Annotated in this window: 52 protein-coding genes and 2 pseudogenes (1 of these 54 running past the window's edge); 18 read left to right on the top strand and 36 right to left on the bottom strand. The window is 59.1% G+C overall.

Annotated elements, in window-relative coordinates; translation table 11 throughout:
* Positions 1-752, bottom strand: the 5' portion of a protein-coding gene (gene cysM, locus MLC70_RS06830; RefSeq protein ID WP_248182475.1) for a cysteine synthase CysM. The gene continues 142 nt to the left of window position 1, outside the view; only the first 752 of its 894 coding nucleotides appear in the window; the start codon lies at positions 750-752; its stop codon lies off the left edge, out of view.
* 258 nt (positions 753-1,010) lie between these two features.
* Here cysM and MLC70_RS06825 point away from each other — a divergent pair, with 258 nt between their 5' ends.
* Positions 1,011-3,911 carry an ATP-binding protein gene (locus MLC70_RS06825; RefSeq protein WP_248182473.1) on the top strand — a complete coding sequence of 967 codons (2,901 nt, stop codon included), beginning with the start codon at positions 1,011-1,013 and terminating at the stop codon, positions 3,909-3,911.
* 8 nt (positions 3,912-3,919) lie between these two features.
* Here MLC70_RS06825 and pdxJ read toward each other — a convergent pair whose 3' ends face one another.
* The 13 genes from pdxJ to rpoE all read right to left on the bottom strand — a co-directional run bounded on the left by pdxJ (position 3,920) and on the right by rpoE (position 17,301).
* Positions 3,920-4,660 (bottom strand): pyridoxine 5'-phosphate synthase, encoded by a 741-nt coding sequence (gene pdxJ, locus MLC70_RS06820; RefSeq protein ID WP_248182472.1) that lies wholly within the window; start codon positions 4,658-4,660, stop codon positions 3,920-3,922.
* Positions 4,657-5,391 (bottom strand): DNA repair protein RecO, encoded by a 735-nt coding sequence (gene recO / locus MLC70_RS06815; protein ID WP_248182471.1) that lies wholly within the window; start codon positions 5,389-5,391, stop codon positions 4,657-4,659. The genes pdxJ and recO overlap by 4 nt, the downstream gene beginning before the upstream one ends.
* A gap of 8 nt (positions 5,392-5,399) precedes the next feature.
* Positions 5,400-6,317: a GTPase Era gene (gene era / locus MLC70_RS06810; RefSeq protein ID WP_248182470.1), complete on the bottom strand. Its 918-nt coding sequence runs from the start codon at positions 6,315-6,317 to the stop codon at positions 5,400-5,402.
* Positions 6,317-7,006, bottom strand: a complete 690-nt coding sequence (gene rnc / locus MLC70_RS06805) for a ribonuclease III (RefSeq protein ID WP_248182469.1) — start codon at positions 7,004-7,006, stop codon at positions 6,317-6,319. The genes era and rnc overlap by 1 nt, the downstream gene beginning before the upstream one ends.
* Positions 7,003-7,392, bottom strand: coding sequence for a DUF4845 domain-containing protein (locus MLC70_RS06800; protein ID WP_248182467.1), 390 nt, complete (start codon positions 7,390-7,392; stop codon positions 7,003-7,005). Before MLC70_RS06800 ends, rnc begins: the two co-directional genes overlap by 4 nt.
* Positions 7,393-7,422: 30 nt before the next feature.
* Positions 7,423-8,211, bottom strand: coding sequence for a signal peptidase I (lepB, locus tag MLC70_RS06795; RefSeq protein ID WP_248182465.1), 789 nt, complete (start codon positions 8,209-8,211; stop codon positions 7,423-7,425).
* Between the two features lie 11 nt (positions 8,212-8,222).
* A complete protein-coding gene (lepA, locus tag MLC70_RS06790; protein WP_248182463.1) occupies positions 8,223-10,025 on the bottom strand; it encodes a translation elongation factor 4 in 1,803 nt (600 codons plus the stop codon).
* 104 nt (positions 10,026-10,129) lie between these two features.
* Positions 10,130-12,856 carry a bifunctional diguanylate cyclase/phosphodiesterase gene (locus tag MLC70_RS06785; protein ID WP_248182461.1) on the bottom strand — a complete coding sequence of 909 codons (2,727 nt, stop codon included), beginning with the start codon at positions 12,854-12,856 and terminating at the stop codon, positions 10,130-10,132.
* Between the two features lie 110 nt (positions 12,857-12,966).
* On the bottom strand, positions 12,967-14,418 hold the full coding sequence (locus MLC70_RS06780) for a DegQ family serine endoprotease (RefSeq protein WP_282448363.1): 1,452 nt from the start codon (positions 14,416-14,418) through the stop codon (positions 12,967-12,969).
* A 90-nt stretch (positions 14,419-14,508) separates the two neighbouring features.
* Positions 14,509-14,976 (bottom strand): SoxR reducing system RseC family protein, encoded by a 468-nt coding sequence (locus tag MLC70_RS06775; RefSeq protein WP_248182460.1) that lies wholly within the window; start codon positions 14,974-14,976, stop codon positions 14,509-14,511.
* Positions 14,973-16,007 carry a MucB/RseB C-terminal domain-containing protein gene (locus MLC70_RS06770; RefSeq protein ID WP_248182459.1) on the bottom strand — a complete coding sequence of 345 codons (1,035 nt, stop codon included), beginning with the start codon at positions 16,005-16,007 and terminating at the stop codon, positions 14,973-14,975. The genes MLC70_RS06775 and MLC70_RS06770 overlap by 4 nt, the downstream gene beginning before the upstream one ends.
* A 25-nt stretch (positions 16,008-16,032) precedes the next feature.
* Positions 16,033-16,599 carry a sigma-E factor negative regulatory protein gene (locus tag MLC70_RS06765; RefSeq protein ID WP_248182458.1) on the bottom strand — a complete coding sequence of 189 codons (567 nt, stop codon included), beginning with the start codon at positions 16,597-16,599 and terminating at the stop codon, positions 16,033-16,035.
* 15 nt (positions 16,600-16,614) lie between these two features.
* The gene (gene rpoE, locus MLC70_RS06760) at positions 16,615-17,301 is read right to left on the bottom strand and encodes an RNA polymerase sigma factor RpoE (RefSeq protein WP_282448356.1); all 687 of its coding nucleotides are present in this window, start codon (positions 17,299-17,301) and stop codon (positions 16,615-16,617) included.
* A 131-nt stretch (positions 17,302-17,432) separates the two neighbouring features.
* On the opposite strand from rpoE, the gene nadB reads away from it, so the two are divergent.
* The 5 genes from nadB (at position 17,433) to MLC70_RS06735 (ending at position 21,626) form a co-directional block, all read left to right on the top strand.
* The gene (gene nadB, locus MLC70_RS06755; RefSeq protein WP_248182457.1) at positions 17,433-19,037 is read left to right on the top strand and encodes an L-aspartate oxidase; all 1,605 of its coding nucleotides are present in this window, start codon (positions 17,433-17,435) and stop codon (positions 19,035-19,037) included.
* Between the two features lie 45 nt (positions 19,038-19,082).
* Positions 19,083-19,337, top strand: a complete 255-nt coding sequence (locus MLC70_RS06750; RefSeq protein WP_248182456.1) for an FAD assembly factor SdhE — start codon at positions 19,083-19,085, stop codon at positions 19,335-19,337.
* A complete protein-coding gene (locus tag MLC70_RS06745) occupies positions 19,321-19,671 on the top strand; it encodes a hypothetical protein (protein WP_248182455.1) in 351 nt (116 codons plus the stop codon). The genes MLC70_RS06750 and MLC70_RS06745 overlap by 17 nt, the downstream gene beginning before the upstream one ends.
* A gap of 14 nt (positions 19,672-19,685) precedes the next feature.
* Complete coding sequence (ygfZ, locus tag MLC70_RS06740; RefSeq protein ID WP_248182453.1) at positions 19,686-20,675, top strand: CAF17-like 4Fe-4S cluster assembly/insertion protein YgfZ; 990 nt, start codon at positions 19,686-19,688, stop codon at positions 20,673-20,675.
* Between the two features lie 117 nt (positions 20,676-20,792).
* Entirely contained in the window at positions 20,793-21,626 is an 834-nt protein-coding gene (locus tag MLC70_RS06735) for an HDOD domain-containing protein (protein WP_248182452.1), read from the top strand.
* Here MLC70_RS06735 and ung read toward each other — a convergent pair.
* The 13 genes from ung to ffh all read right to left on the bottom strand — a co-directional run bounded on the left by ung (position 21,620) and on the right by ffh (position 35,097).
* Positions 21,620-22,366 carry a uracil-DNA glycosylase gene (gene ung / locus MLC70_RS06730; RefSeq protein WP_248182451.1) on the bottom strand — a complete coding sequence of 249 codons (747 nt, stop codon included), beginning with the start codon at positions 22,364-22,366 and terminating at the stop codon, positions 21,620-21,622. The genes MLC70_RS06735 and ung overlap by 7 nt on opposite strands.
* Positions 22,367-22,369: 3 nt before the next feature.
* Positions 22,370-23,902, bottom strand: coding sequence for a lysine--tRNA ligase (gene lysS, locus MLC70_RS06725; protein ID WP_248182450.1), 1,533 nt, complete (start codon positions 23,900-23,902; stop codon positions 22,370-22,372).
* A gap of 54 nt (positions 23,903-23,956) precedes the next feature.
* Positions 23,957-25,052 (bottom strand): peptide chain release factor 2 gene (gene prfB / locus MLC70_RS06720; protein WP_248182449.1). Its coding sequence is split into 2 segments (ribosomal slippage): positions 23,957-24,979 and positions 24,981-25,052, totalling 1,095 coding nucleotides; the frame shifts between segments, so codons are not numbered across the junction.
* A gap of 72 nt (positions 25,053-25,124) precedes the next feature.
* Complete coding sequence (gene recJ, locus MLC70_RS06715) at positions 25,125-26,861, bottom strand: single-stranded-DNA-specific exonuclease RecJ (RefSeq protein ID WP_248182448.1); 1,737 nt, start codon at positions 26,859-26,861, stop codon at positions 25,125-25,127.
* 6 nt (positions 26,862-26,867) lie between these two features.
* On the bottom strand, positions 26,868-28,268 hold the full coding sequence (thrC, locus tag MLC70_RS06710) for a threonine synthase (RefSeq protein WP_248182447.1): 1,401 nt from the start codon (positions 28,266-28,268) through the stop codon (positions 26,868-26,870).
* 11 nt (positions 28,269-28,279) lie between these two features.
* Positions 28,280-29,581: a homoserine dehydrogenase gene (locus MLC70_RS06705; RefSeq protein WP_248182446.1), complete on the bottom strand. Its 1,302-nt coding sequence runs from the start codon at positions 29,579-29,581 to the stop codon at positions 28,280-28,282.
* 102 nt (positions 29,582-29,683) lie between these two features.
* Positions 29,684-30,430 (bottom strand): DsbC family protein, encoded by a 747-nt coding sequence (locus MLC70_RS06700; RefSeq protein ID WP_248182445.1) that lies wholly within the window; start codon positions 30,428-30,430, stop codon positions 29,684-29,686.
* A 135-nt stretch (positions 30,431-30,565) separates the two neighbouring features.
* Entirely contained in the window at positions 30,566-31,498 is a 933-nt protein-coding gene (gene xerD, locus MLC70_RS06695) for a site-specific tyrosine recombinase XerD (protein ID WP_248182444.1), read from the bottom strand.
* A gap of 109 nt (positions 31,499-31,607) precedes the next feature.
* Positions 31,608-31,964: a 50S ribosomal protein L19 gene (rplS, locus tag MLC70_RS06690; RefSeq protein WP_127330945.1), complete on the bottom strand. Its 357-nt coding sequence runs from the start codon at positions 31,962-31,964 to the stop codon at positions 31,608-31,610.
* A gap of 24 nt (positions 31,965-31,988) precedes the next feature.
* A complete protein-coding gene (trmD, locus tag MLC70_RS06685) occupies positions 31,989-32,747 on the bottom strand; it encodes a tRNA (guanosine(37)-N1)-methyltransferase TrmD (protein WP_248182443.1) in 759 nt (252 codons plus the stop codon).
* 3 nt (positions 32,748-32,750) lie between these two features.
* The gene (rimM, locus tag MLC70_RS06680) at positions 32,751-33,278 is read right to left on the bottom strand and encodes a ribosome maturation factor RimM (protein WP_248182442.1); all 528 of its coding nucleotides are present in this window, start codon (positions 33,276-33,278) and stop codon (positions 32,751-32,753) included.
* 27 nt (positions 33,279-33,305) lie between these two features.
* Entirely contained in the window at positions 33,306-33,545 is a 240-nt protein-coding gene (rpsP, locus tag MLC70_RS06675; protein WP_215983574.1) for a 30S ribosomal protein S16, read from the bottom strand.
* Positions 33,546-33,708: 163 nt separating this feature from the next.
* Positions 33,709-35,097 carry a signal recognition particle protein gene (ffh, locus tag MLC70_RS06670; RefSeq protein ID WP_248182441.1) on the bottom strand — a complete coding sequence of 463 codons (1,389 nt, stop codon included), beginning with the start codon at positions 35,095-35,097 and terminating at the stop codon, positions 33,709-33,711.
* A 177-nt stretch (positions 35,098-35,274) separates the two neighbouring features.
* Between ffh and MLC70_RS06665 the strand changes: the two genes are divergently transcribed.
* The 5 genes from MLC70_RS06665 (at position 35,275) to MLC70_RS06645 (ending at position 41,296) form a co-directional block, all read left to right on the top strand.
* Complete coding sequence (locus MLC70_RS06665) at positions 35,275-36,075, top strand: cytochrome C assembly family protein (protein WP_248182440.1); 801 nt, start codon at positions 35,275-35,277, stop codon at positions 36,073-36,075.
* Positions 36,072-37,349, top strand: a complete 1,278-nt coding sequence (locus tag MLC70_RS06660; RefSeq protein WP_248182439.1) for an HlyC/CorC family transporter — start codon at positions 36,072-36,074, stop codon at positions 37,347-37,349. Before MLC70_RS06665 ends, MLC70_RS06660 begins: the two co-directional genes overlap by 4 nt.
* A gap of 141 nt (positions 37,350-37,490) precedes the next feature.
* Complete coding sequence (locus MLC70_RS06655) at positions 37,491-38,093, top strand: Yip1 family protein (protein WP_248182438.1); 603 nt, start codon at positions 37,491-37,493, stop codon at positions 38,091-38,093.
* A 196-nt stretch (positions 38,094-38,289) separates the two neighbouring features.
* Positions 38,290-40,509 carry a DUF1631 domain-containing protein gene (locus MLC70_RS06650; RefSeq protein WP_248182437.1) on the top strand — a complete coding sequence of 740 codons (2,220 nt, stop codon included), beginning with the start codon at positions 38,290-38,292 and terminating at the stop codon, positions 40,507-40,509.
* Complete coding sequence (locus MLC70_RS06645) at positions 40,457-41,296, top strand: energy transducer TonB family protein (RefSeq protein ID WP_248182436.1); 840 nt, start codon at positions 40,457-40,459, stop codon at positions 41,294-41,296. The genes MLC70_RS06650 and MLC70_RS06645 overlap by 53 nt, the downstream gene beginning before the upstream one ends.
* Before the next feature lies 1 nt (position 41,297).
* Here the strand turns inward: MLC70_RS06645 and grxD are convergent, their stop codons facing one another.
* The gene (gene grxD, locus MLC70_RS06640) at positions 41,298-41,624 is read right to left on the bottom strand and encodes a Grx4 family monothiol glutaredoxin (RefSeq protein WP_248182435.1); all 327 of its coding nucleotides are present in this window, start codon (positions 41,622-41,624) and stop codon (positions 41,298-41,300) included.
* Positions 41,625-41,907: 283 nt separating this feature from the next.
* On the opposite strand from grxD, the gene argF reads away from it, so the two are divergent.
* Positions 41,908-42,822, top strand: a complete 915-nt coding sequence (argF, locus tag MLC70_RS06635; RefSeq protein WP_248182434.1) for an ornithine carbamoyltransferase — start codon at positions 41,908-41,910, stop codon at positions 42,820-42,822.
* A gap of 4 nt (positions 42,823-42,826) precedes the next feature.
* Entirely contained in the window at positions 42,827-43,900 is a 1,074-nt protein-coding gene (locus MLC70_RS06630; protein WP_248182433.1) for an ABC transporter ATP-binding protein, read from the top strand.
* 8 nt (positions 43,901-43,908) lie between these two features.
* Here the strand turns inward: MLC70_RS06630 and glpK are convergent, their stop codons facing one another.
* From glpK to MLC70_RS06615, 3 genes are all read right to left on the bottom strand, one after another.
* On the bottom strand, positions 43,909-45,390 hold the full coding sequence (glpK, locus tag MLC70_RS06625; protein WP_248182430.1) for a glycerol kinase GlpK: 1,482 nt from the start codon (positions 45,388-45,390) through the stop codon (positions 43,909-43,911).
* A gap of 254 nt (positions 45,391-45,644) precedes the next feature.
* Complete coding sequence (locus MLC70_RS06620; RefSeq protein WP_248182427.1) at positions 45,645-47,228, bottom strand: ATP-binding protein; 1,584 nt, start codon at positions 47,226-47,228, stop codon at positions 45,645-45,647.
* 70 nt (positions 47,229-47,298) lie between these two features.
* On the bottom strand, positions 47,299-48,036 hold the full coding sequence (locus MLC70_RS06615) for a response regulator (RefSeq protein WP_248182426.1): 738 nt from the start codon (positions 48,034-48,036) through the stop codon (positions 47,299-47,301).
* Between the two features lie 248 nt (positions 48,037-48,284).
* Between MLC70_RS06615 and MLC70_RS06610 the strand changes: the two genes are divergently transcribed.
* Positions 48,285-49,043, top strand: a complete 759-nt coding sequence (locus MLC70_RS06610; protein ID WP_248182424.1) for a GNAT family N-acetyltransferase — start codon at positions 48,285-48,287, stop codon at positions 49,041-49,043.
* A gap of 32 nt (positions 49,044-49,075) precedes the next feature.
* On the top strand, positions 49,076-49,921 hold the full coding sequence (locus tag MLC70_RS06605; protein ID WP_248182423.1) for a lysophospholipid acyltransferase family protein: 846 nt from the start codon (positions 49,076-49,078) through the stop codon (positions 49,919-49,921).
* On the opposite strand, the gene MLC70_RS06600 is transcribed toward MLC70_RS06605, so the two are convergent.
* The 5 genes and pseudogenes from MLC70_RS06600 to MLC70_RS06580 all read right to left on the bottom strand — a co-directional run bounded on the left by MLC70_RS06600 (position 49,839) and on the right by MLC70_RS06580 (position 54,577).
* Positions 49,839-50,297: an FKBP-type peptidyl-prolyl cis-trans isomerase gene (locus MLC70_RS06600; RefSeq protein ID WP_248182421.1), complete on the bottom strand. Its 459-nt coding sequence runs from the start codon at positions 50,295-50,297 to the stop codon at positions 49,839-49,841. The genes MLC70_RS06605 and MLC70_RS06600 overlap by 83 nt on opposite strands.
* A complete protein-coding gene (locus MLC70_RS06595; protein ID WP_248182419.1) occupies positions 50,297-52,507 on the bottom strand; it encodes an acetyl-CoA hydrolase/transferase C-terminal domain-containing protein in 2,211 nt (736 codons plus the stop codon). The genes MLC70_RS06600 and MLC70_RS06595 overlap by 1 nt, the downstream gene beginning before the upstream one ends.
* A 91-nt stretch (positions 52,508-52,598) precedes the next feature.
* Positions 52,599-52,913: a hypothetical protein gene (locus MLC70_RS06590; protein WP_248182417.1), complete on the bottom strand. Its 315-nt coding sequence runs from the start codon at positions 52,911-52,913 to the stop codon at positions 52,599-52,601.
* A 255-nt stretch (positions 52,914-53,168) separates the two neighbouring features.
* A pseudogene (locus tag MLC70_RS06585) lies at positions 53,169-54,053 on the bottom strand (aldo/keto reductase); the annotation flags it as partial.
* Between the two features lie 302 nt (positions 54,054-54,355).
* Positions 54,356-54,577, bottom strand: a complete 222-nt coding sequence (locus MLC70_RS06580; RefSeq protein WP_248182416.1) for a helix-turn-helix domain-containing protein — start codon at positions 54,575-54,577, stop codon at positions 54,356-54,358.
* 115 nt (positions 54,578-54,692) lie between these two features.
* On the opposite strand from MLC70_RS06580, the gene MLC70_RS06575 reads away from it, so the two are divergent.
* From MLC70_RS06575 to MLC70_RS06565, 3 genes and pseudogenes are all read left to right on the top strand, one after another.
* Complete coding sequence (locus MLC70_RS06575; RefSeq protein ID WP_248182414.1) at positions 54,693-55,244, top strand: hypothetical protein; 552 nt, start codon at positions 54,693-54,695, stop codon at positions 55,242-55,244.
* On the top strand, positions 55,241-56,641 hold the full coding sequence (locus tag MLC70_RS06570) for a DEAD/DEAH box helicase (protein ID WP_248182413.1): 1,401 nt from the start codon (positions 55,241-55,243) through the stop codon (positions 56,639-56,641). The genes MLC70_RS06575 and MLC70_RS06570 overlap by 4 nt, the downstream gene beginning before the upstream one ends.
* A 561-nt stretch (positions 56,642-57,202) precedes the next feature.
* Positions 57,203-57,585, top strand: a pseudogene (locus tag MLC70_RS06565) (transposase); the annotation flags it as partial.
* Positions 57,586-57,671: the final 86 nt, after the last annotated feature.

Raw genomic sequence — 57,671 nt, 5'->3', positions numbered from 1 at the left:
CCCTCTTCCCGGGCCAGGGCCCGCATGGTGTCCTCGGCTTCCTGCTGGCCAATGTCCAGCACCTGATCGACCCGTGCAGCATCGTAGATCCTGGGCAGGTAGGGCTCCGGCCATCGACGGATGCCCGGTATCGCTGCCCCTTCTTTTGGCTGCAGACCGATAATGCGGATATCGGGATTGCGCTCCTTGAGGTAGCGAGACACCCCCATGATGGTGCCGGTGGTGCCCATGGAGCTGATGAAATGGGTCACCCGGCCGCCGGTCTGCTCCCAGATTTCCGGACCGGTGGTGCGGTAGTGCGCCAGCGGGTTGTCCTGATTGGCAAACTGATCAAGCACCTTGCCCTTGCCCTCGGCTTCCATCTTCTGCGCCAGGTCACGGGCGGTCTCCATGCCTTCCTCTTTGGACACCGTCACTATCTCCGCGCCATAGGCACGCATGGAGGCACGGCGCTCTTCACTCATGTTCGCCGGCATGATCAGCACCATCCGGTAACCCTTGATGGCGGCCGCCATGGCCAGGGCGATGCCGGTGTTGCCACTGGTGGCCTCAATGAGTGTGTCGCCGGGCTTGATATCACCCCGGCGCTCGGCCTCCTGAATCATACTGATCGCCGGGCGGTCCTTGACCGAACCGGCGGGATTATTGCCTTCCAGTTTGGCCAGAATGACATTGCTGGTTTCGCCCGGCAGGCGTTGCAGGCGAACCAGGGGCGTGTGCCCGACATAATCTTCTATGGTGGGGAAATTCATACCGAAACCTTCCTCAAATCTGCCGTCACCCGACAGGCCGGGCAACCAGACCGGCCATCGCCTGTGATACACTTTCCGGTCGCATGATACGCGTTATGGTCGCCGTCTCCCAATACAGCTTGTCGCTATATCCATGACCGGCGGCTATATCCGGATCAGAGCCGCGCTGCTAACGCTGCACCGGTCTCCCGGATCATCTATTCTGACAGGGAAGTACAGCCGTTGATCCGGCTGTAAACGAGACAACAGGAACACTCTATGCGGCGTTGGGGCATTCGCAAAAAAGTTCTCGTGGTGACACTCGTCCCCACGCTTCTGACCACTCTGGTTCTGGGCCTGTTCTTTACTTACAGCTGGGTCACCAATATTGAAAGCCTGCTCCAGGACCGGGGCCAGTCGCTATCCCGCCAGCTGGCCGCCGGCTCCGAGTATGGTCTGTTCACTGCCAACCGCAGCCTGCTGAACAGCCTTTCGAACGCCCTGCTGGAAGAGCAGGATGTGCGCTCGATCACCTTTTTTGACAGCGAGCGCAAACGCCTGCTTCACACTGGCCCCGGCAGCGCCGACATCATTCCTGAAAGCGAGTTGACTCCCGAACGACCGAAACGGATTTTCCGCGCGGACAGCACGCTGTTCGTCACCCCGGTATTTCTTCAGGACCTGATGATCGAGAACATGCTGGAGCCGACCGGCAGCCAGCCACCGAACAGCCAGGGCATGCCGCTGGGCTGGGCCGCGGTGGAGATGTCACACATCCGCACCGAGAAGGAAACCTACAAAGCCCTGCTGATATCACTGATGCTGGTGCTCGGCGGCGTATTGCTCAGCCTGATCATCGCCCTGCGCCTGAGCCGCGCCTTCACCGACCCGGTATTCGAGCTCAACGCGGCAGTCGCCCGCCTCAAGGAAGGCAAGCTCGATACCCGGGTGCACACCGGCGCCGGGCCGGAGTTCGAGCAGCTGGAGTCAGGCCTCAATGCCATGGCCGAAGAGCTCAGCAAGGCCCAGGCCGAGATGCAGCAGAACATTGACCAGGCCACCGAAGATCTGCGGGAAACCCTGGAAACTATCGAGATCCAGAACATCGAGCTGGATTTCGCCCGTAAGGAGGCGCTGGAAGCCAGTCGCATCAAGTCGGAATTCCTGGCCAACATGTCCCACGAAATCCGTACGCCCCTGAACGGCATCATCGGTTTCACCGAGTTGTTGCTGAAAAGCCCGCTGCCCCGTCAGCAACGGGACCACCTGAGCACCATCCGCAAGTCTTCGGAAATCCTGCTGACCATCATCAACGACATCCTCGACTTCTCCAAGATAGAAGCCGGCAAGCTGATCCTCGACCGGGTTCCCTTCCCGCTGCGGGACATCGTCGAGGATGTCATGGTGATGCTCGCGCCGGCGGCCCACAGCAAGAATCTCGACCTTGTGCCCCTGGTCTACAACGATGTACCGGACAACATCATGGGGGACCCGCTGCGGGTCAAACAGGTTATTACCAATCTGGTGAATAACGCCATCAAGTTCACCCAGACCGGTGAAGTGGTTCTGCGGGCCAGCCTCGAGGACGAAGACAAAGAAAGCAACCGGGTTACGCTGCGCATCAGCATTACTGATTCCGGCGTGGGGCTGTCTCGCGCCCAGCAGCAATCGCTATTCAATGCGTTCAGCCAGGCGGATGCCTCCACCGCCCGTCAATACGGCGGCACCGGTCTGGGCCTGGCGATCTCCAAGCGACTGGTGGAGGAAATGGGCGGCAAGATCGGGCTCCAGAGCGAGCTCGGCAAAGGCTCCACCTTCTGGTTCACGCTGACCTCGGAGTTGTCCGGCGCAGCCGATGGCAGCGCACCCCGGGACGCCCTGCGGGGCGAGCGCGTGATCTATCTCGAGCAACAGAAAACCTCCGGCCTTGCCGTGGAACACCTGCTGCGGGAATGGGGCATGGAAGTGGATACCGTGGCATCGACCGGCGCCATGCAGGAGCAGGTTGAGGAGGCCCAGCGCAACCAGTCAGGATACGCGCTTGCCATCGTCGGCATCACCCGGCATCTACTCAATTCCAGCCAGTACTGTGGTCTGGTGCGCAACCTGGAACTGGAGCGGGACTGCCGCACCCTGCTACTGACCCCTACCCTCGACACCCACGACACGCCGCTGTCCGGTCTTGCCAGCGGGCACCTGACCAAGCCCATCTGCCGCGACGCGTTGTATGACGAAATGCTGTTGCTGGTTCACGGCATCAACTCCGGTCAGAAGACACTGATCGAGTACCCGAGCCAACCCGCGTGGCAACCGGCCGGTGATATGCCACGGATACTTGCGGTGGATGACAACGACGCCAACCTGAAACTGGTGATGACCCTGCTGCAGGATTGCAAGGTTAATGCCGAAGGCGCCTCAAGCGGTTTCGAGGCCATCAGTAAAGCCCGGAACAAGCCCTTCGATCTGGTGTTCATGGATTTGCAGATGCCCGGCATGGACGGCGTGGAGACGACCGCCCGGCTGCGCGCGATGGATACCAAAACCCACCGCACGCCGGTGATCGCGCTCACCGCCCATGCCCTGGCCGACGAGCAGGATCGCCTCGCGCGCCAGGGATTCGACGGCTATCTTGCCAAGCCGATCAGCAGCACCCATCTGATCGAGACCATTCGTGAGTACACCGGATATGCGTGCGAGACATTGCCTACCCACCATCGCGAAGTGGTACCGGAGGTTCGGGATACCCGCCGGGCGCTACGCCCGTCCACCCGCAAACTTCAGCACGACTGCGTGAGTGTTGAAGAGAGCATTCAACTGGCCGCCGGCAAAGCCGACCTGGCGGAAGAGCTGTTCAGTATGTTGCTGGAACAGCTACCGGCGGACGTGGAGAAAATTCATCAGCAGTGGGCTAAAGGCGACCTGGAACAGGTACTGGAGTGCGTTCACAAACTGCATGGCGCCACCCGATATTGTGGTGTGCCGGAACTGAGAGCGGCAGCCAATCAGCTTGAAACCGGTCTGAAATGCTCCTCTCCGGGGCTGGCCTATGAGAAGGACCAGTTGCTCGGCGCGATCGAGCGCCTGCAGATATGGAGTGAGCAAACCGACTGGCAGGCGATGTTCCGCGGGCAGACAGGCACCGATGAAAACAGCCCCGCCAACACGGACAGTCTGACCTGAGGCCTCTGTCAGGTAAGTCCGCGGGCGCTTTCGAGAATCGCTTTCATTTCACGCACGGCGTCTTTCAGGCCGGTAAACACCGCGCGGGCGATGATCGCATGGCCGATATTCAGCTCGTTGATGCCGGAAATGGCCGCGACACGCTCGGTGTTGTGGTAATGCAGGCCATGGCCGGCGTTTACAATCAGGCCTTTTTTACGGGCGTAGGCGACCGCATCCGCCAGCACCCGGAACGCGGCGTCCGCCGCTTGCGGCGTTTCTGCTTCGGCATATTCGCCGGTGTGTAGCTCGATCACCGGCGCACCGCAACGAATGGCGGCGTCTATCTGGGCAGCGTCCGGGTCGATAAACAGCGACACTTCCGCACCGATTCGGGCCAGCCGCTCGCAGGCTTTGGCAACCCGAGCTTCCTGACCCTCCACATCCAGCCCACCCTCGGTGGTCAGCTCCTCGCGCTTTTCCGGTACCAGACAGACGCATTCGGGGCGAACCTGCTCGGCAAAGGCAAGCATGGCATCGGTCACCGCCATTTCCAGGTTCATCTTGGTCTGCAACACTTCCTTGAGCATCAGTACATCCCGATCCTGGATGTGCCGCCGGTCTTCCCTGGGGTGTATGGTGATACCGTCGGCACCGGCCTCTTCGGCCAGCAGCGCGGCCTGTACCGGATCCGGATAACGGGTCCCCCTGGCCTGCCGCAGGGTGGCCACGTGGTCGATGTTCACACCGAGTAAGACTCTGGGATTCATTGGTTTCTCTCCGTCGGTTCTTTCCGACCGTGGCTGAATAGGGTTCTGCTGTGCAGGGGTTTGCCCTGCAGCAGGTAGTCCACCAGCACCCGCATGACCCGCTTGGCGGTGCGCCGGCACTCCAGTGATACGAAGTCGCCCTCTGCCAGGGCCAGTAATGCATCACCCGGCAGGTTGCGAAGACGCACTTGCTGGCTCGGCACCTGCACGATGCCCTGCTCCGGATCATAACAATAGCGCTGGCCGGGCTCGACCCCTGCACCGGTGTCACGGGCCAGATCCCACGCAAAACTGTAGCCCAGGGCTTCGACAAAGGAGCGTTCGAAACGGCGCAGAACCGGCTCTACATCGTCGTTGCCGGCCAGTTCCGCGAGCACGTCGATGTAGGCAGCAAACAGGGTGGGATGGGGGTCGGCAGCGGGCAGAATCCGTTGCAGCAGTTCGTTGATGTACAAGCCGCTGTACAGCGGCGTGGTGCCCCGCAGCACCGGGCCGCTGCGCACTTCGGTCTGGGTCAGGGTTTTCAGATCGCCGCGCCCGGTCCAGTCCAGCAGCAGGGGCTGGAACGGTTGCAACTGGGCTTTGAGCGGACTGCGGGCGCTGTTGGCACCGCGAGCAATCAGGGACATCCGGCCGGCATTCAGGCTGAACACGTCGACCTGAAGGCTGGTTTCCCTCCAGGGCCGGCGATGAAGGACATACGCCGGTTCCTGTTGCACAGCCGTCGCCATTGGCGGGCTCAGAAGTCGTTCATGCCCAGGCTTTTCAGAGCCCGGTCACTGTCGGCCCAGCCGCGCTTAACCTTCACCCAGAGGCGCAACATGACCTTGCTGTCGAACAACCGCTCCATGTCAGCCCGGGCATCCTGACCAATGCTGCGCAAACGGTCGCCCTTGTCCCCGATCATGATCTTTTTCTGGCCTTCCCGTTCCACCAGAATCAGCGCCGAAATGTGCAGGGTTTTTCCGTCGCGGCGGAACTCTTCAATTTCCACTGCCACCGAGTACGGCAGCTCCGCACCGAGCTGACGGGTAATCTTCTCCCGCACCATTTCCGACGCCATGAACCGCTCGCTGCGATCGGTGATCTGGTCATCCGGGTAAAAATGCACACTCTGCGGCAGATAACTGTAGACGGATTTTTCCAGGGGCTCGAGATTGGTCTCCTTCAGCGCCGACAGCGGAATAATTTCGGCAAACTCCCGCTTCTTCGACAACATGTCCAGATGCGGCAGCAGGGACTCCCGCTTTTCGATCTTGTCCACCTTGTTCACCGCAAGAATCACCGGACACTTCAGAGACGACAGCTTCTCAAGCACCAGCTCATCGGCGGTAGTCCACGTCAGCTGATCCACCACGAACACCACCACATCCACATCGATCAACGCCGAGGTGGCTGCCTTGTTCATATAGCGATTCAGCGCGCGCGGCTCTTCCTCGTGCATGCCTGGAGTATCGACATAGATGGCCTGCACCGGCCCCAGGGTCTTGATCCCCAGCACCTGATGCCGGGTGGTTTGTGGCTTTCGCGAGGTAATGCTCAGTTTCTGGCCGAGAATGTGGTTCAGCAGGGTCGACTTGCCGACGTTAGGCCGGCCGACAATGGCCACAAAACCGCAGCGACTGTCCGGATTTTCCGGACGGGTAATATCATTCATCAATCGTTCTCCACGCCCAATTCCTTCAGGGCATTACGGGCGGCCTGCTGCTCGGCAATACGGCGACTGCTGCCAATTCCGGAGGTCTTGCGATCCAGAGACGGCAAAGCGCAGGAAACATGAAACGTCTGGGCATGAGCCTCGCCATCCACCGAGATCACATCGTATCGGGGCAATGGAAACTGACGGGACTGCAGGTATTCCTGAAGGCGTGTTTTCGGATCTTTCTGGGTGTCCTGAAGATCGAGATTTTCAAGGCGCTGCTCAAACCAGCGCAGCACCTGCTGCCGGCAGGTTTCGAAATCGCTGTCCAGATAGATGGCGCCAATGATGGATTCCACCGCGTCCGCAAGGATCGACTCGCGACGGAAGCCACCGCTTTTGAGTTCGCCGGACCCCAGGCGCAGATATTTGCCAAGCTCGAATTCGCGGCCGATTTCCGCCAGGGTCACGCCCTTGACCATGCGAGCGCGCAGGCGGCTCAACTGACCCTCACGGGCTTTCTCGAAATGCAGGTAAAGGTATTCCGCGATGACCATATTGACGATGGAATCCCCCAGGAACTCCAACCGCTCGTTGTTCTGGTTGCCAAAACTGCGGTGAGTCAGCGCCAGCAGCAAACGCTCGGGCGCTTCGAACTGATAACCGATTCGACGCTGTAACTGTTCCAGATCCGGTTGCGAACTCACTGGCCCTGCATCTCGTATTCGTGCTTGAAGTGAATAACGGTGTCCACATTGCGGAACAGGTTGTTGCGCACTTCGTAATCCACCTTGATCAACACCAGCTCGCCATCCTTTTCGACCGTAATATCCTTGGCATCAAAGCCGCGCACGTTGTTTACGCTCAGGCGTTTGTTGATCAGGCCACGAACCTCTGCCGGGCCCATCCGGGAGAGCCCCTCGGTACCGTCAAGGCCTTCAAGAGCCTCCTGAATGGTAATGTCATCCAGGTAGACCGGGCCCAACTTGATCACCAGTGTCAGCAGGCTGCCAAAAAACAGCACCATGACCAGCATTGTCAGTGCCGAAGCACCACCTTGACGCCCCATACAAGACAGGTTGTTGTTCTTCATTCCGACTGCGCTCCTTGAATGGAAACCCGCTTAATCAATTGCACCCACACGATCAAAGGATGGCAGACTGGTGAGTGATTTCCAGTGCATCCAGATGGCAAAGGCCTTCCCTACGATCATTTCGTCCGGCACCGTACCCCAATAACGGCTGTCGTTACTGTTGTCCCGGTTATCCCCCATAACGAAATAGTGTCCCTCAGGCACGGTCCACTCACCCTCACCGGAGCCTGCCGGGCGCCCCAAGGTGAGGAAGATGTCATGCACGTTCTCGCCCAGCGTTTCGCGGCGAAGTTCCATGGGCGGCAAACGCGCTACAAAACGGGAGTCCACCTTTTCACCGTTGATGAGCAATTCCTTACCGCGATAGCGCACATGATCGCCGGGCAAGCCCACCACCCGCTTGATGTAATTGGTACGGCCGTCTTCGGGGTAGCGGAACACCACCACATCACCGCGACCGGGATCGTCCACGTCAAGGATCTTGGTGCCGGCCACCGGCAGCCGCAGGCCGTAGGCGTACTTGTTCACCAGAATGAAATCGCCGACTTCGAGGGTGGGCAACATGGACCCGGAAGGAATCTGGAACGGTTCCACCAGAAAGGACCGCAGCACGAGAACGATCGCCAGCACCGGAAAAAAGGAGCGGCTCAGGTCTACCAGATAGGGCTCTTTAGGCGGCTCCGCCGCCTCTGCGGCCTGTTCTTGCCCGGCCTGCGCACCGGCCGCCCGGCGTTGACGCAGAAACAGCGTGTCTGCCAGCCAGATAAGCCCCGTCGCGAACGTCAATACAACCAGAACAAGAGGGAAATCAATATCCATTCAGGTGCCTTTTATTTGTCCACTTTCAGTACGGCAAGGAACGCTTCCTGAGGCACCTCGACATTACCCAGCTGCTTCATGCGTTTTTTACCTTCTTTCTGCTTCTGCAGCAGTTTTTTCTTACGGCTGACGTCACCGCCATAGCACTTGGCAGTCACGTTCTTCCGCAACGCCTTGACCGTCACCCGGGACACCACCTGGTTACCGATGGCTGCCTGAATCGCGATATCAAACATCTGCCGCGGAATCAGCTCTTTCATTTTCTCGACCAGCTGGCGCCCTTTGTAGTGCGCCACATCTTTGTGGACGATCAGCGCCAGGGCATCAATGCGCTCACCGTTGATCAGCACGTCGAGGCGCACCAGATTGGCGGTCTGGAACCGCGTAAAGTGGTAGTCCAGCGACGCAAAACCGCGACTGGCGGATTTGATCCGGTCAAAAAAGTCCATCACCACTTCTGCCATCGGCAGCTCGTAGGTGAGCTGCACCTGGGTCGACATAAAGTGCATGTTCTTCTGCACGCCACGCTTTTCCTCACACAGAGCAATGACGTTACCCAGATGCTCCTGTGGCACCAGGATGCTGGCCTCGACAATGGGCTCACGCATTTCTTCAATAGAGCCAATATCCGGAAGCCGCGATGGGTTGTCTACCGACACGGTCTCACCCTGTCGGGTAACCACTTCATAGATTACCGTGGGCGCGGTGGTGATCAGATCGATGTCGTACTCGCGCTCGAGACGCTCCTGGATGATCTCCATGTGCAGCATGCCCAGGAAACCACAACGGAAGCCGAAGCCCAGCGCATCAGAGTTCTCCGGTTCGAAGAACAGCGAGGCGTCGTTCAGGGTCAGCTTTTCCAGCGCGTCGCGGAAATCGTCGTAGTCATCGGCACTGACCGGGAACAGGCCGGCATAGACCTGCGGCTTGACCTTCTTGAAGCCCGGCAGCATCGGCGTGGTATCGGAAAACTTCTGGTGCACGATGGTGTCGCCCACCGGCGCACCATGAATGTCCTTGATGCCGGCAACCACAAAGCCCACATCGCCCGCTTCGAGAATCTGGGTGTCGGTCGGTTTGGGATTGAAAATACCCACTTTATCGGCGTTCCAGGCCTTGCCGGTAGACTTGATCACGATCTTGTCACCCTTTTTCAGAGTGCCCTCGGTAACCCGCACCAGGGAGACCACGCCCAGATAGTTGTCGAACCAGGAGTCAATAATCAACGCTTGCAGAGGCGCGCTGCGATCGCCTTTGGGCGGCGGTATCCGCTTGATCAGATCTTCCAGCACGTCGTCCACGCCCATGCCACTCTTAGCGCTGCAACGCACGGCATCGGACGCCTCGATACCGATAATGTCTTCAATTTCTGCCGCTACCCGCTCCGGCTCGGCCTGGGGCAGGTCCATCTTGTTGAGAACCGGCACAACCTCCAGCCCCTGCTCCAGCGCGGTGTAGCAGTTGGCCACAGACTGGGCTTCAACGCCCTGCCCCGCGTCCACCACCAGCAATGCGCCCTCACAGGCATAGAGCGAGCGCGACACCTCGTAGGAAAAATCCACGTGGCCCGGCGTATCGATGAAGTTGAGCTTGTACTGTTCGCCATCCTTCGCGGTGTAGTTCAGCGTCACACTCTGAGCCTTGATGGTGATCCCCCGCTCACGCTCCAGATCCATGGAATCCAGGACCTGCTCGGCCATTTCACGATCGGTCAGGCCACCACAGACCTGAATAAAACGGTCAGCAAGGGTGGATTTGCCATGGTCGATGTGGGCAATGATGGAAAAGTTACGGATTCGGCTCAGTTCAGTCACAGACGATGATTACTCATATAAGACGAAGGATTGAGCCCGGAGGGGCCGCTACCGCGATCCGGGAACGGCGTGATTTTACCGGTTAAGAGCCGCCATTGCCATGATCAGGAGATCAGCGGTCGCTCATATTGTCGGATCAGGAAGCCGATGAGGGCATCTTCGTCCAATGGGTAACTGAACAGGTTGCCCTGACACTGGGCACAGCCTGCGGTCTTGAGAAAGCTGAGCTGCTGAGGCGTCTCCACGCCCTCTGCCACCACCGTCAGGTGCAGCTTGCGGGCCAATGCTATAACCGCCGAAGCGACGTCGGTGGCACTGACGTTGTAGGGAATGTCCCGAATGAAGCGATGGTCGATCTTGATCACGTCCAGTGGCAGCTGCTGCAGCGACACCAGCGAGCACGATCCGGTGCCGAAATCATCCAGGATCAGACACACCCCGAGATCGTGGAGCGACACCAGCAGCTCCCGCAGCATTCTCGGGTCCTCATTGAGCAGTTCGGCGGGCATTTCCAGCTCCAGCCGCTCCGGCGCGACGCCGGTTTCGGTGATCACCTGGCGGATCATGTCGAGGAAGCCGGAGTCTGTTAACTGGCAAACCGACAGATTGACGGCCATCTTGAGGGACTCGAAACCTGCGCGCTCCAGGGCCTGCACCTGAATACAGGCCTGTCGCAGTGCCAGTTCGCCAAGCCGTATGATCAGACCTGTTTCTTCGGCGAGGCCAATGAACTGCTGGGCGGAAACCAACCCTTTCTCTGGATGGTGCCAGCGCAGGAAGGCCTCAACGCCGATCACCCGCTCGGTCTTCAGATCCACCTTCGGCTGGTAATGCAGAACAAAGCGGTCGCCATCCAGCGCGGTGGCCAGCTCTTCCTGCTGCAACAGCCGCCGGGCGGCCTGGATGTTCATCGCCGGCGTGAAGAACTGGTAGGTATTGCGCCCCATCTCCTTGGCCCGGTACATGGCGAGATCCGCATACTTCATCAGCGTGCCGGAATCCTCACTGTCGTGGGGCACCATGGTGATACCGATACTGACGGTAATGCCCACCTCATGATCGTTCAGGCGAATGCGCTGGCATAGGCGGCGCAGAATGGTCTCCGCCACCTTGCCTGCGGCGTCCGGGCCACTGATCCGCGACAGCAGCACCACAAATTCATCGCCGCCGAGACGGGCAACGGAGTCTTCCTCGCGCACACAACCTGACAGCCACTGCGCCACCTGCTGCAGCAGTTCATCACCGGCATCGTGGCCGAGGGTATCGTTGATGCGCTTGAAGCCGTCCAGATCGAGGAACATGAGTGCCGCTGGCTCGCCGCTGCGGCGGCTTCGGCGCACCACATGGCTGAGCCGGTCCCGGAACAGCTGCCGGTTGGCCAGGCCTGTCAGCGGATCATAGAACGCCAAGCGGTGCAGCTCGGACTGGGCCGCTTTCAGCTGGGTCAGGTCCCGTAGACTCAACACCACACCGTTGACCCCCGGGACGCTCAGCATTGCCGTGTAGGTGCCTTCCATGTCACGCCAGTGCCCCTCAGCATCGCGGATGCGGGCACGGATTACCGGCATCTGCTTGCCCGGCGCATCAACGGCGTCATCAAAACCCGCCATCAACAACGACCAGTCATCCCCATGCACAATGGTTTTGAAATCCAGTGACTGCAGCTTGTTCGGGTCAAAGCCCAGTATGTCCAGGCTGGAGGGGCTGGCGTACAGCGGTTTGCCCTTACGGCTCAATACCAGAGTGACGTTGGCCGCTCCCTCGGTGATGGCCCGGTAACGCCCGGCACTGACCTGCGCCATGATGCGGGAGCGAATCAACGTGAGTACGAACAGGAACATCAGCAGGCTGATCACAATACCACTGCCCAGCACAATGGGTGGCCGCGGATCAGAGGCAAGGAAATCAAAAGCGGGCGTTGAGCGAGTCTGCAGCAGCCAGTTGCGGCCACCGTGACGAATGGTCTGACTCATCTCGAAACTGAAATCGTTGTCCAGTGAGCCGAGATTCGAGCCATACATCAGGCCATCACGGCTCACCCGTTCACCGTCGTAGATACGTACATCCAGAAACGGCGAAATCAACCCAACGATACCGTCGATCAGGTTGTTCATGCGGAACGCACTGAAAACATAACCGGCCAGCATCATTCGGCGTTCGGCACGAATGTCGGGCACCGCCCTACCCTGATAAACCGGGTAATACATCAGGAAGCTGGCCTGATCCTCGGCCACTTCCTCCTGCACCAGAATAACCTTGCCTGTGACGGTCGGCGTCGCATCATCACGGGCCTCCTCCATGGCACGCCGGTGCACGGGATCGCTGAACGCATCGTATCCGAGCGCGCGACGATTGCGCTCGGTGCCGGGCTCCAGATAGACCATGGGGTAGTAATCCGGGCCAGATCCCAGAGGGGTGACCAGATAATTCCGAACGCCCTCGGCCCGCACAGACGAAATATGATCTGCCATCCGCCGAACACCAATACGCTCGACGTAACCGATACCCTGAATGCCGGGGTAGTAACGGTCGATGTCCACTTTATCGATGTATTCCCGCCACTGCTCCCGGGACACACTGCCAGCAACCGCAAACAGACCGGCACTGCCGGCCAGTACCTGTTCGTAATTCAGCAGGCGTTCTTCGATGGCGGTTTTCAGCTGCAGGGACTGGGTGCGGAAGCGGGCTTCAGTGCGGTCGTCCACCAACCGGATGGACACCTGCCAGAGCAGAAGGGTGACGGCGATACAACCGGCCAGTAACAGCCAGGCAACCCAGGCGTGTCGGAATTGCAAAAGCGTCCGGAGGGGAAATTCCTTTTTGTTCATCATTCGGGCGGGTCCGATCCTTGGCCAACATTCTTTTTTGGTCGAAGGAGTATATCAAAAGGCCCGGACCCTGTCCTGACCGGACAGGATTCCGGGACCAGACCCGAGACGGGTCAGGGTTTCATGACCAGATAGATGGCGCGTCCCTGGCGCACGATGCGAACGGAGACGGCGCGGTCCGCCGGCAGTTCGTCGATCACCCGGCCGAAGGCGGCCACGGAATCCACCGGCTTGCGGTGAATCTCGGTGATGACATCCTGTGGACGAATACCAGCCTCGCGCGCGGGGCCCGGGCCCACCTCGGACACCAGCACACCGGCCTTGAGATCGGTGGAACCCGCGAGCTCTGCCGGCAGGGGTTCAACCCGCAGCCCCAAAGGTGCAGAAGCCGGCCCGTTGGTTGACCCAGACGGCGCGCTGGCGAGCTGCTCACCCGGCTCCGGCAACTTGCCGATTTCCACATCCAGGGTCATTTCCCGACCTTCCCGCAATACCGTCAGCTCAGCGGTCTCTCCCACCGGCGTGCGACCGACCATGGGCGGCAAATCCGATGACAGTTCAACAGGGTCCTCATCATACGCCAACACGATATCCCCCGACTGCAGCCCGGCGGCCTCCGCCGGCGATCCGGACATCACTTCAGCGATCAACGCGCCCCGCGGCCGCTTGAGGCCAAACGACTCGGCCAGGTCACGGTTCACTTCCTGAATCAGCACGCCCAACCAGCCGCGCGCCACCGATCCCTGGTCACGAATCTGGCGGAACACGTTCATCGCGTCATCGATGGGAATGGCAAAGGAAACGCCCATGAAACCGCCGGAGCGGGTATAAATCTGGGAGTTGATACCGATCACTTCGCCGTCGAGATTGAACAGCGGGCCACCGGAGTTGCCCGGATTGATGGCAACGTCGGTCTGGATGAATGGCACGTAGTTCTCGGTCGGCAATGAGCGGCCGAGCGCACTGACAATGCCGGCGGTCACGGTGTAGTCAAACCCGAAAGGCGAACCGATCGCCAAGACCCACTCACCCACTTTCAGGTTTTGCGAGCGCCCCACCTTCACAACCGGAAGGTCGTCGCCGTCCTCGATTTTCAACACCGCCATGTCGGATCGGGGGTCGGTGCCTACCAGTCTGGCCGGCAGTTCCCGGCGGTCGCTGAGGCGCACGACAATTTCATCTGCGCCTTCAATCACGTGGTTGTTGGTGAGGACATAGCCGTCGCTGGACACAATGAACCCCGACCCCATGGAGCGGCGAGGTTCGGAGCGCCCCGGGCTGTTACCAAAAGGTGACTGGGGACCCCGGAAAAAATCCTGGAAAAACTCCGGCAACTGCTCGAACTGGCGTTCATCAAAAGGCAGTCCCGGATAAGCGCCACCCGAGCCCCGCGTCGGCGCACTCGTGGTACTGATGTTGACCACGGCGCCGGAATTGTCCTCCACCAGTTCGGTAAAATCGGGAAGGCTGCGGGCCTGTGCCGACTGAGACCACAGCAGCGACATGACCAGGCTTAACACGAGTGCCAGGGCGGTGACAGCACTGGCACCGCTCCACATCGGCATTGCACGCTCTTTACTTCTTGTTAACATCTAACGACCCCCTGCTTATCAGAACGTTACCGTCATTCTGTGGTCACACCAACGATTTTCAACTTAAAAAACAGTAGGATTGGCCGGCGCCTCCAGCACGGTGGCGGACACAATCCGGGTCATGCGGGGCTCATACTGATCCGCTGACCTGCGCTGGGCACGCCGCGCCAGTACAAAACCGGCGCCAAGGCCCACCCCCGCACCCACCATGGCGATGAGATCCTCACCGCCAGACAGCTGATGCCCGATCATGGCGCCGGCCACCATCAACAACAAGGGCATGGCGTAGACCAGAAGCGACGCCCTCAGCAACGCGGTCTCCTCGATGGCGAGCGTGACATCATCACCGACCTGCGCATTGAGGCGATTCAACACCCGGATCTGGTTAGCCCGGCCACCGGTCGCGCTGGCCAGAACGCGCTGACCACAACCCTGTCGGGCCGAGCAACTCTGGCAGGCGCTGTTGCGAATGGTTTGCACCCAGACCCGGTCACCATCAACCCCAACCACTTTTCCCGATTCGCTAATCATCGTTCTGCTGTCTCAAAGGCCAGGGCATCATCAATCTCCACCGATTCCGCCACGCGTTTTGCGGTAGTCGGAGGCACCTCACCCACGACCGTCACCATGAACGGCTGATCACCAGCCTGAAGCTGGTTGATATAGACGGTGGTCGCGCCGATCCTGGAGGCGCCGGTGGGCATGGAAATACGTCCTGCGGGCTCCACAAATACCGAAAATGCCGCCAGACCGTCGGAAAACGCCACCGCCTGCCCCTTGCCGGAGCGGGGGGCCGCCGCTGCAATGAAACCTTCGGGTTGCCAGCGCAGCACCCAACCGTCCATTCTGGGCGCCGGCGAAGTCACCGGTTCTTTTGACAGATCCCGCTCGATTTCGAGCCCTCGGGTTTGCACCTCCAGCTCAGAATCAAGAATATTTTTGGTGATTTCCAGGCTGGTGAACTGGAAGTGCTCCAGCACATCGTCATGAACTGACCGCACATGACTCTTGACCAGCAGGCCACTGGATTTCTCAAGCCAGAGGCGATGACTATAACGATGCTCGTCGCGGGCTTTCAGGCCAATCTTCACCACGTCATAGCCCGCCACACGGTCTTCGCCAATCAGCTCGGGAGTGTACCAGCGGATGACCGGCGTCACCTGACTGGAAAATGCGTCCGCAAAAGGCCCGGAAGGAATCACCTGATCCAGCTGAACACGGCCCTGATCGGGCAGCACACACACCACCCGCATGCCTTTGCGCACAATCTCACCGCTGCCCCCGTCCTGCAGCACCAGGCGTTCTTCCACCATGCCATCACGGTACCGGTGCGCAATCTGAAGCGAACTGACCTGGTCGCCGCGGGCGTAAACAAACACCCCGCGGTACGACGTCATGTTCAGGGCCGGCCCCAGGCGTTCCAGCCACTGCTCGGCCGTCCGGGGCTCAGCGTCTGCGAGTTCTTCGGCCTGCACGACGGCCGAAAAACACACCACCACCAGAACCAAAGGGCGGAAGCTGATACCTCCGAAACACCGGAAAACAGACTGCCAGCTCAACATCAATCAATGCACTCCTGAATACTCACTAGTAGGCCGTTGCGGAGGCACTCGCCAATCGCGCATATCCGACCGAGCCACGCCCGGCGCCGACACTGTTGTGCTGGGCATGCTCGAGCAGATAGCGGCTCAGATGCTCCCATTGCTCCTCGTCAAGACCCTGCAGCGCGACTTCCTGCACAGGGTCGGCAGGCGCGCTGTCAGACACCGTTGTTCCGGCACTGGCAAACCCGGCAGCCTCACGGTCCGGCACGGAGGATTCCCAGCCAGCGCCCGCGCCAAACCCGACAATCAGAGCGAAACTGACCATCGCCACCGCCGGCCAACGCCAGCGCCGGGAAACCGAATCAGTGCGCGTGTTGGATTCCGCGACCTCGTCCCGCCGGCCGGCCAGAGTTCGCCTGACGCCGGCACTGACATCAACCGTATCGGTGGGCACATGCCCCAGGTGCATGAGATCCCGTACCTGTTGCCAGCGTTGCCACTGGGCGCGGACATCGCTCTGTTCATCATGGGACAACAAACGCCGAACCGACAGCTCATCAGCTTCGTCATCCATCATGGCAGAGAGTGTTTCTTTGAGACGATCATCCATCGGATGCAACCTCATTCACGTCAGGGAATTATTGAGTAATGGGCCCAGCTGCTTGTCAACAGCGTCCCGGGCTCGGAATATCCGCGACCGCACAGTACCTATCGGGCATTCCAGAATTCGTGCAATGTCCTCATAACTCAGGCCATCATATTCTCTGAGCAGGAAAGCCGAGCGGAGTTCCTCCGGCAAACCCGAGATGGCCCGCCCCAGCGCCTGCTGCAACTGCTCCCGTTGCAGCAGCTTCTCCGGTGAGGCGTTATCCCGCAGGCGTGAACCATCCTCGTAGTTTTCTGCTTCGGCGGAATCGGCACTACCCTGGGGGCGGCGGCCCCGGGATTCCAGAAAATTCTTCGCCGTGTTGACCGCGATCCGGTAAAGCCAGGTGTAAAAGGCGCTGTCACCGCGGAAGCGGTCGATGGCGCGGAACGCTTTCACGAAGGTTTCCTGGGTCAGGTCCAGCACTTCCTGGCTGTCGTAAACATACCGGCTGATGATCGATGCCACCCGTGACTGATATTTGACCACGAGCAGGTCAAAGGCAGAGCGATCGCCGTGGCGTACTTTGCGTACGAGCTGGAGGTCGGTCTGACTGTCGGGCGTATCGCCGTTTTGCTGATCAGTATCCGGAGTCATGGACGGGGTGCCGGGGCGCTCTTTGTGGATGGCCAACTGGCCTGCCTGCCTGGAATTGGTTTGCGTCATGGTGCTGTCCGGCGTCCGCTCAGTGAACGGGCATAAGCCCTGCAGGGGCAAGCCCTCGTCAGGGCAAATAGACAGCAAGCGTAAAGTTTAGTTCAATACACGTCCACATTATGGCCCGCGATAACGACCCAATGCCACAGTCTCACGAATTCGATGTTCTGATCATCGGCAGCGGCGCTGCCGGCCTGACGGTTGCACTCAATCTGCCGGAGCACCTCAGTGTCTGCGTAGTCAGCAAGGCCGACATCAGCAGTGGTGCTACCCTTTGGGCACAGGGCGGCATTGCCGCGGTGCTCGACGACGAGGATTCCCTGGAAAACCACATCCGGGACACGCTGGACGCCGGCGCCGGACTGTGCCACGAAGACGCGGTGAGATTCACCGTCGAAAATGGCAAGAAAAGCATCAACTGGCTGATCGATTCCGGGGTCGATTTCACCCGTGACGAACACGCCCAATACCATCTGACCCGGGAGGGCGGTCACAGCCACCGGCGCATCATTCACGCCGCGGATGCAACCGGCCACGCGGTGTCCACCACACTGGCGGCCCAGGCCCAGGCGAAAGCCAACATTACTCTGTTTTCCGGTCGCGTGGCGGTGGATCTCATCACCAACCGCAAACTCTCATTGCCGGGCAATCGTTGCGTGGGCGCCTACATTCTGAATCTGACAGACAACCACGTGGAGCTGGTGCGCGCGCGGTTTACGGTAGTCGCTACCGGGGGCGCCAGCAAGGCCTATCGCTACACCACGAACCCTGACGGCGCTTCCGGCGATGGCATTGCCATGGCGTGGCGGGCCGGGTGCCGGGTCGCCAACATGGAATTCAACCAGTTCCATCCGACCTGTCTGTATCATCCCCATGCCAAGTCGTTCCTGATCACCGAGGCCGTGCGGGGTGAAGGCGGGGTTCTGAGGCTGCCCGACGGCACCCGCTTCATGGACCGATTCGACAAACGCGGCGAGTTGGCGCCGCGGGACATCGTGGCCCGCGCCATTGACCATGAAATGAAACGCCTCGGTGCAGACCACCTGTACCTGGACATCAGCCACAAACCCGCCGACTTCATCAAGCATCACTTTCCGACCATCTTTGAGAAGTGCCTGGAATTCGGCATTGATGTCACCCGCGAACCGATTCCCGTGGTACCGGCGGCACACTACACCTGTGGCGGCATCGTCAGTGACGAACGCGCCCGCACCGACATCAATCAGTTATATGCGGTCGGAGAAGCGGCATTCACCGGCCTGCACGGCGCCAATCGCATGGCCAGCAACTCCCTGCTGGAATGCCTGGTATACGGCCAGGCAGCCGCCGCGGACATTGCCCGCCGCGAAGCTGACATTCCACCTCCGCCCCCCGTGCCGGACTGGGACGAAAGTCAGGTGCGGGATTCTGACGAAGACGTGGTAATCTCCCACAACTGGGACGAACTGCGCCATTTCATGTGGGATTACGTAGGTATCGTGCGTACCACCAAGCGCTTGCAGCGGGCCAAACACCGGGTGGATCTGCTGTCGCGGGAGATTGGCGAGTTCTACAGCAACTACCGGGTCACCAATGACCTCCTTGAGCTCCGCAACCTGGTGACGGTATCGGACCTGATCATCTGCTCCGCCCTCCAGCGTAGTGAGAGCCGTGGGCTTCATTACACACTGGACTTCCCCGGATTGCAGAATGAGCCCCAGGACACGGTGCTGTTCCCCACAACCTACAGAACACCATCACCCTGACACAGCCGATCCGTGTCACAATCGCCGACTGAAACGAGAAGCCGAATGTCTGAAAACACCGAGTACAAACGCCTGTGGTGGCATAGCCGCCGGGGAATGCTGGAACTGGATGTACTGTTGGTTCCTTTCGTGGAGGAGGTCTATCGCGATCTACCCGCGGACGATCAGGCTCGCTATGAAAAGCTGCTGACTTGCGAAGACACCGACATGTTCGAGTGGTTCATGCAACGCAGCCGTCCTGAAGACCCGGATCTTCAGCGCATCGTGGATATGATCGTCAATCGTGTCCAGCCGGATTGACCTGCGCCTCCGGCCCGAAAGTGCCAGCCCCTGGTTCTCACGGATCTTGTGCGCCTGCAATGCGGTCACCCGGCTGAAGGTCGAACAGGGTCAGTTATATGCCGGCGTCCGGGCCGGAGAGCCAAAGCCGGTGTCCGTTGCCAATGAAAGTCGCATCGGCAGGCACCTCACCCTCTTGAAAATTCGTAGTCGGGACGCCAGATCCCAGTCACATCTGGTGGTTCTGGTCGACTTTGGCCCCCATTTCCGCAATGTCGCCAGTGACGAATTCCGTCGCCTGCGGATGTGGCTACGGCTGGGCCAGACCAGACGTACACCCGCCAGCACCACCTGAACCGGGAGTGTTTTATGACAGACTCAACCAGCCAGGTCGCGAGTCAGCCGCTGCCAGTCTCGGCCTGGGCCGTTGCGGACGATCAACGACTGATCCGCATCTCCGGCCCCGGCACGGACAAGTTCCTGCAGGGACAGTTCAGCCAGAATCTGGCGGACGTCACCGCGACCTTCTCTCCCCGGGCCGCCGCCTGCACCCCGAAAGGTCGGGCCTACTGCCTGACCAGACTGGTGCGCGATGGCGACGACGTCCTGATGGCAGTACCGGACGTTCTCGTCGACACCATCAGTGCCCAGCTGCGCAAGTATCTGATGCTGTTCCGTGGCACCGAGATGCGGGTGCTCGACGACGCCCGCATCCTTGGCATTATGGGGCACGGGCTCGCCGAGCAGCTCTGCCCGGACCGGATCAGCGAGCTGGACCAACCCGGTGCCAGCCTGACGCTTGATGCCGAGCACCTGATCCGCACCGAGGACACCGCCGAAGGGCTGCTACGTTACGAGCTCTGGCAGCCGGCTGACCCTGCCATTGCCCAGCTGTCCACCGAGCAGCAGACTTCGCCTGTCAACTGGCGCGCCGCTGAAATTGCCGCCGGCATCCCCACGTTGACCCCGGACACTCTGGAAACCTATGTTCCGCAAATGCTCAACTGGCAACACGTGGGCGGCGTTCACTTCAAGAAGGGCTGTTACACCGGGCAGGAGGTTATTGCCCGCATGCACTTTCTCGGTCAGTTGAAAAAAAGCCTGTTCCGTTTTTCAGCTGAAGGCCTGGAAACCCCACCCGCGCCCGGAACGGCTGTCCTTGCTGACGGCAAGTCGGTGGGCGAAGTGATCAGCAGCGTAGTTCTTGCAGACGACTCCGCGCAATGTCTTGCGGTGATTCGCCACGATGCCGCCGAGGGGTCTCTTCACCTTGAATCCACCTCGGGGCCCTCCCTGCGCCGTCTCGGACTGCCCTACCCGGTGCCGGAGCAGAACGCCGCAAACAAATCAGATACATAAGTTGACAGGCAAGCGGTCGGGTTTTTGCTATAAGGTACTTCATATATCTGACTATTTTCGTGCCCGCCCGGCCTCCGGACGGACAGCTGGATTCCAAACGACGGACCTCAACTGACCATGTCGAATATTGTTGAAACCATCAAGAATGATCTGATCAGTGCGATCGACAACGACAAGCTGGTGCTTCCCACGCTGCCGGAAGTTGCCCTGCAGGTGCGGGAGATCGCCGAGTCCGAGGACTCGGCGATTATGGATCTGGTCAAAGTGATCAGCAACGATACCGCACTCTCTGCCCGCATCATTCGCGTGTGCAACAGCCCCCTGTTCCGCGGGAGCCGAGCTATTGAGAACCTCAATATGGCGGTGAGCCGGCTGGGCATGGCCTACACCAGCAACCTGGCCATGGGGCTGGCGATGGAGCAGATGTTCCAGGCCACCTCCGACATGATCGACAAGCGCCTGCGGGCCACCTGGCAGACCAGCACAGAAGTGGCTGGTGTGTGCCACGTGCTGGCCCAGCATTACACCCGGTTGAAACCCGATCAGGCCACGCTCGCCGGGCTGGTTCACCTGATCGGCGTGTTACCGATCCTGCGCTATGTGGAAGATCAGGACATTCAGATCAGCAGCATCATGCTGGACAACGTGGTGGATGAGCTGCACCCACGCCTGGGTGCGGCAATCCTGAAGAAGTGGGATTTCCCGAAGGAGCTCCAGAACGTACCGCTGGAGTACGCCAGTTTCCAGCGTGAAGTTCCGGCTGCGGATTTCGCTGACCTGGTGATGGTGGCCAACCTGCAACTGGTGGCCGGCTCGGCGCATCCGTGGACGGAGATGGATTGGCATACCGTGACGGCATTCGGGCGGCTGGGTATTGATCCGGACACCAACATGAATGAGGAAGAGGATCTGAACGCTCAGATGGAAGCGGCTATGGCGTTGCTTCAGTAACTTTTCGGAGTAGGCTTATAGCGCCCGAATAACTCAGACCGGGTTGGCAGTGACCAATCTACAGGCTCCAGCCCCTCTTGCCTGAGCCAGTCATTGGCCCGAGAAAAATGCTTACAACCGAAAAACCCCCGGTAAGCGCTCAGCGGTGACGGGTGCGGGCCTTCCAGAACATGATGACGGCTACGGTCAATGTGCTGGCCTTTCTTTTTGGCGTAGCTGCCCCAGAGCAAAAACACCACCCCCTGCCGTTCCCGGTTGACGGTTTCAATCACCCTGTCGGTAAACGTTTCCCAGCCTTTGCCCTGATGGGCACCGGCCTGCCCCTGCACCACGGTCAGTACGCTGTTGAGCAGCAACACGCCTTGCTCTGCCCAGGGTTGCAGGCAGCCATGGTCCGGCGGCTCGATGCCCAGGTCCTCGCGAATTTCCTTGAAGATATTCACCAGTGACGGCGGCGGCGGGACGTCCGGGCGGACGGAGAAACACAGGCCGTGAGCCTGACCGGGGCCGTGGTAGGGGTCCTGCCCCAGGATCACGACGCGGACCTGGTCCAGCGGTGTGCTGTTCAGGGCATTAAAACAGTGGTGGCTGGCCGGGAACAGGGTTTTACCGGCCTGTTCCTCGGCGGCCAGGAAATCCGCCAGCGCCTGCATATAGGGCTGGCGGAACTCCGCTTCGAGATGCTCGCTCCAGCCGCGGTCGGGCCTGAGCTGACTGGCCAGCACCTCAACCGGGGCCATGGATCAGCCCTCGTCTTTGCGGGCGTCTGCCTTGTGTTCCGGACGCATGGCCGGGAACAGGATGACGTCGCGAATGGACTGAGAATTGGTCAGCAGCATCGCCAGGCGGTCAATGCCGATGCCTTCACCGGCGGTGGGCGGCAGGCCATACTCCAGCGCCATGACGTAGTCTTCGTCGTAAAACATGGCCTCGTCGTCGCCGGCGTCTTTCTCGGCCACCTGGGCCTGGAAGCGTTCGGCCTGATCTTCGGCGTCGTTCAGCTCCGAGAAGCCGTTGGCGATCTCGCGTCCACCGACAAAGAATTCAAAACGCTCGGTAACGAACAGATCGTTATCCTTGCAGCGGGCCAGTGGCGACACTTCTTTCGGGTAGTCGGTAATAAAGGTTGGCTGTACCAGACGATGCTCCGCCGTGGCTTCGAAGATCTCGATCTGCACCTTGCCCAGGCCCCAGCCATTCTTGATGTGAATGCCCAGGTCTTTCGCTACCTGGCGCGCACCTGCTTCATCTGCGATCTGTTCCGCCGTCACGTCCGGGTTGTGACGCAGGATGGCATCAACCACGGTCAGGCGCTCGAACGGCTTGCCGAAATCGTACTCGACGGCCTCTTCTTCGCCGTCCTTGAGGGTGCGGGTGTTCACCACGGTGGTGGTACCCAGCACTTTCTGGGCGATGGTCCGCAACATATCCTCGGTCAGGTCCATCAGGTCGTTGTAGTCTGCGTACGCCTGATAGAACTCCACCATGGTGAATTCCGGATTGTGACGGGTGGAAAGCCCTTCATTACGGAAGTTGCGGTTGATCTCGAACACCCGCTCAAAACCACCCACCACCAAGCGCTTGAGGAACAGCTCCGGCGCGATCCGCAGGTACATGTCGATGCCCAGGGCGTTGTGATGGGTCACGAAGGGTCTTGCCGTCGCGCCACCGGGGATCACCTGCAACATCGGTGTTTCCACTTCCATGAAATCCCGTTCGGTGAAGTACTGGCGCATCACGCTGATGATCTTCGAGCGCGCGTAAAACACCCGGCGGCTGTCCTCGTTGACCATCAGATCGACGTAGCGATGGCGGTAACGGGCTTCGGTATCGGTCAGGCCCTTGTGCTTTTCCGGCAACGGCCGCAGGGATTTGGTAAGCAGGGTGTACTCGTCCATGCTCACATACAGATCGCCCTTTCCGGATTTGCACAGAATACCGCGCACGCCAACAATATCGCCCAGATCCCAGTGTTTGGTGTCTTTCTGGACCTCTTTCGGCGCGTAGATCTGAATGCGGCCGGTCATGTCCTGAACCTCCTTGAACGCTTTGCGATCGAGCATCATGCGGCCGGCAATGGCCACGGTGATGCCGAGGGACTCAAGCTCTTCCTTGCTTTTGTCACCGTATTTGGCCTGCAGCTCGGCAGCGGTGGCGTCGCGACGGAAGTCATTGGGGAAGGCATTGCCCTGCTCGCGCATCTCTGACAGCTTGGCGCGACGCTCGGCAATGAGCTTGTTGTCCTCGTGCAGTGCGTTCTGGGTTTGTTCAGTCATGTTGGCTCACTAAAAATCGCGAATTGTCCGGGTTAGCGTGGCGAAGGCGCCAGGTTACAGCGCCATCTTCAGGCTGGCTTCGATGAACTTGTCGATATCACCATCCAGCACCGACTGGGTATTGCTGGTCTCCACCTTGGTGCGCAAGTCCTTGATGCGGCTGTCGTCCAGCACGTAGGAACGAATCTGGCTGCCCCATCCGATATCGGCCTTGGCGTCCTCGGCTTTCTGTTTCTCCGCATTGCGCTCCTGCATCTCGCGCTCAAACAGCTTGGCTTTCAGCTGCTTCATGGCCTGGTCTTTGTTCTGGTGCTGGCTTCGGCCAGCCTGACAGGCCACCACGATACCCGTGGGGTTGTGGGTCAGCCGCACCGCGGACTCGGTCCGGTTGACGTGCTGACCGCCGGCGCCGGAGGCCCGGTAAACATCCACCCGCAGGTCAGACGGGTTGATTTCGATTACGAAGCTGTCGTCCACTTCCGGCGATACAAAGACCGATGAGAACGAGGTGTGGCGGCGGTTGCCGGAATCGAACGGAGACTTCCGTACCAGACGGTGAACACCGGTCTCGGTCCGCAGCCAGCCGTAGGCATAGTCGCCCTGAATGTGGACCGTGGCGCTCTTGATACCGGCCACTTCCCCTTCCTGTAATTCGACAATTTCAGCCTTGAATCCGCGACGCTCTGCCCAGCGCAGGTACATGCGCAGCAGCATGTTGCCCCAGTCCTGGGCTTCGGTGCCGCCGGAGCCGGCCTGGATGTCCAGGTAGGCGTTGTTGGCGTCCATCTCTCCAGAGAACATGCGGCGGAACTCGAGCTTTTCCAGTTCCTTGTCGAGGCCTTCCAGGTCGGCTTCAATTTCCGCCACGGTGCCCTCGTCCTCTTCCTCGGCGGCAATCTCCAGCAGCCCATCGGCGTCTTCGAGACCGGAGGTGAGGTTGTCGATGGTGCGCACAATCAGCTCAAGGTCCGAACGCTCTTTGCCCAGGGCCTGGGCGCGCTCGGGATCGTCCCACACCTTGGGCATTTCCAGTTCCCGTTCTACTTCGACCAGTCGTTCACTGCGCTGATCGTAGTCAAAGATACCCCCTGAGCGCTTCAGTGCGCTCACGAAGGTCTTTAATCTTCGTCACAATGGGATTAATTTCCATGAAACCCTTACTCGCTCTTGAAAATGGAGAGTAAAAACAGAGGCGGAATTCTACCGGAATTCTGTGGGTAAATCAGCAGGTCAGCGGTTCCAGATAATCTACCAGCAGCTGCAGGTTGGTTCGACCTCTGAACGTATTCGAGTCCGGCTTGTAAACCACTCTGGCCCCGGTTCTGGTGTAGTCCGGCACTTCGGGACCGGTATTAAAGGCGATGGCATCGACGATGCCGTTGCCGTCCACGGGCTGGAGCACCAGTTTCAGGTGGTTTTCACCCACGATGCGCTGGCTGACCACACGGAATTCGCCATCGAACAGTGGCTCCGGGAAATGTTGTCCCCAGGGGCCCGCACGCTTGAGCAGGGTGGCGGTGTCGAGGTTCAGCTCCTGGCTGGTCAGCGGACCGTCGGTGACGATGGCGGCTTCCAGGTCTTCCGCGGTAAGGGTATCCCGTACGGCTTTGTCGAAGGCTTCGCAGAAGGTATCCAGGTCTGCCCGGGCCAGCGTCATGCCAGCGGCCATGGCGTGGCCACCGAATTTTTTCATCAGGCCGGGATGCCTGGCATCCACCACCGCGAGTGCGTCACGGATATGCAGTCCGGGGATGGAGCGGGCCGAGCCTTTTATGTCTTTACCGTTGTCATCGGCAGCAAACGCTACCGTCGGGCGATGGGTCTGTTCGCGGATGCGGGCGGCGAGAATACCGATCACGCCCTGATGCCAGTCGGGATCAAACAGCGCGAGGCCCCAGGGCAGGCCCTCCAGATCCAGGGACATGGAGGCCAGCAGATCCTGGGCCTGAGCTTTCATGTCCTTTTCGATGGTGCGGCGTTCGCGGTTAAAGCTGTCCAGTTCTGCCGCCAGACGGCGCGCCTCATCCGGGCTGTCGGCCAGCAGGCAGGCAATGCCGATGCTCATGTCGTCCAATCGGCCGGCGGCGTTGAGGCGCGGCCCCACCACGAATCCCAGGTCGGTAGAGCTGATGGCCGTGTGATCGCGCCCCGCTACTTCCAGCAGTGCCAGAATACCGGGGCGGGCTTCGCCCTGACGTATGCGGCGCAGCCCCTGCTCAACAAAAATACGGTTGTTGTGATCCAGCGGCACTACGTCGGCCACGGTCCCCAACGCCACCAGATCCAGCAGTGTACCGAGGTTAGGCTGCGGTTCCGGCAACCTGCCCTGCTCTCGCAGATGCTTGCGCAGGGCAGTCAGCACATAGAACATCACGCCAACGCCGGCGGCATGTTTGCTGAGGAACGGGCAGCCCGGCTGGTTGGGGTTCACGATGGCGTCTGCCTCCGGCAGCGTGTCGCCCGCCAGGTGGTGATCAGTAACCACCACACGAATGCCAAGCTCTTTCGCCGCGCGAACACCTTCCACGGCGGCAATGCCGTTATCCACCGTCACCATCAGATCGGGCAGTTCGCCTTCGTCCTGCAGACGATGGATGATGCCCGGCGTCAGACCGTAGCCGTCGGAGAACCGGCTCGGCACGCGGAAATCAATGCTTTTCAGGCCAAGCATCGACAGCCCGAGCATGGCGACCGCGGTGCTGGTGGCACCGTCCGCGTCGAAATCGCCCAGAATCATGACCCGTTGCTGGCCGGCAATGGCTTGCGCCAGCAGTTCGACCGCGCGATCAATACCACGCAACGCCAGCGGCGAAGCCAGGTGCTTCAAGGTGTAGCTGAGCTGATCGTCAGAGATGACGCCCCGAGCAGCGTAGAGCCGGCGAAGCAGCGGAGGCAGGTTTTGCCCCCAGCCGTTAAGAAGCTCAGGCTGGGGGCGACGCAGGATCTTTTTGGGGGTCATACCGGGTCAGGTATTCTTCCAGTTCTTGGCGATGAATTCCTGAACACCCGCGATGTTGTTGTCCAACACCGTGTAGCGCTCTTCCCGCTCGAACAGGTCCGCCATGTGGGCCGGCAATTCGGGCGTCACGCTCAGTCCGGATTCGGCAATGGCATCCGGGAACTTGGCCGGATGTGCGGTGCCGAGGGTGATCATCGGCACGGCCTGGTCACGGCGGCAGTTGCGCGCTGCGCGCACACCGATGGCGGTGTGAGGGTCAAGCAGGTATTCGTTGCGATCAAAGATCTCGCGAATGGTATCGCAAGTGGCCTTGTCGTCCACCGCATCACTGTCAAACAGCTTGCGGGCATGACGCCAGCGATAGTCTTCGATGCTGACCGGGCCCTTGGTGGCGTTCTCCAGCAACAGCTTGACAGCAGCGCCATCGCGGCCGTGCAGATCGAAAAGCAGGCGCTCGAAATTGCTCGACACCATGATGTCCATGCTCGGCGACAGGGTTTGCTCAAGCTGGTGCTGCTCGTATTTGTTGCCACTCATGAAGCGATGAAGAATGTCATTGCGGTTGGTGGCGATCACCAGCTGGGAAATCGGCAGCCCCATTTTCCTGGCGAGATAGCCGGCAAAAATGTCACCGAAATTGCCTGTCGGAACCGAGAACGCCATGCTGCGATCTGGCCCACCCAGCGCCAGTGACGCCTGAAAGTAATAGACGATCTGGGCCATGATCCGCGCCCAGTTGATGGAGTTCACCGCCGCCAACTGGGTCTTGCCACCGAGGAACGACTGGTTGCCGAAGCTCTCTTTGACCATGCGCTGGCAGTCGTCAAAATTGCCGCGCACCGCGATGTTATGGATGTTGTCACCCTTGACCGTGGTCATCTGGCGACGCTGCACCTCGGACACCCGCTCGTGGGGGTGAAGAATGAAGATGTCTACGTGTTCACAACGACGGCAGCCCTCGATCGCGGCGGAGCCGGTGTCGCCGGACGTCGCCCCCATGATGACCACGTGTTGCTGGCGCTTTTCCAGCACGTAGTCCAGCAGACGACCCAGCAGCTGCAGCGCAAAATCCTTGAACGCCAGGGTCGGGCCGCGGAACAGTTCCATAACCCATTCGTTGCTGTCGAGCTGAACCAGCGGCGCCACTGCCTGATGGGCAAACACGCTGTAGGTTTCGTCCAGCATCGTGCGGAAATCATCGGCGGGGATGGCGTCGTCCACAAACGGGTACATGACATTGAACGCCAGTTCGCTGTAGGACAAGCCACGCCAGCTGCGAATTTCTTCCAGACTGAAATGCGGCAGCGACTCCGGCACATACAGGCCGCCATCGGTCGCCAGCCCCGTCAGCAGAACCTCTTCAAAGCCCAGTGCGGGTGCTTCGCCCCGTGTACTGATGTATCTCACGTGCGTACCTGTCAGTTAAAGTTTTCAGCGCGGATGCGTACCACCTGACCGTCGATGTCGGTCAGTGCTTCCAGTTCCTCAATGGCGCGGTTGATCTGCCGCTCCTGAACCGTATGAGTCAGGATAATGACCGGGATGCGGCCGTCTTTCAGCTCCGACTCTTTCTGCATGATCGATTCGATGTTGATGCCATGCTCGCTCAGGATGGACGCCACCTTGGCCAGCACACCGGGACGATCCAGCGCGGTGATACGCAGGTAGTAGGCAGACTGCACGTCTTCCATGGACAGCACGTCAAGATTTTCCAGCGCTGACGGATCGAAGCCGAGATACGGCACCCGCTGGCTGCTCTGGGCAGCCACGGTACGGGCCACATCAACAATATCGGCAATCACCGCGGACGCGGTAGCCTCGTCGCCGGCGCCCGGCCCGTAGTACATGGTCTGGCCGACAGCATCGCCGTCCACCAGTACCGCGTTGAGAACGCCGTCTACCTGAGCGATCAGGTGGCTTCGCGGCACCAGAGTGGGATGGACCCGCAACTCGATGCCATCGTCACGACGCCGGGCGATGCCCAGGTGCTTGATGCGATAGCCCAGCAGTTCAGCATGGGCAATATCGTAGGGTGTGATCTGTGAAATCCCCTCAGTGTAAGCTTTCTCGAACTGCAGCGGCACGCCGAAACCTGCTGACGCCAGAATGGTCAGCTTGTGTGCAGCGTCAATGCCTTCCACATCGAAGGTGGGGTCTGCCTCGGCGTAGCCCAGGTCCTGGGCCTCCTTCAGCACCTCGGCGAATTCGCGGCCGGCGCGCATTTCGGTGAGGATGTAGTTGCCGGTGCCATTGATAATCCCGGCGATCCAGTCAATACGGTTGGCGGCCATGCCCTCGCGCACCGCCTTGATCACCGGGATGCCACCGGCCACACCGGCTTCGTAGGCGACAATAACACCTGCTTTCTCGGCGGCGTCGAATATCTCGTTACCGTGCACCGCGATCAGTGCCTTGTTGGCCGTCACCACGTGCTTACCGTTGCGAATGGCGGCAAGCACCAGTTCGCGAGCGGTTTCATACCCACCAATCAGCTCCACCACGACGTCAATGGCGGGATCGTTGACCACGTCAAAAATGTCGGTACTGAACGGCGTGTCGCCCAGATCGATATCATCACGACGGGTTCGACTGGCAACCCGGCTGATCCGGATGTTGCAGCCGGCCCGGCCGGCAATGAGCGTGGCATTGCGGGTCAGCACGTTGAACGTACCGCCGCCGACGGTTCCCAATCCGCAGATTCCGACACTGACGTCTTTCAAACTTTCACCTCTGGTCCCGCTTGGGGGTGCTGATGGGTTTTCTTGGGCTTGTTTCAAGGGGCGATAGTATACCGGTTAAGAGCACACTGAATAAGCCCCGAATTACAGGAGACCGAGGCCCTCGGCCAGTTGCTTCGCCGGAACGTAACCACGCACCATATTACCGTCCTCCAGGACGATGGCCGGGGTGCCGGTGACACCTACCTGGCCGCCGAGATTATACTGCTCACGCACCGGGTTGTCGCAGCTGGCGCCCTCAATCCTCTTGCCCGCCTTGGCGTCGTCCATGGCTCCCCGCTGATCCTCATTGCACCATACCGAGACGTATTTGTTGAACGATGAGGTGTTGGGACCGGAACGCGGAAAACCATAGTAGTGCACGGTGATACCATAGCGGTTCAGCTCCGGCACCTCGTCGTGCATTTTCCGGCAGTAGGGGCAGTCGATATCGGTGAACACGGCAATTTCCGCTTTTTCCTCGCCGTCCGCAGGAAAGCTGATCAAGCCCTTGTTGCCGAACGCCGCCATCTGCTTTTTGCGCTGATCGGCGCGATTCCGTTCGGACACGTTGGCGATGCCGCTCTCGGTAATCTGCAGAAGATCACCGGTCAGCAGGTAGCCACCGTCTTTGGTGGTGTAAATGGTGTCACCGTTGTTGCTCTCGACTTCGTACAGACCCGGCGCCTCAGACTCGCGCACTTCCGAAATACGGAGGCCCGGAACGGCCTTGGTCAGCCGTTCCGCAATGGCATCCTCGGTTTCACCGGCAGTGGCAGCGGGCACGCCAATCAGACCGGCCATCAGCAACAGAATGGACAGTGTGGATTTGATCAGATTTCTGGCAAACATAGGGACTTCCGCTCTCAGTTAACAAATGCACCCGGCCAACAGACCGTGCGCCGTGACAGTCTATTGCGACACGCTGACGCCGCCAAAGTTCAGACCCCGAACCCGGGCTACCAACCTTACCCGAAAGCGGCCATTTCAGCCACGGGGATGATGAGCCTGATGCAGGGACTGTAAACGCTGACGGGCAACGTGGGTATAGATTTGCGTGGTGGAGAGGTCCGAGTGGCCGAGCAACATCTGCACCACCCGCAGATCCGCCCCGTGATTCAACAGGTGCGTTGCAAAAGCATGCCGTAACGTATGCGGAGACAGGTGCTTGCGAATACCGGCCCGCAGGGCGTAATGGCGAATCCGGTGCCAGAACGTCTGGCGCGTCATCGCCACCGGTCGGTTACCCGGAAACAGCGCGTCAGAAGGCCGACCCTTCAGTAACTCACCCCGGCCTTGCTTCATATACTGAACCAGCCAGTCGATGGCCTCCTCGCCGAGCGGCACCAGTCGCTCCTTGCCACCCTTGCCGGTGATGCGCACCACACCCTGGCGCAAATTCACCTGATCTACCCGTAACTCCGTCAGCTCCGACACTCGCAAACCGCAGCCGTAGAGGATTTCCAGCATGGCCTTGTCTCGCAGCTCGATGGGCTTGTCCAAATCAGGCTCCGCCAACAAGGCATCCACATCCTCCTCGGACAGCGAGTCGGGCAACCGCCTGGGCAGGCGAGGGCTGTCGATCTGCAGCGTCGGGTCTTCACGCACCACCCCCTCGCGCAGAAGGTAGCGGTAAAAACGGCGCAACCCGGACAGCCGACGAGCCGCCGTGGACGTCTTGGCACCGTCCGCCAGACCGCGGGAGATCCAGGCGAGCAAATCGAGACGACGAACAGCCGTCAGCAGAGGCTGGTCCGGCTGCTCCGCCAGCCAGGCCGCAAGACGCTCAAGATCACTGCGGTAAGCCATACGGGTTTTCTCACCCAGCCCGTCCTCCAGCCAGATGGCATCGGTGAAACGGCTGATAACGGCCTCGTCTTCGGGCCGGAGCTCTGGGCGGATTCTGCGCTTCACTACCATGGGAACACCCGGACATCGGATAAGCGATTCACTGTTTTATAACAGCCAGACGCGAAAAAGGCAGCCAGTGGCTGCCTTTTTCTCAAGCTATCTGCCCAGCGTACGCTGATCAGCCCAGCTTTTCCTTGATACGAGCTGCCTTACCAGACAGGTCGCGCAAGTAGTAAAGCTTGGCCTGACGCACGTCACCGCGACGCTTCACGCTGATGCTATCGATCAGCTTGGAGTGAGTCTGGAACGTACGCTCAACACCTACGCCATAAGAAATCTTACGCACGGTGAAGGAAGAGTTCATGCCGCGGTTACGCTTACCGATAACAACACCTTCGAACGCCTGCAGACGCTCACGGTTGCCTTCAGTTACGCGAACCTGGATAACCACGGTATCACCCGGCGCGAACGCAGGGATTTCCTTGGTCATCTGTTCTGCTTCAAGTTGACTGATGATGTTGTTCTTGCCGCTCATCGTTTGCTCCTGATACCCAATCTTTTAATGCCCTGATGATTCAGAGGCACCCGGTTCGTTCAAAATTTCTTCCAGCAGCTCACGCTCTTCGTCCGTAAACACCCGCTGTTCCAGCAGGTCGGGGCGTCGCTCCCGGGTTCGCCTCAGCGACTGCTTGAGCCGCCAACGCCGGATCTGATCATGGTGACCGCCTAACAAAACATCCGGCACCGCCTGACCTTCGTAAACCTCGGGCCGAGTGTAGTGCGGACAATCCAGCAAACCGTCGGCGAACGAGTCCTGTTCGGCCGACTGCGCATGACCCAGCGCTCCGGGGATGAGGCGTGTAACCGCATCAATCACAGCCATGGCTGCCAGTTCGCCGCCAGACAGAACAAAGTCCCCCAGCGACACTTCCCGATCGACTTCCGCCGATATCAGGCGCTCATCGACACCCTCATAGCGCCCCGCCACCAAAATCAGATGCTCTTGCGCCGCAAGCGACTCAACCACCGACTGGTTCAGGGTTTCGCCCTGCGGCGAGAGATACACCACACAGGCTTCGCCAGGTGCCGACTCCCGGGCCGCATGGATTGCATCCCGCAGCGGCTGAATTTTCATCAGCATGCCCGGGCCGCCGCCATAGGGCCGGTCATCCACTGTACGATGGCGATCGTGGGTAAAGTCCCGGGGATTCCAGCTCTTGAAGGTCAGAAGACCATCACGTGCTGCCCTGCCGGTAATACCGAACTCCGTCACCGCACCGAACATCTCCGGGAACAGACTGACTGCGCCAATCCACACCCGTCAGAACTCCGGGTCCCAGTCTACGACCATGCGCCGGGAGGCCAGATCCACGTCCCGGACCACTTGGTCCGGAAGGTAAGGAATCAGCCGCTCGCGCTGGTCGATGGAAGCCGCACTGGACTTCACGACCAGAACATCGTTGGAGCCTGTTTCGATCAGATGATGTACCGCGCCCAGACACTCGTCATCGACGGTAAACACGTCGAGACCTTCCAGCTGATGCCAGTAGTACTCCCCTTCGGGCAGCGCCGGCAGCTCAGCGGTTGGCACTCTGATCTCCGCACCACAATATCGGTGGGCGACATCACGATCACTAATATCTTTGAGCCTGACGACGATCCCCTGCCCTTGGCGACGACCTTCCTCAAGCGTGGCCGGAATTCGCTTACCGTCCAGATCCAGCGTCCAGTCGCGGTAATTGAGAATTCCTTCCCTGGGGTCGGTGAACGAGAAGACTTTCAGCCATCCCTTGACCCCAAACACCGAGGTTATCCGGCCGATCACAGTTTCCTGCGAATGCTGTGTCATGCCTTGAACCCCGGAACAAATACGAACTTACTCAGCGCCTTTAAGCAGCTGGGCAACGCGATCGCTGGTCTGTGCACCCTGGCCCAGCCAGAATTCAACGCGATCACGGTCTACACGCAGACGCTCTTCCTGACCACGGGCAATCGGGTTGAAGAAACCAACACGCTCAATAAAACGACCGTCGCGGGATTTGCGGCTGTCGGTGACTGTCAGGTGATAGAACGGGCGCTTCTTGGAGCCGCCGCGAGCCAAACGGATTGTTACCATTTAACCAATATCCTGTTCTGTTGTACGAACTTTGTACGATTCACACTGGCCAAACAGTGGCCGGCGTGAAGACCCATACTCGAAAGGGGCGCTATTCTATGCTAAAAAAGCGCCGATGAAAACAGGGAAACTCAGTGAAACCCGGTTTTCTGTGTACGGCTTTCTACATACGACCAAATGGCGGCATACCACCGCCTCCGCCACCGGGAGGCATCATGCCACCCAGGCCGCGCATCATGTTGGCCATACCGCCCTTCTTGCCGAATTTCTTCATCATTTTCTGCATCTGCTTGTGCTGCTTGAGCAGACGATTCACATCCTGAATCTGGGTACCGGAACCGGAGGCGATGCGGCGCTTGCGCGAATTGTTGATCACATCCGGATAGCGGCGCTCCTTGGGCGTCATCGAGCAGATAATCGCTTCCATCTGCCCCATGGACTTGTCATTGACCTGTTTCTGCGCCACCTGCGCCATCTGGCCCATGCCCGGCAGCTTGTCCATCAATCCGGCGATGCCGCCCATACTTTTCATCTGCTGCAACTGGTCGCGGAAGTCCTCCAGATCAAAACTCTTGCCCTTCTTGATCTTGGTCGTGAGCTTCTGAGCTTTCTTCTGATCCAGCTTGCGCTCGGCTTCCTCGATCAGTGACAGCACATCGCCCATGCCGAGAATGCGCGACGCAACCCGGTCAGGATAAAACGGCTCCAGTGCGTCGGACTTCTCACCCACCCCCAGGAACTTGATGGGCTTACCGGTGATGTGACGGACAGACAGCGCAGCACCGCCACGGGCGTCACCGTCCGTCTTGGTCAGCACCACGCCGGTCAACGGCAACGCGTCATTGAACGCCTTGGCGGTGTTGGCAGCATCCTGGCCGGTCATGGCGTCAACCACAAACAGGGTCTCCACCGGATTGACCGCCTTATGCAGGCGACCGATCTCGCCCATCATCTGCTCGTCGACATGCAAACGACCGGCGGTATCGAGAATGACCACATCGATGTGCTTCTTGCGGGCCGCTGCAATGGCGCCCTCGGCAATATCGACCGGGTCCTGGTCCGCCGAGCTTGGGAAAAACTCGACGCCCACCTCTCCGGCCAGCGTTTCCAACTGGCGGATCGCCGCCGGGCGATAAATATCGGCGCTAACCACCATGACGGATTTTTTGTGGCGCTCTTTCAGCAATCGCGACAGCTTGGCGACGGTGGTGGTCTTACCCGCACCCTGCAGGCCCGCCATCATGATCACCGCGGGGGGCTGCACTGCCAGGTTGAGGGATTCGTTCCCCTCTCCCATGACCCGCTCGAGCTCCTGCTGGACAACCTTCACAAACACCTGGCCCGGCGTCAGGCTGCGCTGTACTTCCTGGCCCACGGCGCGCTCACGGACACCTTCGATAAAGGCTTTGACCACCGGCAGGGCGACATCCGCCTCCAGCAGTGCCATGCGCACCTCGCGCAGCGTGTCCTTTATATTGTCGTCGGTAAGCCGCGCCTGACCGGAAATCTTGCGCAAGCTGCCGGAAAGTCGGTCTTGAAGGTTCTCAAACATGTGGCTCTTCCGTACCCCGGATAAATTGAGTGCATGAACCCAGGAGCCGCCCCGGCTCCTTGATTCCTGTTGCATAATCGCGACATTATAACCAGACTATCGCCCTGAAACGACCAGCCCGGTCAAATCGGTGACTTGATACGCCGATCCCCAGTCAGACAGTGGTTAAAGGAAGTCATGGGAACGCTGATTCTCGCGGTCACCTCTCTTTTTCTGTACAGCATTGGCACCGCCCTGCAGGCCCTGAGCTTCAGAGGCCGCGTACACACTAATCTGGCCATCACCACGCTGATCGGCATTCTGGCCCTGACCGGGCACGGTTTGCTGATCGCCCAGACCGTGCACCGGGAAGCCAGCTTCGACTTCGGCTTTTTCCAGAGTTCGGTACTGATCTCCTGGTTGATCGTGTTTCTGCTGCTCGGCCTCAATCTTCGCAAACCGGTGCAGTCGCTGTTTCTGGTGGCCTACCCCATGGCCGGACTGGCCATCATTGTGTCGCTGGTGACGCATTCACCGTCGCGACTGGTGTCCGAAGACAGCTACGGCATGCTCTCACACATCGCCCTGTCGGTCACCGCCTACAGCCTTTTCACCCTGGCCGCGATTCAGGCCACACTGCTCTATTTCCAGAACCGCCAGCTGAAGCACAATTACAACAGTGTGCTGGTGCGCAACCTGCCACCGCTGCAAACCATGGAGTCCCTGCTGTTCGAGATGGTGTGGGCGGGGGTGGTGATGCTGGTACTGGCCATTGTCACCGGCGCCCTCTTCATAGAGGACCTGTTTGCCCAGGACCTGGCCCACAAAACCGCGTTCTCCCTGCTGTCACTGGTGGTTTTTGTGGCGCTACTGGTCGGCCGCTACACCAAAGGCTGGCGTGGCATTACAGCCAGCCGCTGGACTCTTGCCGGCTGCGCCTTGCTGATGCTGGCGTTTTACGGCAGCAAATTCGTTCTTGAGCTGGTGTTCCACCGATGAATGAAACCTCACTGACGGTGCTGTTCAGCATTCTGGTCGGCCTGATCGTATTGTCTGCGTTTTTCTCGAGCTCAGAAACCGGCATGATGTCGCTGAATCGGTATCGTCTCAAGCATATGGCGAAAACCGGCCACAAGGGCGCCAAACGCGCACAGGGCCTGTTGCAGCGCACCGACCAATTGATCGGCGTTATCCTGATCGGCAATAACTTCGTCAACATTCTTGCCTCGTCCATTGCCACCGTTATTGCCATTCGTGTGTGGGGAGACGCGGGTATTGCCATCGCCACCCTGCTGCTGACGCTGGTGATCCTGATTTTCGCCGAGGTCACCCCGAAAACCCTGGCAGCGCTGTTCCCGGAAAAAATCGCGTTTCCAGCCAGCCATATCCTCGGCCCCCTGCTGAAAATCCTGTACCCCCTCGTATGGGCGGTGAACCTGTTTACCGGCGCCATTCTCAAGGTATTGGGCATTTCTCCGGACGATGCCGCCAATGATCACCTCAGCCGCGAGGAACTCCGCACCGTGGTTAATGAGGCAGGCGCCCTGATCCCGGCCAAGCACAAGGATATGCTGGTGGGCATCCTTGATCTGGAGAGCGTTACGGTCAACGACATCATGGTGCCCCGCAACGATGTCGTCGGCATCGACCTGGATGACGACCTGGACACTATTCTGCGCCAGCTTCGCAGCAGTCAGCACACGCGCTTGCCGGTTTTTCGTGGCGACATCAACAGCATTCAGGGCATTCTTCACTTGCGCAGCGCCTCCAAGCTGCTGCTGCAGGAGGACATCAACAAGGACATGATCCTGCAACTGTGCCAGGAGCCGTACTTCGTTCCCGAAAGCACACCACTGAACACCCAGCTGATCAATTTCCAGAAAGGCAAGCGCCGGTTCGGCATCGTTGTCGATGAGTACGGCGACGTGCTGGGCCTGGCCACCCTTGAGGACATCCTTGAAGAGATCGTTGGCGAATTCACCACCGATTACGCGGCCACCAGCCCGGACATCATCCCCCAGGACAACGGCACCTTTATCATCGACGGTGCCACCGCCCTGCGCACCATCAACAAAACCCTGGGATGGAAGATGCCCACGGACGGGCCAAAAACCCTGAACGGCCTGATCACCGAAACCCTGGAGAACATCCCGGAAACCAACGTGTGCCTGAAGGTCGCCGGACACCGCATCGAAGTACTGCAAATCAAGGACAACGTGGTCAAGGCCGCAATTGTCCATCCCGGCCGCCGCAAGAAGCGCGGCCGACTGTAACCCGACGCCCGGCATAGATCGTTTGGTTATATTCCGGGCCGGGTTAGAAGATCAAAATTTAACCATCTCCTTGACCGCCACCCCCATTACACCAAGACTGAGGTGGCGTGCGACATAACAACAATCACAAGGAGTCTATCCATGAGCCTGACACACACTGTTGGTCTGCTCACCCACCCTGATCGTGAATGGGAAGCCATTCGCCAGGATTCCGAGTCCGTCAGTAAACTCTATATCGGTCACATACTTATTCTTGCGCTAATACCGGCAGTAGCCGGTTTTATCGGCACCACCCAGGTGGGCTGGCAGATCGGTGATGGCGCCGTCACCCGCCTTACGGTGGCCAGCGGACTGCAACTCTCCGTGCTGTTTTACGCGGCCATGCTATCCGGCATCTATGTGCTCGGTAAATTCATCGACTTCTTTGCAGCCACCTACGAAGTCAAAGACCGCACGCCCCGAGGCGTAACCCTGGCCGCCTATACCGCCACCCCCATGTTCCTGCTCGGCGTGATCGCGGCCTACCCCAACGTCTGGGTGAACATGGCCGTGGGCCTGGTTGCAGTGAGCTATGCCGTCTATCTGCTGTATGAGGGCCTGCCGATCCTGATGAAAATTCCGGAAGACAGGGGCTTCATGTTTGCCTCATCCGTGCTGACGGTGGGCCTCGTCATGCTGGTTGCCCTGCTCGCAATCAGCGTGGTGATCTGGAGCGTTGGTCTCGGGCCGGTGTACATCAGCTGATCTCCGGCACAGCCGGCAGAGAGCATTCGACATCGGGGGACCCTTCAGGGTGCCCCTGATTTTTTTATGCAAAACGTTTTTGTGATCAATTAGTCGTGTTACCAACTGTAAAAATGCGGTAGATTTAACCGATAATGAGAATATGAGTCAGTAAGCTCGGTCATGTATCCGGTTGAGGCGCACACAGGAGTCGGCCATGAATAAGCAGTCCGGCATACATTATCTCCGCGAGCACAGGGAGGCAGGGAGTTCCCAGCCTGTCCCGGCCGAGGTTACCCGTATCCGAGACACCGTTGTCGCGGGACTGGGAGATCTGCTGCAAGGCGCATTTGACGCGGTGGATGACTCGTTGTTCGAGCTGGCCAACAACGCCCGCAGTAACAATGAACAGAACCGGTATTTTGAAGCGATGCGGGAAATCCGTATCAAGCGGAAGGGCGTTGAACGCCACTTCCAGAATGCCGTTGCCCAGATTTTTTCCAACCCACCCCGCAGCGGCAGTGTTTCCATTGACGATGGCCAGCAGGCCGACCAGCCCTCAGCGGATAATCTCGCGCTGGTGGGTAATGACGATCTTGAGGAGCAGGTTGCCCTCAATGCGATGATCACCAAGGCCAAGGCGCATTTTCAGGGCCCCCTGCTACAGCTCCAGACCCGGTTCAGCACCGTGTATCCGGGCGCCAGTGACGAGTCCCCGGTAAACCCCATGGCGCCGGAACACCTGTGCAGTGCGTTCACTGAAGTCATCCAGGCCCTGGAAATCCAGATCCGTGAACGGCTGATCCTGCTGAAACAGTTCGATCGCTACGTGGTGTCCAACCTGGGCATGCTGCTGGACGAAGCCAATCGGATTCTGATCCAGGCCGGTGTGATTCCCAATTTCCGCTACCACGGTAAGTCCGGGCAACAGCAAAGCCGCCCCCCGGAACCCTCGGTCGGCGGTGACACCAAGACCGAACAGCGGGCCGCGCAGACCGAGCCGGAAGCTTCCGGAGGCGACAGCGGCATCTTCGAGCAGATCCGCCAGATGCTGTCATTGCAACGTGCCAACGCCGGCATGCCATCCCGGGCATCCGACCCCAACGTCCAAGTTATCGGAGGCCCCGAATTGTTCGGTTTGCTCAGCGCCCTACCCCAACAGTCCACCATGCAAGCCGGAGAGAATCTGAGCGACGGCGAACCGGTGACGGTTGATCTGCGCCAGGTGGTGGAGCAGTTGCTGGCGCACAATGCACCGAAGGATGGAAAGACACCGGCGCTGAATGAAATGGACGAGGATCTCATCAACCTTGTGTCCATGCTGTTCGAATTCATTCTGGACGATTACAACCTCTCGGCGCCGATTCAGGTCCTGATCAGCCGCTTGCAGATCCCCGTCCTCAAGGTGGTCATCAAAGACAAGAGCTTTTTCAGCCGAGCCACCCATCCGGCACGTCGCCTGCTCAACTCCCTGGCTCGTGCCGGCATTGGCTGGAGTGACAGCGACGAAAAAACCCGCGACAAACTTTACGACCAGATCCACACCATCGTGCAACGGATTCTCAATGAGTTTGATGGCGACGTGACGCTGTTCGAAACCCTCGGGGAAGAGTTCGAGCAATATCTGGCGAGAGAGAATCGCAAGGCTTCGCTGGTCGAACAGAGAACCCGGGAATCCGAGCGCGGCCGCATCAAATCCCAAAAAGCCCAGGAGATGGTCGACCAGGTACTGAAGCAGAAAGTCGGACGCTACCGGCTGCCGGAGTCCATTCGCAACATACTGGTCAATGGCTGGAGTCGAGTAATGTTTCTCGCCTACCTGCGGGACGATGTGGAACACCGTTGGCTGGAATCGGTGCGGCTGGTGGACGATCTTATCTGGTGCCTTCATCCCCATGAAGAGGACGATGAGCGGGATCAATGGGTCCGTGTGGTTCCCGGGCTGATCAAATCGCTGCGCGCCGGGCTCGAAGAGGTGTCCTACAACTCCTCGAAACTTGACGAGATGATGGCAGACCTCAAGCATGAACTGACCCAGGCCTTCCGTGCCAACGCGCTGGTGGAAGCCCGTGAGGATGAGTCGGAAACTGAAGAGTCGGCTGACAACCCGCCCAAGACCGCGGTGGAACGTGAGCAACTCCTGGAAGAGGCGGTCATCGCGGAGTTCGTGACCCAGATCGATGCCATTGAAATCGGCAATTGGGTCGAGTTCAATCTGGTGAACGGTGCCAGCTTCCGCTGCAAGCTCTCGGCCATCATCGACGAAGCGGACTGCTTTGTGTTCGTCAATCGGATGGGTTTGAAGGTTATCGAGAAAAGCCGTACAGAGCTTGCCCATGAAATGCGCCGCGGGCGCCTGACCGTGCTGGAACAGGGAGCCCTGATTGACCGCGCCCTGGACGCCGTGGTCGGCAGCCTCCGGAGCAAGGCTGGCTAGCCTTGCTCCGAACACCCTCTGGAGTAACCGACGGCTCATGCTGGACTCTGGCAGCACCGCAAGCCCTCCGGCGCAGTATCGGATAGCGCTGGCCGTTTCGCTGGCGCTGCTGTTCCACACGCTTGTTCTCTCTGCGTTGCCCCTGCTGTTCGACAGCTCCGAACGAATCGATTCGACTCTCACGTTTGAACTGGTTGTGCCGGGCAGTCAACCTGCCCGACAAACCACCGCCAGCAGCGCGGGCCAGCCGGCAAGCCCGGTAGAGGACCGTAATCCGGATTTCCAGATCCCGCCACTTGACCCCATTCCGGTGGCCATTACGCCAGCCCGGAAAACAGCGCCACCCCCGAAAGCCGCTGCGTCAGCATCACCGCAATCGGCCCCGGCCGATGCAGAGTCAGCACCCGCTGCGGCAGGAGCACCTGCCGAGAGCCGACCTTACACAGCGACCGCGGACATTAACCGGATCACCGAAACGCCAGAAGAAACCGACGCCTACATCGTGCAACTGGCCACCCGCATTGCCGGCGAACTCAGGCGCCGCCAGATTCGCGGCATTCGTGCCTTGTCACAACCCGTGGCCATGGAAATTGAGCTGCAGTTACTGAAGAGCGGGGCGCTCACGCGGGCCCGCGTGGCCCGTTCGAGCGGTGTAGAGGAAATTGATGCAGAGACGTACAGGGCGACCCTTGCGGCCAGCCCCTATCCTGAGATACCGGAAAACGATGGTCGGAGCCGCTTCCGGGTCGAACTGATTTTCTCCCCGGAGCGTGTGGCCATTCCGTAGATCAGGCTTCTGCCTGTTTGACGGCGTCCTGAACGGACTTGGTGAGTTCACCGCTTTCGGACATTTCCAGAACAATGTCGCAACCGCCCACCAGCTCACCGCCGATGTACAGCTGCGGGTAGGTCGGCCAGCTGGAGTAAACCTTCAGGGCTTCCCGCAGCTCCTGGTTGTCCAGAATGTTTACAAACGCAAAGCGCTCACCGCAGGCCATCAGGGCCTGAACAGTCTTTGCGGAGAAACCGCACTGGGGAGCCTGGGGCGTACCCTTCATGTACAGAATGACCGGGTTTTCCTCAAGTTGGCTCTTGATGGTTTCGTTAATGTCCATGAACACTCACCTCTGATTGGAAACGGGATTGCCTGCCGGCAATGTACCTGAACCCTATTGTACACGGGGCAGAACAACCGCACCAAACTCCCGGCTTGACCCGTCGCAAGCCGCGGCAGTGACGCCGTTGTCTTAACCCCCCCGAAGGGCTAGACTTGACCCCCTGTTTTCCAGGCAGCCAGCACAGCTCCCATCACGCTCACTCGTCGGTGCGGTTATACCGCAGTCCGGGGCGTTGTTTTTTTCGGTGCGGCAGGTTTTCCGTATGACAAAGGGCCAGAACATGGCAGCAAGACACTTTCTGACATTGAACGACTTGGCATCCGGCGAGCTGGAAAGCCTGCTGGATCATGCCAGCAAACTGCGCACAGAGTGGCGTAGCGGCGTCACCCGGGACACCCTGAAAAACCGGGTTCTGGCCATGATTTTCGAAAAGTCATCAACCCGAACCCGGGTTTCCTTTGAAGCGGGCATGACACAGCTTGGCGGCGCGGCCCTGTTCCTGTCACCCCGTGACACCCAACTGGGCCGTGGCGAACCCATCGAGGATTCTGCCGTGGTGATCTCCAGCATGGTCGATGCCGTCATGATCCGCACCTTTGCCCATGACACCGTGGAGCGGTTTGCCGCCGCATCGCGGGTTCCGGTCATCAATGCCCTGACAGACGATTTCCATCCCTGCCAGTTGCTGGCCGACATGCAGACCTACCGTGAGCATCGCGGCAGCATTCGCGGCGCCACCGTGACCTGGGTGGGCGATGGCAACAACATGTGCCACTCCTACATCAACGCAGCGACGCAGTTCGGCTTCAACCTTCGGGTGGCCTGCCCCGAAGGCTACGAGCCCAGTGACGCGCTGGTGCAGGAGCACGGTGACCGGGTAACGATCGTTCGTGATCCGGCCGAAGCGGCCCGTGGCGCACATCTTCTGGTCACCGATGTCTGGGCGTCCATGGGGCAGGAAGACGAACAGAAAGCCCGCGAAAAAGCCTTCCGCGGTTATCAGATCAACCCCGGGCTTTTGGCCGTGGCCGACAAGGACGCCTTGTTCATGCATTGTTTGCCGGCCCATCGTGGCGAAGAGATTTCCGTCGATATGATGGAGCACCCCAGCTCTGTGGTCTGGGACGAGGCCGAAAATCGCCTGCATGCCCAGAAGGCACTGCTTGAGTTCCTGATTCTCAATAAGCTGGACTGATCCCATGAACCCACACGTGCCCCCAACCACTGACTGGCTGCTGGAAGTCAACAACCTGTCCTGCGGCTACGGTGATGGCTCGGTCATCAAGGACGTCAGCTTCGCCCTGAGCCACGGGGATATCGGTTGTCTTCTGGGCCCCAGTGGTTGTGGCAAAAGCACGGTATTGCGGTCGCTGGCCGGCTTTCTGCCACTCAATGGTGGCGAAATCAGCCTGCAGTCCCAGTCGATCAGCCTGCCGGGACGCACCCTCGCGCCGGAAAAGCGGCGGATTGGCATGGTGTTTCAGGATTATGCGCTGTTTCCCCACCTGACCATCGCTGACAACGTGGGCTTCGGCCTGCACAGGGAAAGCCGTCAGGAACGGCGGCAGAAAGTGATGGAACTGCTTACCCTGGTGCATCTGCAGGATCTGGCAGACAACTACCCCCACGAACTGTCCGGTGGTCAGCAACAACGGGTCGCTCTGGCCCGGGCGCTGGCTCCCGAACCAACGCTGATCCTGCTGGATGAGCCTTTTTCCAACCTGGACACAGATCTGCGCCGCCGGCTCAGCCTGGATGTGCGAGAGATTCTCAAGACCCTGGGTATCAGTGCCATTCTTGTGACCCACGATCAGCAGGAAGCGTTCGCCATGTGTGACCAGGTGGCGGTGCTCAAGGACGGCCGCATCCAGCAGTGGGATGTGCCCTACAATCTCTACCACGAGCCCGCCAACCGATTTGTTGCCAGCTTTGTGGGCCAGGGCGGCTTTATCCCGGGCAAGACCCTGGGACCGGACACCATCGAATCGGAGCTCGGAACGATTCACGGCAACCGCGCCTACAACTGGACACCTGGCACCCTGGTAGACGTGCTGATCCGGCCGGACGACATTGTGTTTGACGCAGAGTCCGACCTGAGGCCCAAGGTGGTGGAAAAAACCTTTGCCGGCACCTCAACCCTGTACCGTTTCCGCTGCTCGGAAGACACCGAGTTTGAAGCCCTGTTCCGCAGCCACCTGGATTTCCATCTTGGTGAGCACGTGCCGGTGCGGGTCGAAGCTGACCACCTGATCGCCTTCGAACGCGCCGGCTGAGCCGACGCTCAGTTGTTGCAGACCCGCTCCACCGCATCCAGCCAACCGGCGTATAACGACTCCCTCAGCGCCGGCTTCATGTCCGGGGTGAAGCGCCGCTCACGCTCCCACAATCCCGAGATCTCTTCCAGGCTCTGGAACACGCCGGTTTGCAGGCCCGCCAGGTAGGCTGCGCCCAATGCTGTGGTTTCCGTCACCCTGGGACGGTCAACGGTCACGTTCACGATGTCCGCCAGAAACTGCATGACCCAGTCATTCACTGCCATGCCGCCATCCACCCTCAAGGCCTGCAGCCTCGCTCCATCATTCTGGACGGCCCGAATCAGATCTTTAGTCTGGTAGCACACCGACTGCAATCCGGCGGTTACGATTTCCGCTATCCCGGTATCTCGGGTCAGCCCCATGATGGCACCGCGGGCGTGGGGGTCCCAGTGCGGAGCACCCAGTCCGGTGAACGCCGGCACCAGATACACCGGATTGTCCACGCCAACCTTCTCGGCATGGGCGGTGGATTCGCTGGCGTGCCGGATCAGCCGCAAACCGTCCCGTAACCACTGCATTGCGGCCCCCGCCACGAAAATACTGCCTTCCATGGCGTAACAGGGTTTACCTTTCAGGCGATAGGCCATGGTGGTCAGCAGCCGGTTTTCCGACCGCAGTGCCTGATCTCCGGTATTGAGCATCAGAAAGCAGCCGGTGCCGTAGGTGCTTTTTGCCATACCCGGCTCGAAACAGGCCTGACCAATCAGCGCCGCGTGCTGGTCACCGGCAATACCGGCCACCGGCACAGGCGCCCCCAACCATTGAGCATCGGTATAACCAAAATCAGCGGCACAGTCCATGACGTCGGGAAGCAGCGCCCTCGGCACCCTGAACAGGGCCAGGAGCTCGTCGTCCCACTGCTGCTGGTGGATATTGAATAGCGCCGTGCGGGAAGCGTTGGTGGCGTCGGTCAAATGAGACTGACCGCCGGTGAGATTCCACAACAGCCAGCTGTCAATCGTGCCGAACGCAAGCTCGCCGGCTTCCGCCCGGGCTCTCGCGCCGTCCGTGTTGTCCAGTATCCAGGCGATCTTGGTGGCGGAGAAATAGGGGTCGATCAGCAGGCCGGTGCGCTCGACCACCGCGTCTTCGTGGCCATCGGTCTTCAGCTTGGTGCACACCGAAGCGGTACGGCGATCCTGCCAGACGATGGCGTGGTGGATGGGCGCACCGGAGGCCCTGTCCCAGATCACCGTGGTCTCACGCTGGTTGGTGATACCGATGCCGGCCAGACGAGCCGCATCGACCTGCGCTTCTTCCAGGGCCTCACGGCAGACCGCCAGCGTGCTCTCCCAGATTTCAACGGCATCATGCTCCACCCAGCCGTCACGGGGGAAATATTGGTGAAATTCCTGCTGGGCGACCGCCACGCTGTTCCCACTCCCATCGAATACGATGGCGCGGGAGCTGGTGGTTCCCTGGTCTATGGCAAGGATGAAATCGGGCATGATGGTGAAAACTCCGTTGTTTTTTTGTGATTCTAACAGCGGAGAATGTTGGGGGTCTGGATGGACTGCAAAAAAGCATAAAAAAAGGGCCGGAAAAACCGGCCCTCAAATGACGAATGAAACAAGGAAAGTTCGTAAGAACTACAACCTCAAAAGTCATCCCTTACGCTTTGAATTATGCTCAACCCCACTGAGGCATTCAGTTGCGGTTGTGTATGTCGATTGTTACATCAGGTGAGGTAGTGAGCACTGGTTCACACTATGGCGTCTTCCGGTTTTTTACGGGGCCACACCAGACTGAAGCGGGCACCGCCGAGAGTCTCACTGCGACTGACAAAGGCTTGCCCACCATGCCAGTAAAGAATCCGCCTGACGATCGACAAGCCAAGGCCATAGCCACCCGATGTACGGGTGCGGCTGTCATCCAGCCTGGCAAACGCCGTGAACACTTTCTCCCAGTCCTCTTCCGGAATGCCTGGGCCATCATCTTCCACATCAACGCGGCAATTGTCCTCGTCGAACTGGCAGTTCACCACCACCCGGGTGTTGGCGTAGCGGCCCGCATTGCCCACCAGATTCTGGATAGCCCGGTGTATGTAGCGGGGCTCCACATCAGACAACCCCCAGCGTTCCGATTCACTGTCGATATGGGCTGTAAACTCCAGCTCGGGGCGCACCAGTTGCTGCTCACCCATGACCTGCCGAACGATATCCGTGACCGAGGTCTCCTGCAGGGCAAACACCGGCCCCCCCTGCTCCAGCCGGGCATAGGTCAGTATCTCGTCGATCAGCTCGTCGAGCTCCTGGATATCGCCGTCAATGCCATCGAGTTGTTTCTGCAGGGCTTCCGGGGTGGTCGCGCTTTCGATCATCTGGACACCGAAGCGGATTCGGGCCACCGGCGTTCTCAACTCATGGGAAACCGCGTGGATCATTTCCCGCTGCACGCCCACCAGCCGCTGGATATGTTCCGCCATACCGTTAAAAGCCGCGGCCAGTCGGGTGACCAGCTTGCTGTCGCCCGCTTCTACCCTTGCGCCCATTTCCCCCCGGGCAATGCGTACCGCCACCGACTCCACCGCCCGCAGGTTACTGTCCACCTCTCGCAGCGCCAGGTAGAGCGCTAACGCCAGCACGCCGCCACTCACCACCAGGAGCAGCAGCACAACCGGCCACGCCCAGCTCCGGAAAGGCTCCGGCATCGTCAGTTTCACCAGGGATCCGTCATTGAGCCGAATCAGCACACTGGCGCTGTCTCCCGCATCCTGCTGGTACAACGACAACCCACGCTCCGAGACACGATTCAACACCTCAGCGTCCGGAACGGTATCCGGGTCCTGCACCATCTCCAGCGACACGCCCAGTGACGCCTCCAGTTGCACCCGGGCCGGCTCCTGACCACCCTCACCTAACCTTTCCGCGTCATCAAGATGCCAGCGGGCTATCAGCGCCGTGGCTTCCGCGACGTCCCGGTAGGTATCACGAAACCGGATGTCCAGAATGGCGCCGTCCGTCCGCTGAATCAGGAGCTGGTGTCCGATGGCCGAATTCCGCGCCACCACCTGACCGTACCCCAGGCGCTCCCGCACGACCGGGGACAGAGCAAGGTCTTCCGGTGAAGAAACGCGAAAATCGTAGAGGGAGGTGAGCCAGTGATAATGTTGCTCGGGTGCGGGCGCAGAGGCCAGCCAGCGCATCAGTGGTTCCGGATACCGCTCGCTCCAGAATTGCTCCCGCACCGAATTGATGCCGGTGAACAGGGCGGCACAGAGCAGCATAACCAGAAAGGTCAGGCCGATCAGGCGAAGGTACAGCTTGAGGAAGAACTTGAAGGGCATTGCACTAACCCTGGCAACGAACGCTGGCCCTACCTTCATCGCAGGAAAGCCAGCGCCAGAGGCTGATGGTTCAGGCTTCTTTCACAAACAGGTAGCCTTTGCTGCGAACCGTCTTGATGCGCCGGGGATGAATCGGATCGTCACCGATCTTGGGACGGATGCGAGACACACGGACATCAATGGAGCGGTCCTGCCCGTCGTACTCGATGCCGCGCAAGGCAGTGAAGATTTCCTCGCGGCTGAGCACGCGCCCGGCATTGCTGGCCAGCAGCCAGAGCAGATCGAATTCCGCACTGGTGAGATCGATACTCTGATCGTTCAGCCAGGCTTCCCGCATCGACCGGTCCACCACCAGATCGTTGAACTGCAATCGGACGGGTTCCTCGCCGTTGGCAGCATCCCCATCGCCCTGGGATCCTTCGGTGATACGCCGAAGCATGGCACGGATGCGGGCCAGGAGCACCCGCGGCTTGACCGGCTTGCCGATGTAATCATCCGCGCCCATCTCCAGGCCGAGCACCTGGTCCAGGTCATCGGTGCGAGCGGTCAGCATGATGATGGGCCCCTGGTAAAACGGCCTTACCCGACGACAAATCGATAATCCATCCTCTCCGGGAAGCATGAGGTCAAGAACAACCAGGTCAGGCTGCTCGTTGCGAATGCGCTCGACTGCATGACCGCCGTGAGTTTCCAGAGACACGGTCAGACCGTTGCTCTCCAGATATTCCCGCGTCAGTTCCGCCAGCCGTTCATCATCCTCTACAATGAGAATTCGCCAACTTTCGTTTGTTTGTTCCACGCCGTCCATCTCTGGTTTTGTTATTCCGGTTTCAGAAGAAGCATTCCGCCTCTGACAATACAGGCAACCTGCTGTTACAGCAATTATACATGCTATTCAGAAATATACATGGAACGGTCATTCCGTTACAGCCTGTGACACAGTTCCGAATCCCGATTCCGGGGAGCTCACTGTCACAGAGTCGTCACCGCAGAGTCATTCCCCTGTCACACCGGGTTCATAGCCTTGTCTGTAAACGGCAACAATGAGACGAGCTCATGAGTGCACACTCCGTTCCAGTAACGCGCCCGGCCCGCAAGCTGAAAGCCGGCATCACCAACCACCCGGCAACCGTCGAGGCGGCACAGCGCCTGCGCTACCGGGTGTTTTCCGAGGAATATGGCTCGGACCTCGGCGCCGACATTCCCGGCATCGACGCGGACAGTTTCGACCGTCACTGCGACCATCTGGTCGTAACAGACGAGACCACCGGTGAACTGGTGGCCACCACACGGATTCTCCATCAGGAAAAGATGCCGGCCGCCGGCGGCTTCTACTCAGAGGGTGAGTTCGAGCTCGGCGCCTTCCACCAGCTGGAGGGAAATGTCGCCGAACTGGGGCGCACCTGTGTCCATCCGGCATACCGCAACGGCGCCACCATAACGTTACTGTGGGCATCACTGGCCGAATACATGGTGAAGCACAACGTCAGATACCTGATTGGCTGTGCCAGCATCAGCATGGCCGACGGCGGTGCCAAAGCATGGAATATCGCCCGTTACCTGCAACGCGAATTCATGGCCGATGAGGCCTTTCGCGTCACGCCGCTGCGGGAACTGCCCCACCTGGCCCACCCGGTCTCTGGCGATAAGCCGGTTGACGTGCCGGCACTGATCAAGGCGTACATGCGACTGGGCGCACGGGTCTGCGGCGCGCCCTGCTGGGACCCGGATTTCCGCTGCGCCGATGTGCTGGTGGTGCTGGAGGTAAGCCGGTTGGCAGCACGATACAGCCGGCATTTCCTGGGCCGGGTCTGACTCCGGAAACACGCTAAGCAGAGGACCTGAAGATGAGCACACTTCGTCTCGGATGGCGGCTGACACTGTTTTCCGGCTTTCTTGTGGCCACCGGCCTGATCGCAACGGTGTGCCTGCTGACTGAGGCCGTGTCTCGCCGCCGCCTCAATCGCGCCCCTATTGCCCGTTTCTGTTTTGACGGTGCCACTCGCTGCCTGGGCTTCCGCCTGAAGGTGGAGGGCGAACCGGCAGACGCGACGGTGCTGTATGTGAGTAACCACGTTTCCTGGTCAGACATACCCATACTCGGAGGTCGCGTGCCTTTGCGCTTCCTGTCCAAGGCCGAGGTGGGAACATGGCCCATCATTGGCTGGCTTGCAAGCCAGGCGGGCACTCTGTTCATCGTCCGGGGTGGTGGTCGCGCAGGCGCGGCGCGGACAGACATCGCGTCAGCACTGGCCGCCGGGCAATCGGTCCTGGTGTTCCCTGAGGGTACCACCACCAGCGGCCTTACCGTGCTGCCCTTCCATAGCCGACTGCTGCACGCCGCCGCCGACGCCGGAGTGGACATCCAGCCCATCAGCATTGCCTACACGCGCAACGGCCAACCGGATCACCTGGTGCCGTTTATCGGCGAGGACGAGTTTCAGCAACACCTGCCCCGGCTGTTGAGGCGACCGGCGGTGGACGTGACGGTGAGATTTCACCCACCACGGACGGTTTACGCCGACCTGGCGTGGAACGATCTGGCAGCAGAGCTGAGGGACACGGTTGCACAGGGCGTGCAACAGATCTATCAGGAACAGGACAGCAGGCTCAATACAACGGCCGGCCCTGAGCGACTTCGTCCTCGGTGGCTTCGCGCTTACCGACGATCTCCAGATCGAAGTAAAGCGTGAAACCGGCCAGCGGGTGGTTGGCATCCACCTTCACCAGGTTGCCATCCATGCCCACCACCTGGACAACCGAGGCAGTGTCACCGGTATTGGTCTGGAACTTCATACCCACTTGCAAATCCTCGATGCCTTCGAACATCGAACGGGGTACCTTGCGAATCAGTTCGGGGTTGTGTTCTCCGTATGCCATGGACGGCGGCACGGTGACCTCCAGGCAGTCCCCCACGTTACGGTCCTTTACTGCTTCCTGAATGCCGGCAATGATCGCCGGGCTGCCATACAGGAAGTGCAGCGGCTCGCTGCCCTCCGAGGTATCGACCAGCTCGCCGATCTTGTTCTTCAGGACATAATGGACGGTAAACACGTCTGGTTTTTGCATCAGGTTTCCTGGTTTCCTGTATCCGGTTGGGTGTCAGTTTTGCGCAGGCCGTGGATCACCAACCGCTGATCAAGCTTTGCTTTCAGACCACCGGGATGGGTCAAGCCCATCCGCTCCAGAAACGAAGCGTATCGACCCTCCTCGTCTTTCTCGCGGAGTGCCTGCCACAGGGTGGACAGTTTACCACGCCGGGTTGCGGTTGCGGTCTTCAGGGCCTTGAGGGCCTTGCCCAAGGTCAGCTCCTCATCGGTAAAGTCACAACCGAAAGGAAATGCCGGGAACGCATCGCGGTCACCGGCCGCCCCGAGGGCTTCGCGCACGGCTTCCGGAGTATTGTTGCACCAGTGGGCCGGCAGCCTGAAATCCCGGGATACCTTGCCCGCCTTCTTGGCCTGCTCCAGCAGCTCCGGCTGGAAGCGGGAATCGGCGATACGAATCAGCCGCAGGTACACCTGTTCGTCGGGCTGGCCGCGGAGGTCCGCGATGCCGTATTCGGTGATGACAATGTCCCGCAGGTGTCGGGGGATCGTGCAGTGGCCGTAATTGAACACAATATTCGACACCGCCTTACCGCCGGACACGCGACGACTGCGGAGAGTCAGGATGGATCGTGCGCCCGGCAGCTCATGGGCCATGGCAACGAAGTTGTATTGCCCACCGACGCCACTGACCACGCGGCCGTCGTCCAGGCCGTCGGAAACGGCGGCGCCGCTGAGGGTATACATCATGGCCGAGTTGATAAACCGGCCGTGCACCCGCTGGGCAGCTTTCAGGCGCTGGTTGCCGAATTCATGATCGTAGAGGTGATTGATGTAATTCACACTGGTCATGCAGATACGGTCGCGATCCTTCGCAGGGAGTTCCCGCAACGCCTGATAGAATTTTTCCGGCCCGACATAGAAACCGCCGTGCATGACGATGCCACCGGTCAGCCGATCGCCCAGCGCCAGCACCCGAATGGCCTCCCTGGATTCGTCGTTGGCCAGATCCGTGTCGAGGGATTGCTCGCCCACCGTCAGACGACCACCCTTGAATTCCACATCGGCCTTGAAGATACCCAGACGACTCAGCCAGCGCACGTCCCGGGCCCGCAATGGCGAGTCAATCAGTTTCTCGCGGTGCAGCACATCGAGGGTATCCAGGGTGACACGTTGGGTAATCTCGCCCCGGTTGATCAACCCCTGCAAGCCGGCGTGATCATAGACTTCCCGGGTCAGTACGCCCGCTTCCAACAGGTAGTAGAAGCCGTCAACCATCATCTCACTGCAGCCGTACAGTCCTTTACTGAACGGCTCCGCACCACCCTCGGTGGTCACCAGCGGGAAGTTTTCCGCCACATTGAGGTGATTGAACACCGATTTCCAGCTCGCGTTGTGCCTGTGCCGCAGGATCGTGCTGTGAACCAGTGCCGCGCCCAGCGAGCCGATCCCCACCTGCAGGGTGCCACCGTCTTTGAGCAGAGCGCTGGCGTAAAATCCGATCAGGTGATCCTCAGGGCTGATAGCCATCTGCGGTGCCGAGAATAACGGGTAATCCGACGCCCGATGCTCCAGCACAATATCAAATCGCTGATCCGCAATCGCCGCATGCTGGCCCATGAACGGCATCTGCCCGTTGAGTTCCGCTACCATCGCCACGGGGGTGCCCTCCGCCTCACGCTGGCGCATCAGTGGCAGCAGGTCCAGCGACAAATCCGGGTTCGAGCTGAGGCTGACCTGGCCGGGCTGGCCATGCTCGGCACCGGGCGACACCATCTGGCCAACGACGTTGACACCCAGGGCCATCAGATCCCGCACCGCATGGGTGTAGTTGGTGCAGACGTAGTTGCGTTGCTGTTCGGTATTATTCAGGTAGGAGCCTGCCTTGAAGAAAAACTCAGACACCTTGACGTTGTCGGGCAACCGGTTGGCACTGACATCCCGGGCGTAGGTCAACTCGGGAATCCGGCCATAAAGTCGCTCGGTGAACGGCCCCATGAAGCGCTTTTCGAGAGAGGAGGCACCCAATGGAGCAAGCAGGGACAGCGCGGTCACAATGTGAAGGTTGATGGTGGGATCGTCTTTGGCACGCTGGTACAACGCATTCACGAAGCGAACCGGCTTACCAAGCCCCAGGGGCAACCCGAGAGTGATGCTCTTGCCGACCCGCTCTATGACGGCGTCCACACAGGCTTGGGTATCACTCAGGCGAAGCGGCGCATCTGCGGCCATATCCTTACTCCTTTTTAACCTTCAATGAGGGTTCCGGAGGGGATGATCACATGACGGGTCACGACAGGCAATGCGCCAGATCAGGCCGGGGTCAGAAATTCCACTTGAGGTTCAGCGCGGCACCTTCATCAAGCAGGGCCACACCGTGGTCGGGGCGGGCGGGATCGGAAGCGTAGCGTTTCTTGCCCTGATAGGAACGGACCAGACCAAGACTCAGCAGGCGAGAGCCGATTTCAGCGAAGGCTTCCCGGGCGTCTTCGTTATCGAAGTCGCCCGCCATCTGCTCCTGAAGCTGGTATACGTTTTCGGACGGCGCTTCATCGATGACAAGCTCGCCGGCTTCGGCGCGGACGACAAAGGCAACCATGTTGAGAGCAAGTAGCGCGACGAAAATTCGGATAATCATGAGACTTCTGACGACCTTTATTATTTGCGCGAAATTCTACGTTCGAGTAAGGCTTAAGTCTAATGATTGACGAACGGAAAGATGTGAATCTGCACACAATAAAGTCGACTTTTTGTCACCGGGGCGGCGCATTTTTGTCAACAAATAGTTCCCTTTGTTTCACTGTGTTATGCACCCGGGCAGCCGAAGCCTGCGCCACCGCCGCACCAGTCGCCAACGGCTGACGCGGCAACACGTCTGCGACCGATTTTCACGTCATGGGCAGGGGAACGTGAAGTCGCAATGAATGGTCTCAATTGCATGGATCGCATCCGTACCGAGGCTGACCCCAACCGAGCCGATATTCTCCTCCAGTTGCGGCAGCGTGGTCGCACCAATGATGTTGCTGGTGACGAACGCCCGGCTGTTCACCCATGCCAATGCCAGCTGAGCCGGCGATAACCCGAGCTCGCGGGCAAGTTCGGCATAGGCCCGGGTTGCCGCCTCACCCTGCCCGCCACTGTAACGGCTGAAACGCTCGTATAGCGTCAGCCGGCCTTTCGCCGGCCGCTGGCCGTCCAGATACTTTCCGGTCAACATGCCGAAGGCGAGCGGCGAGTAGGCCAGCAAGCCCGCCTGCTCGCGGTGGGAGACCTCGGCCATGCCCACCTCGTAGGAGCGGTTGAGCAGATTGTAGGGATTCTGGATGCTCACCGGGCGCGGCCAGTCTTTCTCCCGAGACAGCCTGAAGTATTCCATGGAACCCCACGGGGTCTCGTTGGAGAGCCCGATGTGCCGCACCTTGCCTTCCCTGACCAGCTCATCCAGAGCCGCCAGGGTCTCTTCAATCGGCGTTGACTGTTCGTCGGGATCGTGCGCGTAACTCAGCTGGCCAAAAAAATTGGTGCTCCGGTCCGGCCAGTGCACCTGGTAAAGATCGATGTAGTCCGTTTGCAGCCGTCTCAGGCTCTGCTCACAGGCCTGGCGAATGTGATCACGAGTCAGGCGGGGACCGTTGCGCAGGTAGGACAAGCCGTTGCCGGGTCCTGCCACCTTGGAGGCGATGACCAGATCGCTCCGACACCCCCGCTTTGCCAGCCAGTTGCCCAGATATTGTTCGGTCAGACCCTGGGTTTCTGCCCGCGGTGGCACCGGATAAACGCGGTATGGCTAAGAAAAGCAGCTCCAAAAACACAAAGTGATTTTATGTCATTGTTTTTTAATACCTAAAACAATCAGATTACTGTTTTAGAATACATCTCAGAGCAAATCTGTATTTTTAGCGCTATTTTTTCTGCAATTTAGGCCATTAAAAGACATTTTCGAGAGCTCTTACGACGCGCGTCGTTCAACAAAGGATAATACTCCAATGAACACCGCGACTAAGGAAACCGAACCGATCCTGCCCATTCAAGCAATGGCAAACTAACTGATCGCTGGTGAACCGCACAAAACTCTCCACATTACTTACCGTCATCAGGTATCAAGTCTTTCGGCGAGCACTTCAAGCAACGAGCAAGCATGTAGATTTTTTCGATCGTGATGTTTACCTCCCCCCTCTCAACCCTTCCCACATAGCTCCTATCTATCCCCGATTCGTGCGCTAACCGCTCCTGGGAGAGCCCTTTTGATTTTCGAATTGCACGTAGATTCCGTCCAAACGCCACACAAACCGGTGAGCCCATTTCTTGCCCTCACAAAAGGCAAGACTATGGTTTCTTGAGGCGTGAGGGGCCACGGCATATACTACCCATTTTATAGGGTCGACCAGATCGACACACAGACCAACTGGGCCTTTGGATGGAAAATTTACAGTCATTGCAAGTCGATAAGACGCTGATCGAACTGTTGCGGAAGCAATCAAACGCTCCTTTCTCGACCACTGATCTTCGGGATCTGTATGTGCTTCAGATTTCAGAAGGTCAGCGACCAGGTCGCAACCAGCTCCGAAAATATATCTATAGAGAACTATTGCGACTGGAATCAGCCAAGCTGATTGAAAGACACCACGGATCAACCGGCCGCGGGTGCAAATTCATTTTCTGCCCAGAGCGTTCAAATGTTCAGCTTGAGGATAGGCCGTCGCCGTTTGAAAGCCGTGATCATGATACTGAGTCGACGATGGATGGAGAAACGCAGCGGGCCCTGCAAGAAGAGCTTTCCCAAAGAAGAGTTGAACTTGTCGCCAGCATTGGGGAAGCGGAGGAATATCAACGTCTCTATAACAAATACCCCGCGCTTCGAAGCGCTGTGAAGGAGCAATATGTGGAGTCGCGGGAGAGAAGCACGAAACTTCTTGGGCAACTTCGCGCGGTTGAGTCTGTGATCACCAAGATTGGCCTTCCCTCATGATGAAACTCCGCGCTTGGCAGAGCGAGTGCATTGCTCAGGCCCTGTTATCCTTTGAGCGTCAATCCCATTTCCTGTGCCATGCAACACCAGCAGCTGGAAAAACCGTGATGGTCGCTTCTTTGGCCAAGGCACTGTTTGAGCAAGACAAGATTGATTTTGTTGTATGTTTTTCCCCTTCGCGAGCGATATCCCAAGGCGTTGCCACAACTTTCAGCCAGATTCTTGGAAGAACTTTTAATGGGCAAATTGGTGCTGCCGGCGGGTCGTATACTTACCAGTCGATGGCTACGCTACCTAAGGATCTTTGGCGCGTTTTGAACGATCACCGAGTGCTTGTAGTCTTGGACGAGATTCATCATTGCTCCGGGAGTTACTCAGACAATTTGGCGCTTGGTAACAGTTGGGGGCGAACCATACTAGACCGGATTCAGGGTCATGCGTCCTTTACCATCGCATTATCTGGAACACCCTGGAGGACAGACGATACACCTATAGTGTTGGCTCGATACTCCCAGCCTGACGGCGAGCTCCATTGCGACTATGAATATGGCCTCAGGCGAGCTGTTGCAGATGGCGTATGCCGAGCCCCAAAGGTCGTGCTCACCGACAACCGAGAAATCCACCTGAAATCTTCTGAAATCGGCCTTAAAACCTATTCGAGCATCCGTGAAACCATCAAGCACGGCCATATTTCTTATCCCGACTTTCTTTTTCGAGATGAGGTAATCGACCACACACTTTCGGAAGCATCAGACAAACTATCTGAGATTCGACATCGAACCCCCAACGCCGGCGGTTTAGTTGTCGCGGCGACCGTCGCGCATGCAGAGCATATTGCGACCAGACTTGCGGCGCTGGGTGAAAGGTCAGTTGTCGTCAGTTGTCGAACACCAGACGCCCACCAAATAATCAATGATTTCAGGGTCTCCAAAGACCGCTGGATTATTTCGGTGGGCATGATTAGCGAAGGAACGGATATTCCGAGGCTTCAAGTATGCTGCCACCTCAGCAGAATCCGAACGGAACTTCATTTTCGGCAAGTTCTTGGAAGAATTTTGCGACGCCATGCCGGCGAACCCTCAGAGGTTGGTGGCTGGTTTTATGTCCTTGCAGAACCGGCACTTACTGAGTTCGCTCGGAGAATTGGTGAAGATCTTCCGGAACAAGATGTGGTTTCGTTTTCCCCCAAAACGTCGAAGAAGAACCTTGGCAGCTCTGAGAAGAGCATGGTTATCATCAGTGGTGGCGAGTCTTCGGCGTGGGATCTTAGTTTTGGTGCCGAATACGCACTGGGTCATGAGGCAAAGCTGGCCGAATCAAGAAGCTCAGCCGATTTTTCTATGAGCAACCATTATTGGAGTGAGATTTTGTCTCTATTCGATAATAAAGTGATGTGACTTGTGACTTCTTACACAGCACTTTTGGGTTAATGCAATTAGCCTATCCATGAGTTTCTTGGTTAGGATGACCATAGGGCTCACCGCCGGCATGGATGCCAGGCGAGCGCGACACCTGCATAGTGGTGTGACTGCCAGGGAGAGGCCTGGCTTCGTTCTGCTTCCTACATCTTTGTACTTATGGGCACCCAGCGTGTTTCACTGGTGTCCGAAGCACTACAAGGAACCTCGCCAGAGGTATCGCTTCCAAGATGTGCGATGGAGGTCAGTCATCCTCACCTTTGCTTTCGAGCGCAATAATTCTTTTCATCAACTCTTCATACGTCGAGTTTTCTCGGAGTTGTTTTACCTCAGCTTCAAGCGCGATTGCTTGTCTCTCAAACTGATAACGAGCTTCCTGAGATTGCTTTAGCTCTGACGCTGATTCGTGGAGCTGGTGCGTGGTGTCTGTCAGTCTTTGCTCTAGCTCTTCAATGATGGTCTTCGCATCCTGTGACCTGCCCCCAACTTTCTAATCCATTCTGATCTTAGTAATGTTCATCACCAGAGAGGACGATGAACATGAAGAAGCGATTCACCGAAGAACAGATCATTCCCATTCTGAAGGAAGCCGAGGCTGGCCTGCCGGTCAAAGAGCTGTGCCGCAAGTACAACATCTCGGACGCAACCTTCTACACCTGGCGTAAGAAATACGGTGGTTTGGAGGTCTCTGAGGCCCGTCGTTTGAAGGCCCTGGAGGAAGAGAACGCCCGGCTCAAGAAACTGCTGGCCGAGTCCATGCTGGACACAGAAGCTCTGAAGGCGGCTCTCAACCGAAAGTACTGACCGTCGGGAACAAGCGCGAGGCTGTGCGTACCATGCTGTCGGAGACGACGATATCCGAGCGCAAAGCCTGTTCACTCGTCGGGTTATCCCGCGCAACGATGCGGTATCAGTCTCAGCGTTCTCCAGAGTGCGTAAACCGCTGAAGGTTGCCACCCATTCCACGTGAAGCCTGCCACCCGGACCGGAGCAAGGCTGCCACCCATCG

The organism is Marinobacter goseongensis (genome assembly GCF_023156235.1).
Lineage (GTDB): Bacteria > Pseudomonadota > Gammaproteobacteria > Pseudomonadales > Oleiphilaceae > Marinobacter > Marinobacter goseongensis.
This window is presented reverse-complemented; position numbering and strand designations above follow the sequence as displayed.

Excerpts from the sequence above, each read along its gene's own strand:
- rplS (WP_127330945.1), bottom strand. The coding sequence starts at position 31,964 with ATGAGCGGCAAGAACAACATCATCAGTCAACTTGAAGCAGAACAGATG.
- era (WP_248182470.1), bottom strand. The coding sequence starts at position 6,317 with ATGAATGATATTACCCGTCCGGAAAATCCGGACAGTCGCTGCGGTTTT.
- MLC70_RS06650 (WP_248182437.1), top strand. The coding sequence starts at position 38,290 with ATGAATAAGCAGTCCGGCATACATTATCTCCGCGAGCACAGGGAGGCA.
- MLC70_RS06620 (WP_248182427.1), bottom strand. The coding sequence starts at position 47,228 with ATGCCCTTCAAGTTCTTCCTCAAGCTGTACCTTCGCCTGATCGGCCTG.
- rpoE (WP_282448356.1), bottom strand. The coding sequence starts at position 17,301 with ATGACGCAAACCAATTCCAGGCAGGCAGGCCAGTTGGCCATCCACAAA.
- MLC70_RS06665 (WP_248182440.1), top strand. The coding sequence starts at position 35,275 with ATGGGAACGCTGATTCTCGCGGTCACCTCTCTTTTTCTGTACAGCATT.
- MLC70_RS06605 (WP_248182423.1), top strand. The coding sequence starts at position 49,076 with ATGAGCACACTTCGTCTCGGATGGCGGCTGACACTGTTTTCCGGCTTT.
- nadB (WP_248182457.1), top strand. The coding sequence starts at position 17,433 with ATGCCACAGTCTCACGAATTCGATGTTCTGATCATCGGCAGCGGCGCT.
- MLC70_RS06580 (WP_248182416.1), bottom strand. The coding sequence starts at position 54,577 with ATGGGCTCACCGGTTTGTGTGGCGTTTGGACGGAATCTACGTGCAATT.
- xerD (WP_248182444.1), bottom strand. The coding sequence starts at position 31,498 with ATGGTAGTGAAGCGCAGAATCCGCCCAGAGCTCCGGCCCGAAGACGAG.
- MLC70_RS06600 (WP_248182421.1), bottom strand. The coding sequence starts at position 50,297 with ATGCAAAAACCAGACGTGTTTACCGTCCATTATGTCCTGAAGAACAAG.
- MLC70_RS06595 (WP_248182419.1), bottom strand. The coding sequence starts at position 52,507 with ATGGCCGCAGATGCGCCGCTTCGCCTGAGTGATACCCAAGCCTGTGTG.
- MLC70_RS06785 (WP_248182461.1), bottom strand. The coding sequence starts at position 12,856 with ATGATGAACAAAAAGGAATTTCCCCTCCGGACGCTTTTGCAATTCCGA.
- MLC70_RS06630 (WP_248182433.1), top strand. The coding sequence starts at position 42,827 with ATGAACCCACACGTGCCCCCAACCACTGACTGGCTGCTGGAAGTCAAC.
- MLC70_RS06615 (WP_248182426.1), bottom strand. The coding sequence starts at position 48,036 with ATGGACGGCGTGGAACAAACAAACGAAAGTTGGCGAATTCTCATTGTA.
- recJ (WP_248182448.1), bottom strand. The coding sequence starts at position 26,861 with ATGACCCCCAAAAAGATCCTGCGTCGCCCCCAGCCTGAGCTTCTTAAC.
- MLC70_RS06770 (WP_248182459.1), bottom strand. The coding sequence starts at position 16,007 with ATGTTGAGCTGGCAGTCTGTTTTCCGGTGTTTCGGAGGTATCAGCTTC.
- argF (WP_248182434.1), top strand. The coding sequence starts at position 41,908 with ATGGCAGCAAGACACTTTCTGACATTGAACGACTTGGCATCCGGCGAG.
- MLC70_RS06750 (WP_248182456.1), top strand. The coding sequence starts at position 19,083 with ATGTCTGAAAACACCGAGTACAAACGCCTGTGGTGGCATAGCCGCCGG.
- MLC70_RS06780 (WP_282448363.1), bottom strand. The coding sequence starts at position 14,418 with ATGCCGATGTGGAGCGGTGCCAGTGCTGTCACCGCCCTGGCACTCGTG.
- MLC70_RS06825 (WP_248182473.1), top strand. The coding sequence starts at position 1,011 with ATGCGGCGTTGGGGCATTCGCAAAAAAGTTCTCGTGGTGACACTCGTC.
- MLC70_RS06610 (WP_248182424.1), top strand. The coding sequence starts at position 48,285 with ATGAGTGCACACTCCGTTCCAGTAACGCGCCCGGCCCGCAAGCTGAAA.
- MLC70_RS06700 (WP_248182445.1), bottom strand. The coding sequence starts at position 30,430 with ATGTTTGCCAGAAATCTGATCAAATCCACACTGTCCATTCTGTTGCTG.
- MLC70_RS06575 (WP_248182414.1), top strand. The coding sequence starts at position 54,693 with ATGGAAAATTTACAGTCATTGCAAGTCGATAAGACGCTGATCGAACTG.
- MLC70_RS06655 (WP_248182438.1), top strand. The coding sequence starts at position 37,491 with ATGAGCCTGACACACACTGTTGGTCTGCTCACCCACCCTGATCGTGAA.
- MLC70_RS06765 (WP_248182458.1), bottom strand. The coding sequence starts at position 16,599 with ATGGATGATCGTCTCAAAGAAACACTCTCTGCCATGATGGATGACGAA.
- lysS (WP_248182450.1), bottom strand. The coding sequence starts at position 23,902 with ATGACTGAACAAACCCAGAACGCACTGCACGAGGACAACAAGCTCATT.
- ung (WP_248182451.1), bottom strand. The coding sequence starts at position 22,366 with ATGGCCCCGGTTGAGGTGCTGGCCAGTCAGCTCAGGCCCGACCGCGGC.
- rimM (WP_248182442.1), bottom strand. The coding sequence starts at position 33,278 with ATGACACAGCATTCGCAGGAAACTGTGATCGGCCGGATAACCTCGGTG.
- MLC70_RS06800 (WP_248182467.1), bottom strand. The coding sequence starts at position 7,392 with ATGAAGAACAACAACCTGTCTTGTATGGGGCGTCAAGGTGGTGCTTCG.
- ffh (WP_248182441.1), bottom strand. The coding sequence starts at position 35,097 with ATGTTTGAGAACCTTCAAGACCGACTTTCCGGCAGCTTGCGCAAGATT.
- MLC70_RS06775 (WP_248182460.1), bottom strand. The coding sequence starts at position 14,976 with ATGATTAGCGAATCGGGAAAAGTGGTTGGGGTTGATGGTGACCGGGTC.
- MLC70_RS06570 (WP_248182413.1), top strand. The coding sequence starts at position 55,241 with ATGATGAAACTCCGCGCTTGGCAGAGCGAGTGCATTGCTCAGGCCCTG.
- lepB (WP_248182465.1), bottom strand. The coding sequence starts at position 8,211 with ATGGATATTGATTTCCCTCTTGTTCTGGTTGTATTGACGTTCGCGACG.
- ygfZ (WP_248182453.1), top strand. The coding sequence starts at position 19,686 with ATGACAGACTCAACCAGCCAGGTCGCGAGTCAGCCGCTGCCAGTCTCG.
- rpsP (WP_215983574.1), bottom strand. The coding sequence starts at position 33,545 with ATGGTAACAATCCGTTTGGCTCGCGGCGGCTCCAAGAAGCGCCCGTTC.
- pdxJ (WP_248182472.1), bottom strand. The coding sequence starts at position 4,660 with ATGAATCCCAGAGTCTTACTCGGTGTGAACATCGACCACGTGGCCACC.
- MLC70_RS06735 (WP_248182452.1), top strand. The coding sequence starts at position 20,793 with ATGTCGAATATTGTTGAAACCATCAAGAATGATCTGATCAGTGCGATC.
- recO (WP_248182471.1), bottom strand. The coding sequence starts at position 5,391 with ATGGCGACGGCTGTGCAACAGGAACCGGCGTATGTCCTTCATCGCCGG.
- glpK (WP_248182430.1), bottom strand. The coding sequence starts at position 45,390 with ATGCCCGATTTCATCCTTGCCATAGACCAGGGAACCACCAGCTCCCGC.
- grxD (WP_248182435.1), bottom strand. The coding sequence starts at position 41,624 with ATGGACATTAACGAAACCATCAAGAGCCAACTTGAGGAAAACCCGGTC.
- MLC70_RS06660 (WP_248182439.1), top strand. The coding sequence starts at position 36,072 with ATGAATGAAACCTCACTGACGGTGCTGTTCAGCATTCTGGTCGGCCTG.
- MLC70_RS06590 (WP_248182417.1), bottom strand. The coding sequence starts at position 52,913 with ATGATTATCCGAATTTTCGTCGCGCTACTTGCTCTCAACATGGTTGCC.